Source organism: Bacillus sp. RC242 (genome assembly GCF_044908245.1).
GTDB lineage: Bacteria > Bacillota > Bacilli > Bacillales > Bacillaceae_G > Bacillus_A > Bacillus_A mycoides.
In genome coordinates, this window is the sequence record NZ_JBIYCZ010000007.1 from 173,015 (window position 1) to 230,685 (window position 57,671).

At 33.4% G+C, this 57,671-nt stretch carries 43 protein-coding genes and 3 pseudogenes (2 of these 46 running past the window's edge); 9 read left to right on the forward strand and 37 right to left on the reverse strand.

Going from position 1 to position 57,671, the window contains the following annotated elements:
- Nucleotides 1-83 carry the end of a YolD-like family protein gene (locus ABH957_RS15825; RefSeq protein ID WP_064472538.1) on the forward strand. 259 nt of this gene lie to the left of the window's left edge, so 83 of the gene's 342 nt are visible here — the last part of the coding sequence; its start codon lies beyond the left edge, outside the window; the stop codon is at nt 81-83.
- Nucleotides 84-534: 451 nt separating this feature from the next.
- On the opposite strand, the gene ABH957_RS15830 is transcribed toward ABH957_RS15825, so the two are convergent.
- Both ABH957_RS15830 and ABH957_RS15835 read right to left on the reverse strand, forming a co-directional pair.
- Entirely contained in the window at nt 535-795 is a 261-nt protein-coding gene (locus ABH957_RS15830) for a hypothetical protein (protein ID WP_016127851.1), read from the reverse strand.
- Nucleotides 796-843: 48 nt separating this feature from the next.
- On the reverse strand, nt 844-1,641 hold the full coding sequence (locus ABH957_RS15835; protein WP_404511697.1) for a cell wall hydrolase: 798 nt from the start codon (nt 1,639-1,641) through the stop codon (nt 844-846).
- 451 nt (nt 1,642-2,092) lie between these two features.
- Between ABH957_RS15835 and ABH957_RS15840 the strand changes: the two genes are divergently transcribed.
- Nucleotides 2,093-2,221, forward strand: coding sequence for a hypothetical protein (locus tag ABH957_RS15840; protein WP_327907074.1), 129 nt, complete (start codon nt 2,093-2,095; stop codon nt 2,219-2,221).
- A 158-nt stretch (nt 2,222-2,379) separates the two neighbouring features.
- Here the strand turns inward: ABH957_RS15840 and ABH957_RS15845 are convergent, their stop codons facing one another.
- From ABH957_RS15845 to ABH957_RS15860, 4 genes are all read right to left on the reverse strand, one after another.
- Nucleotides 2,380-3,264: an Rpn family recombination-promoting nuclease/putative transposase gene (locus tag ABH957_RS15845; protein ID WP_341093795.1), complete on the reverse strand. Its 885-nt coding sequence runs from the start codon at nt 3,262-3,264 to the stop codon at nt 2,380-2,382.
- 302 nt (nt 3,265-3,566) lie between these two features.
- Nucleotides 3,567-4,286: a hypothetical protein gene (locus tag ABH957_RS15850; protein WP_404511794.1), complete on the reverse strand. Its 720-nt coding sequence runs from the start codon at nt 4,284-4,286 to the stop codon at nt 3,567-3,569.
- Nucleotides 4,287-4,402: 116 nt separating this feature from the next.
- The gene (locus ABH957_RS15855) at nt 4,403-4,612 is read right to left on the reverse strand and encodes a hypothetical protein (RefSeq protein WP_404511699.1); all 210 of its coding nucleotides are present in this window, start codon (nt 4,610-4,612) and stop codon (nt 4,403-4,405) included.
- Nucleotides 4,602-4,766, reverse strand: a complete 165-nt coding sequence (locus ABH957_RS15860) for a DUF6094 domain-containing protein (protein ID WP_404511795.1) — start codon at nt 4,764-4,766, stop codon at nt 4,602-4,604. The genes ABH957_RS15855 and ABH957_RS15860 overlap by 11 nt, the downstream gene beginning before the upstream one ends.
- 481 nt (nt 4,767-5,247) lie before the next feature.
- Between ABH957_RS15860 and ABH957_RS15865 the strand changes: the two genes are divergently transcribed.
- Nucleotides 5,248-6,147 (forward strand): GIY-YIG nuclease family protein, encoded by a 900-nt coding sequence (locus ABH957_RS15865; RefSeq protein WP_404511701.1) that lies wholly within the window; start codon nt 5,248-5,250, stop codon nt 6,145-6,147.
- Between the two features lie 120 nt (nt 6,148-6,267).
- Here the strand turns inward: ABH957_RS15865 and ABH957_RS15870 are convergent, their stop codons facing one another.
- The 26 genes and pseudogenes from ABH957_RS15870 to ABH957_RS15995 form a co-directional block, all read right to left on the reverse strand.
- Entirely contained in the window at nt 6,268-6,981 is a 714-nt protein-coding gene (locus tag ABH957_RS15870; RefSeq protein WP_404511703.1) for an exonuclease/endonuclease/phosphatase family protein, read from the reverse strand.
- Nucleotides 6,982-7,136: 155 nt separating this feature from the next.
- Nucleotides 7,137-7,577 (reverse strand): hypothetical protein, encoded by a 441-nt coding sequence (locus ABH957_RS15875; protein WP_404511705.1) that lies wholly within the window; start codon nt 7,575-7,577, stop codon nt 7,137-7,139.
- 543 nt (nt 7,578-8,120) lie between these two features.
- Nucleotides 8,121-8,774, reverse strand: a complete 654-nt coding sequence (locus tag ABH957_RS15880; protein ID WP_404511707.1) for a DUF2306 domain-containing protein — start codon at nt 8,772-8,774, stop codon at nt 8,121-8,123.
- A 246-nt stretch (nt 8,775-9,020) separates the two neighbouring features.
- Nucleotides 9,021-9,998: a hypothetical protein gene (locus tag ABH957_RS15885; protein ID WP_404511709.1), complete on the reverse strand. Its 978-nt coding sequence runs from the start codon at nt 9,996-9,998 to the stop codon at nt 9,021-9,023.
- Nucleotides 9,998-10,867: an RNA-binding protein gene (locus ABH957_RS15890; protein ID WP_404511711.1), complete on the reverse strand. Its 870-nt coding sequence runs from the start codon at nt 10,865-10,867 to the stop codon at nt 9,998-10,000. The genes ABH957_RS15885 and ABH957_RS15890 overlap by 1 nt, the downstream gene beginning before the upstream one ends.
- Nucleotides 10,868-11,105: 238 nt before the next feature.
- Nucleotides 11,106-11,480: a DUF956 family protein gene (locus ABH957_RS15895; RefSeq protein WP_377867380.1), complete on the reverse strand. Its 375-nt coding sequence runs from the start codon at nt 11,478-11,480 to the stop codon at nt 11,106-11,108.
- A gap of 205 nt (nt 11,481-11,685) precedes the next feature.
- Entirely contained in the window at nt 11,686-12,597 is a 912-nt protein-coding gene (locus ABH957_RS15900) for a PTS system mannose/fructose/sorbose family transporter subunit IID (protein ID WP_377867381.1), read from the reverse strand.
- A gap of 24 nt (nt 12,598-12,621) precedes the next feature.
- Nucleotides 12,622-13,422 carry a PTS mannose/fructose/sorbose transporter subunit IIC gene (locus ABH957_RS15905; protein ID WP_377867382.1) on the reverse strand — a complete coding sequence of 267 codons (801 nt, stop codon included), beginning with the start codon at nt 13,420-13,422 and terminating at the stop codon, nt 12,622-12,624.
- Between the two features lie 33 nt (nt 13,423-13,455).
- A complete protein-coding gene (locus ABH957_RS15910) occupies nt 13,456-14,442 on the reverse strand; it encodes a mannose/fructose/sorbose PTS transporter subunit IIA (RefSeq protein WP_404511713.1) in 987 nt (328 codons plus the stop codon).
- 1,222 nt (nt 14,443-15,664) lie between these two features.
- Nucleotides 15,665-16,612 carry a mannose-6-phosphate isomerase, class I gene (gene manA, locus ABH957_RS15915; protein ID WP_404456873.1) on the reverse strand — a complete coding sequence of 316 codons (948 nt, stop codon included), beginning with the start codon at nt 16,610-16,612 and terminating at the stop codon, nt 15,665-15,667.
- Nucleotides 16,613-16,629: 17 nt separating this feature from the next.
- Nucleotides 16,630-18,585 carry a fructose-specific PTS transporter subunit EIIC gene (locus ABH957_RS15920; protein WP_404511715.1) on the reverse strand — a complete coding sequence of 652 codons (1,956 nt, stop codon included), beginning with the start codon at nt 18,583-18,585 and terminating at the stop codon, nt 16,630-16,632.
- A 156-nt stretch (nt 18,586-18,741) separates the two neighbouring features.
- Entirely contained in the window at nt 18,742-20,688 is a 1,947-nt protein-coding gene (locus tag ABH957_RS15925; RefSeq protein WP_404511717.1) for a BglG family transcription antiterminator, read from the reverse strand.
- Nucleotides 20,689-21,036: 348 nt separating this feature from the next.
- Nucleotides 21,037-21,303 (reverse strand): phosphocarrier protein HPr, encoded by a 267-nt coding sequence (locus tag ABH957_RS15930; protein ID WP_404456865.1) that lies wholly within the window; start codon nt 21,301-21,303, stop codon nt 21,037-21,039.
- 634 nt (nt 21,304-21,937) lie between these two features.
- Nucleotides 21,938-22,737, reverse strand: a pseudogene (locus ABH957_RS15935) (lysostaphin resistance A-like protein).
- A gap of 50 nt (nt 22,738-22,787) precedes the next feature.
- A complete protein-coding gene (locus tag ABH957_RS15940; protein WP_404511719.1) occupies nt 22,788-23,384 on the reverse strand; it encodes a hypothetical protein in 597 nt (198 codons plus the stop codon).
- A gap of 51 nt (nt 23,385-23,435) precedes the next feature.
- Nucleotides 23,436-24,053: pseudogene (locus tag ABH957_RS15945) on the reverse strand (C40 family peptidase); the annotation flags it as partial.
- Nucleotides 24,054-24,161: 108 nt separating this feature from the next.
- Nucleotides 24,162-25,943: a group II intron reverse transcriptase/maturase gene (ltrA, locus tag ABH957_RS15950; protein ID WP_404456859.1), complete on the reverse strand. Its 1,782-nt coding sequence runs from the start codon at nt 25,941-25,943 to the stop codon at nt 24,162-24,164.
- Between the two features lie 780 nt (nt 25,944-26,723).
- Nucleotides 26,724-27,353, reverse strand: a pseudogene (locus ABH957_RS15955) (lysozyme family protein); the annotation flags it as partial.
- A gap of 27 nt (nt 27,354-27,380) precedes the next feature.
- The gene (locus ABH957_RS15960; protein WP_404511721.1) at nt 27,381-30,062 is read right to left on the reverse strand and encodes a CD3337/EF1877 family mobilome membrane protein; all 2,682 of its coding nucleotides are present in this window, start codon (nt 30,060-30,062) and stop codon (nt 27,381-27,383) included.
- Nucleotides 30,063-30,096: 34 nt separating this feature from the next.
- Nucleotides 30,097-30,579 carry a hypothetical protein gene (locus tag ABH957_RS15965; RefSeq protein WP_404511723.1) on the reverse strand — a complete coding sequence of 161 codons (483 nt, stop codon included), beginning with the start codon at nt 30,577-30,579 and terminating at the stop codon, nt 30,097-30,099.
- A 1-nt stretch (nt 30,580) separates the two neighbouring features.
- Entirely contained in the window at nt 30,581-33,121 is a 2,541-nt protein-coding gene (locus tag ABH957_RS15970; protein WP_404511725.1) for an ATP-binding protein, read from the reverse strand.
- 59 nt (nt 33,122-33,180) lie between these two features.
- Nucleotides 33,181-33,585: a TcpE family conjugal transfer membrane protein gene (locus ABH957_RS15975; protein WP_000192364.1), complete on the reverse strand. Its 405-nt coding sequence runs from the start codon at nt 33,583-33,585 to the stop codon at nt 33,181-33,183.
- A 41-nt stretch (nt 33,586-33,626) separates the two neighbouring features.
- Entirely contained in the window at nt 33,627-33,917 is a 291-nt protein-coding gene (locus ABH957_RS15980; protein ID WP_000421388.1) for a hypothetical protein, read from the reverse strand.
- A 2-nt stretch (nt 33,918-33,919) separates the two neighbouring features.
- Nucleotides 33,920-35,026: a conjugal transfer protein gene (locus tag ABH957_RS15985; protein ID WP_404456849.1), complete on the reverse strand. Its 1,107-nt coding sequence runs from the start codon at nt 35,024-35,026 to the stop codon at nt 33,920-33,922.
- Nucleotides 35,027-36,028: 1,002 nt separating this feature from the next.
- Nucleotides 36,029-37,738 (reverse strand): hypothetical protein, encoded by a 1,710-nt coding sequence (locus ABH957_RS15990; RefSeq protein ID WP_404456846.1) that lies wholly within the window; start codon nt 37,736-37,738, stop codon nt 36,029-36,031.
- A 782-nt stretch (nt 37,739-38,520) separates the two neighbouring features.
- Complete coding sequence (locus tag ABH957_RS15995; RefSeq protein ID WP_404511727.1) at nt 38,521-39,324, reverse strand: hypothetical protein; 804 nt, start codon at nt 39,322-39,324, stop codon at nt 38,521-38,523.
- Between the two features lie 340 nt (nt 39,325-39,664).
- Between ABH957_RS15995 and ABH957_RS16000 the strand changes: the two genes are divergently transcribed.
- Both ABH957_RS16000 and ABH957_RS16005 read left to right on the forward strand, forming a co-directional pair.
- A complete protein-coding gene (locus tag ABH957_RS16000) occupies nt 39,665-41,362 on the forward strand; it encodes a helix-turn-helix domain-containing protein (protein WP_404458176.1) in 1,698 nt (565 codons plus the stop codon).
- A 245-nt stretch (nt 41,363-41,607) separates the two neighbouring features.
- Nucleotides 41,608-41,766, forward strand: coding sequence for a hypothetical protein (locus tag ABH957_RS16005; protein WP_181149548.1), 159 nt, complete (start codon nt 41,608-41,610; stop codon nt 41,764-41,766).
- 141 nt (nt 41,767-41,907) lie between these two features.
- On the opposite strand, the gene ABH957_RS16010 is transcribed toward ABH957_RS16005, so the two are convergent.
- The 4 genes from ABH957_RS16010 to ABH957_RS16025 all read right to left on the reverse strand — a co-directional run bounded on the left by ABH957_RS16010 (nt 41,908) and on the right by ABH957_RS16025 (nt 49,493).
- Entirely contained in the window at nt 41,908-42,498 is a 591-nt protein-coding gene (locus tag ABH957_RS16010; RefSeq protein ID WP_404458173.1) for an SUKH-4 family immunity protein, read from the reverse strand.
- A gap of 442 nt (nt 42,499-42,940) precedes the next feature.
- Nucleotides 42,941-44,392, reverse strand: a complete 1,452-nt coding sequence (locus tag ABH957_RS16015; RefSeq protein ID WP_404511729.1) for a serine hydrolase domain-containing protein — start codon at nt 44,390-44,392, stop codon at nt 42,941-42,943.
- A gap of 519 nt (nt 44,393-44,911) precedes the next feature.
- On the reverse strand, nt 44,912-47,971 hold the full coding sequence (locus ABH957_RS16020) for a type IV secretory system conjugative DNA transfer family protein (RefSeq protein ID WP_404511797.1): 3,060 nt from the start codon (nt 47,969-47,971) through the stop codon (nt 44,912-44,914).
- A complete protein-coding gene (locus ABH957_RS16025) occupies nt 47,943-49,493 on the reverse strand; it encodes a replication-relaxation family protein (protein ID WP_404511731.1) in 1,551 nt (516 codons plus the stop codon). The genes ABH957_RS16020 and ABH957_RS16025 overlap by 29 nt, the downstream gene beginning before the upstream one ends.
- A 540-nt stretch (nt 49,494-50,033) precedes the next feature.
- Between ABH957_RS16025 and ABH957_RS16030 the strand changes: the two genes are divergently transcribed.
- From ABH957_RS16030 to ABH957_RS16040, 3 genes are all read left to right on the forward strand, one after another.
- Nucleotides 50,034-50,720 carry a hypothetical protein gene (locus ABH957_RS16030; protein WP_404511733.1) on the forward strand — a complete coding sequence of 229 codons (687 nt, stop codon included), beginning with the start codon at nt 50,034-50,036 and terminating at the stop codon, nt 50,718-50,720.
- A gap of 565 nt (nt 50,721-51,285) precedes the next feature.
- Nucleotides 51,286-51,708 (forward strand): hypothetical protein, encoded by a 423-nt coding sequence (locus tag ABH957_RS16035; RefSeq protein WP_002187393.1) that lies wholly within the window; start codon nt 51,286-51,288, stop codon nt 51,706-51,708.
- A 1-nt stretch (nt 51,709) separates the two neighbouring features.
- Complete coding sequence (locus tag ABH957_RS16040; RefSeq protein ID WP_404511735.1) at nt 51,710-53,158, forward strand: FtsZ/tubulin family protein; 1,449 nt, start codon at nt 51,710-51,712, stop codon at nt 53,156-53,158.
- Nucleotides 53,159-53,183: 25 nt separating this feature from the next.
- Here the strand turns inward: ABH957_RS16040 and ABH957_RS16045 are convergent, their stop codons facing one another.
- Nucleotides 53,184-53,933: a MerR family transcriptional regulator gene (locus ABH957_RS16045; protein ID WP_404511737.1), complete on the reverse strand. Its 750-nt coding sequence runs from the start codon at nt 53,931-53,933 to the stop codon at nt 53,184-53,186.
- Nucleotides 53,934-56,961: 3,028 nt separating this feature from the next.
- Here ABH957_RS16045 and ABH957_RS16050 point away from each other — a divergent pair.
- Nucleotides 56,962-57,671, forward strand: the 5' portion of a protein-coding gene (locus ABH957_RS16050; protein ID WP_404511739.1) for a DNA primase. It continues 604 nt past the right edge of the window; the window shows 710 of its 1,314 coding nt (coding positions 1-710); its start codon is at nt 56,962-56,964; its stop codon lies beyond the right edge, outside the window.

Sequence of the window (57,671 nt, forward strand, 5' to 3'; positions counted from 1 at the left end):
CATTGAATTGTTCTATACTATGTACAGATGCTTTTTATAACAGAATTAATCTTAAATTCATGGATATTATTGATGTAAAATAAAAGAATTCCATGCTAAGTATAAATGTTAAATGTGATGATTGCGCTCCCCCCTTGAAATAAATGAATTCGAAGCTAAGGATATGAAACTATATTTTAAAGATATAATAAATGAAACTTGAGTCAAAAATATCTTATAGTAAAAGAGACTCCATTATAGAGTCTCTTTTGCTAGTATACTCATATGGAAGTATCTACTTTAGAATGAAAATAAAGTTGTTTAATTTTTGATAAAAAATATTTCACCAAACGAAAAAATAACAATAAAGTCGTTGAAAATCTAAGTTTTATAGAAAACTAACTGTACAATAAGCAAAAGAATCCAATCCAAACGCATTTAAAATTCTTTGGTCAATGAGATAAAGCATCGCATCATTTTTACAAACATCGTGGATTTATTTCAAACCCACAGAAAGAACATTATCAGAGAGATTTTGATATAGATGTAAAACTACTATATTTCCAAAGAACGTGTATAAACTGTGACAAACAAAAGATATAGTGTTAATAGCAATAATATTAATACACAAGTAAAATATACGATAGAAATACGCTTTCTATTTACTTTCCAATTACGTATACTAGAAATCATAAAACTTACTATCACCATGCAACAAATCCCTACCAAAAACACCAATACATACTCGTGAATAATAACACCACAAATTAAAAATATAACTGCTAATATTGCTAATAGTGAATGAACTACACGCAAAAATAACCTCTCCTTATCTCATTGGAAACCTATTAATGTAATATTATTTTATTTAGCAAACAGATGGTTTCCAATTTGTGCAACGGTTTGACGTGTTGTAATCCATTTGTCAGTCGATGTTTGAGGATTATAGAAATAAAGCCATTCAGAATTTGTTCCTTTTGAAGTGAGAGCCTCTTCTACTGCCATTCTTGCTTCCTGTGTAGCAGGCTGATTAATTCTACCGTCTGTAACAGGAGTAAATGCATAACCATTTTTAATGGGTTCATAAATTACGTCTGTAATTGTATTTGGAAAACCATTTGCATTAGCCCGATTTAATATTACCTTTGCCACTGCAACCTTGCCTGCATACGGTTCCCCTCCTGCTTCTGCATTTACTAATCGTGCCATTAAGTCCACTTCTTGTAATGAAATACCAGTATCAATCTTTAAGTGTTGACCGACAAAAATTTGACTTCCGTCCACATTATTGGTTTGTTTAATAGACTGTATTGAAACCTTATATTGTCGTGAAATAGAACTTAATGTATCCCCGCTTTTCACTTGGTAAATTGCTTGATATGTATTAGTTGAATCTGTTGAATTATTTTTTTGAACATATTCGTTTGTAGTTGATGAACTTGGAATGGTTACGTTTTCTCCAATATTAATTTGATCATTAGCTTTGCTATTAGCTTGTTTAATTAATTGTACGGACACTCCATATTGTTTACTTATTGCTTCTAGAGTATCATTCTTTTGAACCGTATAATCTGTTGAAGCCGCAGCTCCTACTGGATTTGATACTATTGTAATCATTGCAGCAGATAATGGTAGCCAGGTTTTCACCTTACATAACTTCATTCAAAAAAGCCTCCTAAAAATTATTAAGTACTCTTAATATGTTTAAGTTAAAAACAAATCAAGCTATTTATAGCGTAACAAAACACTGAATTCAAGTCATTGAATTTGTATTTCTATATAATAATTGAGTTGCCTATGATATTGAAATTGAAATTGAATTATTATAGTTATGTTTCAAAAGAATCGGACAATCTAATTTTCAAACTAAATATGGTGAAAGTAGAGGCTTACTTCAATTGCTTAATAGTTTCTTTCCTAAGAACTGTTTCTATATGCTATACTGACTCTTAATTACTTGTAGAAGGAATGATAAAAATAAAGGTTTTGTTATCCATTATTTTGTTTAGTTCTCCTTCAATTAAGTATCTTTCTTTACATTATATTGACTGTCAATCATTATATTTGAGATAATAAATATAATGATATAAATAATGCCATGGAGGTTTACAACATGAAAAACATAATGGAACTCCTCAACAATCCATATATTAAATATCCATTAACTGTGATTTCAGCTATAGCTATAATAAAAACAGGTTATGATTTAGGTTCCTTTATTACAAAGTTAAAATATTTTTAAATCGTAAAAAAGAAATTGACTTTTAACAAAAGAACAATTTCCTTAAATGATATAGAAAAAGCACTGCTGAAATCTTCAGCAATGCTTTCCCATTAAACGTACTATGATAATGAACGTCTAATTTTTTCTACTCATGAGTTCTGTATACTCACATATATTTATTTTAGATTTAAGATACGTTCTATTTCCTTCACACTCAACTTACTTGCTTTTGCAATAGTTTCAAGCGGTACACCAATTTCATACATCCCTCGAATCATCTGCATCTTACCTTGCTCAATTCCTTTTTCCATGCCCTCTTGTTCTGCATGCGCTAACTTAGCTTGTTCATCTAGAAGTAATTTCTCTCGAGCTTCATATGCTGTTCGGAAAGAAGAATCATGGCTCATATTTTCCCATTTATTTATTGCCTTTTGTAAAATTGGATCTTGATTCATCGCAATCTCCTCCAATGTTTGAGTTAAATGTTCATCTTCATGTGCTGGTAATAATAACATCCAACGAACAAATGTATTTTCCCATGGATTCACTTTTTCTTCACGCCATTGTTTTACCAATTTCGGTATCTCTACAAAATGGATTTCAATGTCGTCACTTAAGAGTTGCTGCATTTTAATATTCCATAATTGTCCGATGGTATGAAATGCATCATCCTGAGAAAATAAAATAAAATCTAGTAAGTTAATGGTAATAGTTTTCCGAAGTGAACGATATGGCATTCCTTCTTGCATTTGGGATGTATAAAGTTTACTCCAGTAATATAAAGATCGCTTTACCATATCATGTGTATTTCGAAGCTGAATTTCAATATTTACTTGCGTTCCATTATCTAGCGTTGCTAATAGGTCTAAAATCGATAACTTATCATCTTCATAAGATTTATGGAGATGTGGATCATCTAATTGTAGCGAAGTAATAGGTGCATCTAAAGATTCCTCTAAAATTGCATTTAGGAAACCCGTTAAAATTTCCTCATTTCCTTTTGTTCCAAATAACTGTTTAAAAGCAAAATCAATGCGTAAATTTACTAATTTAGTGGACATGGATTTCCTCTCCCTGTCTATATCATCTCTTATTACTATTGTACATAAAAAAAGGTAGCACATGCAAACAGGCTCTTATGTTATCAGCTTGCCTAAACCTATAAAAACTTGTAATTCCGACAAAAAGCGATTGCAAATAACATCGTTTTACGCCACAACCTTTATTATTCGTCTATTCCTTGATCACATTATTATCAAACTAAAAACCTGCCATGAATCTATACGGATTCGAGGTAAACTCGGAGAGTGTTTTTTTATGCCCCATTCATAGGGTTCCTTTAGCAATGATAATAGCATTTTTATTAATCAAAACTAATTTCATCATCTTTCTTTTCTAATTTCCCATTAAATATAACCAGTTGTAGTTGTTCATAAATTTTCTGTGTATCTGGTGTACTTTCAGCCTGTTTGCGCTCACGTTTTACCGTAGTACCATTTTCCACTAATACATCACCTTTAGTTTCTTCGACCATTTCTATTTGTTCAAGTACCATAATACGTTCTAATCCTTCCATTCCCTCTAACTCTTCAACATCATCTGCATCATCAATTATTTCTAGCTCTTCTGTTTTTCTAATTTCCTTCTGTTCTTTTTTCAGTTCAATTACTAGTCGCTCTTGTACTATGTTCTCTTTTTCAATATTAACTTCAGCAGCTTCAATTACCTCTAAAGGCTTATTTTTAGCATTTGCTATTTTATTTGCTTTTCCTATAGCAATCTTCACTTTCATCGCTCTTAAAGAAGAGGATATTTGATTTAGTTTTCTTCCTAACCCATAGAAACGAATTGCCTCAACTATAACACCCATTACAATTCCAAAAAACCATGAATTAGAAAAGTATCCAACTAAACCAAATGTTATAACTCCTGGTAAATATAAGCTAGCATAGGCTATTAAATTAGGTATAGCTTTTTCTACTGTTAATTTGAAGCTATATTTAATTATTAAATATATGGCACTTAACCCCACTATTAAACCAGCCAAACTTAATAATAAATTTTTAAAAGTCTCACCTATCATTACAATTTCCTCCCTTAATGTTTTAATTTTTTTATTAAAACTCCCTTTACTTTCGCATTTTTCAAAAAACAAATGAATTAATCACTAATTAACCTTCTGCCATTTTCCGTTTCTTCTTAATTGTTTTTTTTCGTCTCAGTTACAATTTCGATATCTTCAAATTGTATATAGGCTGCCACATGATACAAATGCTCGTAAACATCTGGATCTGATAAAATAGTTGTACCAAATACGACTATTTCATCAATCACAAATTCTGTTTCTTCATATTCAAACCCTTTTACTTTATCTTTTAGTATTCGTTCTACTTTCTTCTTAATTTGCATTACAGCAGTGATTTAAAAATTCCATAGCAACTTTGCCTCGAGCCTTATCTACCTCAACTCCGTATGTTTTTATTAGATTTTCTTTACTATCTAGATGCTCTGCTATTTGCTTTAATATTCGCCCTTCGCCGCAAGTTGGATCAAATATGTTTATTTAGCCTTTTGGTTTATTAAATAGTTCAACTAGATATTTTCCTTATTGCTCCGGCGTCGCGAAAAAGCCACTTCTTAACTTGTTACCTATATTACTCATACTCACATCTCCCTTTAATATTTTTACTTTTTAATACCACAAAAAAGCGGTCTTCGGATAAAGATATTAAGCACATTAAGCTTAATTCTCAGTCCGAAAGACCGCTGATAATTGTGGATATAAAAATAAAATTAAAAAGTATACTTTTATTTTAACTATAAATCTAAAAAGATTCAATTTAATTAAGTATAAATCAACCCTTGATTCAAGTGTGATTTGGTATATTACGAACTACTACTAACAGAAGATGCTGCGCTGCAAATGAAGCGGCAATCGTTGTGCTATCATAGCCGCCTACTGCGCCTGTATAAGGACTTCTATCCATAAATATTATGATGTTTCTTTATCCAAATAATACTATCATATAAGTAGGAGGGGAATTATGCTTACAGTAGAGAAAATGTTAGAGAGTTATGGCTTAGATTTATCTAAAAACATTAAAATCGTTCGGCATAAAGATGAGGATAGAATTGATGTTGTTGATTTATATGAAAAAGGACAATTAGAGTTATACCAGAAACATCAAAAAGATGATGTATTTGGAGAATGTGAATATGTGGTTAGCTTCCTAGACTTTGAGGAAGGTAAAAAAGCTGTATTTATAGGTGTTTACAAGGTGTTAAGCAAATCCAATCCCAAAAAATTCATTACTGATAAACTTTATGATTGGATGAAACCTGAGTACAAAAAGGGTAATGAATACTATTATGAAATGGAAAAAGTCAAAGGATTTGAGGAACTAGAGGATCGGATAATCATTAATTGGTCAGAGCGAACATTTCACATGTGGTTTGCACCACTAAAAAAGGTAAAGGCAGCCAGAAAGAGAAAACAATTTGATATCATAGAAATAATTCAAAAAGGAGCAATTCGTAAGTTTCCAGGATTTCTAGATTTTACACTTACATACAACGATTTAAAAAAATTATACGATAACCCTGATGTTAACTCCACTTGGTGTAAAATGCTTTCCTCAGTAGCAGGAATCTATGCAATTTTAGATAGAGAAACAGGGAAATTATATGTAGGTAAAGCAAATGCATATGGTGGAATAGGAAAAGGCGGGATATGGGGAAGATGGGAATCTTACGCTAAAACTGGACATGGAGGTAATAAGCAATTAATTGAGCTATTAGAAAATAATCCAGAACGTAAACAAGATTTTCTTTTTTCGATATTACGTACTTTACCCAAAACAATTACTAATGATGAAATACTCGATATTGAAAATATTTATAAGGAAAAGTTGGGTACACGTGAATACGGGTATAATGCGAATTAGTAACTTTTAATATAAAAAAGATAATAGAAAATTATTTGTATTTAAAATTGGCAGAAAAACCACCTGTTTTTTTAATAGGTGGTTTTTCCAATTTAATTTAAGATACTATAAAATTATTTTTCACCTATTAAATTCAGCACTTATTGGCATATGATCACTGAACTCAATCCAATCTTCACGAGATCCTATATGAAAAGATTTTAGTTGATCCAGTAATATTTCTGAAGCGAACAGAAAATCAATATGAAATGGTCTCGCTTTTTCTTTACTAAAATAATGGGTCGCTTTCGACTCTTCACCATGTTCTTCCTTAGAAAAATGATGATAGGCACTCTTAATCCCAAACCCTTCAAGAAATTTAACAACCTCAGAATGTGTCTTAACTCTTTTGATACGATCAAATAGCTTATTACTGTTCCAGTCACCTACAATAATACATGGCTCTTTTAACAAAGATGCATATTTCTCTAGCGCTAAATATATTTGACCTATGTAACAATTATAACGTTTTTCAACCTTTTGTGACCAAACTGCAAACATTATAAACTCCTGTTTACCAGCAGAGACTTTTAATGGAACAATATAGCGAAATGATTTATCATAATCAGGATGAATTTCAATTTGATACCTTTTATCAAAAGTAATTATTCCAATACCCTTGTTTGGATTATCCCCTTCCCATAAAAAATTATCGATACCTTTTTCATCAATAATCTGTCCCCATTTTTCCGGCTTTTCACACTCTGAAATTACTAATATATTTGCTTTAAGCGGTAATATTTTATCGACTTTCTTCCTAAATGCCATTCCTGCATTCCATGCAATTATTTTCATTTACCCAGCTCCTATATGTGATTACATAATATTATACAACCCATCAACAACTCTAATGTTTGTGTACATCCGAGGTAATTAATTCATACATATTCAAGTAAAAAGGTCATTGCAATTAATAACTGTTTCCTTTCATGTATTACGACATGAACTAACTATTCCGGTTTGTTTTTTGGTAAATTAAAAGCTTTAAAAACTTCTAAATGTAATTCAGTAATTTCCCTCTCTACAAAATCGATAAATTTATTAATCCCCATATCAGGTGTCTTTGAATTTAGATTGAAATCATAGGATACAATACCTTTAGTATCATCAATATCATAGTATGTTAAATTAAATTTCGGATGATTTTCTACTCCTTTGACTAGTTCATCAAAAAAGTCTTTAATTGAGAAACCATACACCTTTGGTCCTTCTCTCTCTTCAATCACTTCTACTTTAAGTTTCATATCTTCAATTTTAGTAATATTTATTTGAACCTTCTTCATAAGAGCAGTTTTTGGTTCACCATAATTTACAAGTACATACGTAATATTCATTTCAAGTTGTCTTAAATCCATGTTCACGGCTGCATCCCTGGATAAAAACACTCTCATAATTATATCCCCCTTCTAAAATATTTCACAAAATAAACACCGGATATATAAGCATGTTTGGCATTACTACCAAACATATTGTTATCATTTTAGCCAAGAAAACTCCTTCCTCAAGGAACGTGAATTGAGTAGGTGAGAGATGAATTTTGGTTTGGCATAGCCAAAAACTTTTGATAAACTAGCTATTTGAAGTTCTTTGATAACTTGATATATGAGATGGCCGGAAGAAAATAGAGTGCGAAAACCAAGCCATTTGGTTCCTGCGTAAAATATCAACTGTACCAAGAGAGCGTCCAAGCGTTGGACATCTAGGGGTGAAACACCCTGAAGTAACGCTTAGGGAGACGAAAGGTTACATTCGTCGTGGAACTGAGAAGCTCCCACATCATGCTTTGCTAAGTGGCGGGTAGTTCACAGCTCCAATAATCCCTTTATTTTTCCGCTAACGTCACGATAGCTTACTGCATAATCTCAACGGGAAAAATCATAAAAAAACATTGAATTGCTGAGGAATTCTGTCCTCAACATTAATTTAGATTTGCATCAAAAATGTAAATCCTCATTTCCCTGGTATTGTCCTTTATTAAATCTATGTCTTATAAATAATTCTGCAATAATTAAATTTGGTACCCACGCTAACCAAGCAATAACAGCGTAACTAAGCTCAAACTGCTCTAATCCAAACAGCAATACAAACAAAGGTAGCCAAATTCTTAATGTAACTGCCGCAAAGGTTAAGGAATAATTTCTGATCATCCAATTCCGATGATCTTGAATTTTTTTATTCTTAACTCTATTTAATGCTTGATATGCTGATGTTAGCCAAAATACGGCTAACAAACCGAAACCAAGCTTTGCTACCAATCCCCCCATAGCGTAAAAGGATAAGTATAGTCCTGAAACGCCGCCTAATAATATACCAACCATATAGATTCTCCCAAATATTCGATGACGGTTGATATTCTTTCCTCTAAATTTTGTGGATAATGTAAACGGACCAATTACTAATGCTACTATACTAGTTGTAATATGCATAAATAACATAATATACCAAAAACTACTTAATTTAGATACGGACATAACCTTCATTTTGACAAGTCCTGTTTGAAATCCATCCATAATAAAATATTGGATAACAACATAACCAGCTACTAAAACAGCAAAAAAAGTGAATATAAACCAAATTATTTTATTCAAATTTTACCCCCTCCTTGCTACATTTAAGGAAATTAGATTATACATTACTGTTCATTCTTGGGAAAAATATAAAAACCTTTTGTAATTATCTACTCAATACATTGCTTTTTCATAAAAAACAACCCTAATTGCTATCTATAAAAGATGAGATTAGATATATTGCAAACAAGGGTTGAGTTGTGAACGTCGATTCATCGTTATTACAACAAAAAGCTGCTTCAGCATATTTACCTGAAGCAACTCTTGTTATCTCAAAAATGGTAGTGGTGCTTGCTGAATTCCGTTTTGAGTTGAGATATAAAAAGATTTTGCGAATCCCTCACTGTGAATGCATTCGTCTATTACGAGCATGATAGGAATCTTGCGTAAGTCTAACATTAGCTCCTTTCTAACATGTTCTGCTAATGAAAGATTAGATATAGATAAAATAAAAATTCCTGGTAAACTCTTCGTGTTTTCGAAGTTTAATAAATTATTTGGTCCATTTTGAATTTGATCTTCCCAAATTTTCAATCGCGATTTTAAGTGTTGTACATATCGCTGACCCTGTTGTACCCTTTCAAATATGAAGTTTTGATTTCCAATTGGAGTTTTAATTTCTCCAACAGCAATTGGATTATACCCATTACCAGTACCAGTACCTTTTAGCTTTGGATACCAGCACCAGTTTTTTAATAACTGTTGGCCTACTGCAAACTCATATTTTATTTGATTCATAGTGACAAATCTTTGTACGCCTGCCACCCCAAGTTTTAACCACTGTTCTGGCTTTAAAGAATAGCTTGTATTACGGTTATGATAAGCCCACATCATCAAATGACCGGCAGTATTTAAAGTGATTGGAGCAGAGGTTTTGGGCTGATCCGGAAATAACCCCGATTTTATCTCCCATCGACTAACAAATCCATACAGTACCAGTTTTTTCAGCAATTCTGAAACCTGTGACCTACTAATTTTAGATTCCACAAAATTTTTAATTTGAGCTTCAGTAATCGCTAATGAATCCCAAATAAGCTTTAGTATTAAATTGTCTTTTTCATTTATAAAACCTGAATTAATTCTGTCATATATACTACGTAAATCTCTGAGTGGTTTAAATTTATCTGGAAGAATTGGTCCCCCCTGTAAAGAGGGGTCATCCCAAAGTGATAACGATTCGTCCCTATTAAGCCAATATTGAACCGCCTTTCCATTCTCTTGTACGGAAACCTGCGGCGCACTCATTAGTTATATAAAAACGCCGTTGGATCGTTAACTTTTTTGCGTCCAAATGGAAACTTAAAGATAACCCCCGACCCTCTCTCTTTTTCCACATCCACACTTACAATTCTCATACTTACTACGTCATCCAATACTGGCTGTTCGATTGTTTTAGGGACAATTCCTTTAATTGTGCAGCCTTGGTCCAATTCAACAAAAACTCCAAAACGCGGGTCAACATTTACAACCCTTCCTACAATTGTATCCCCTTCAGCTAATTCAGATAATAACTGATAAGGATTTTCCACGGCTGCTTTTCTAGAAACGTGGATTAGTCGCTGTTCTGGATTAAATTGTAGAACCTTAACTGGGATATGTTCACCAATTGGTGCATAGCGATCCACAGCGTTTTTATACACTCTTCCATAGTTTAGTTCATGTAATTTCATGAAGCATTCTGCACCATTGATGCGTAAGAATATGGTTGGAACCTGAGCATTCATGTTATATCCAGTTACCTCAGCTTCGTAAGTAGGTTCCTGAAGTCTTTCATCTTGCTCCAATTCTATTAACTCACGAATTAAGGCATCTGCAGATCTCCTGCTTGCTTCTTTTACTGAAACCTGAACTTTATTTACATCCAGTTCATCAAACATTTGTGTAATTATTACATTAAAAATACTACCTGTGAATTGAGTAATACTTCTAAAAGAGTAATCAGAGAAGTCCTCTTTTTTACAAATACCTATAATCTTTCCGTTTTCAAGGGCAAACTCAGCATATTCAGTATCTGAATCGTCTTTATCTTGTCTTTTAACCGTTCTCAATACTGCCTGAATTGGCTCCTTATATCTACGTAATGCTTGTAGCTTTTCATAAGTTTTTGACTCCATAAAAATATCTCCTCTCCCTCATTCAATATTTATAAATCCCAAAATAATACTTCTACTAGAATTATTGTTACTTTTAACTGAGAAACTAAGTTTTTTAGAAATATTCTCTAAAATTTTTAATTCTCTTTATTCTAGACCTGCCCCTTACCTTATTTATAAGAATTAATGCTAAAATAGCTATATATCTAATCATTTAAACACTGTCTACTTGAGAAGGATCACTTCACCTTTCACTCCATTATTTTTTCTTGCCCATCGACTTAAATGATCGTTTAATAACATCAAAAAAACTTAGAGAACGAACCATGTGATTTGGTTCTACATATTCTCGTATGATTCGAAGAACTTTTTTGGGGTCCTTAGAAGAAAAGCTGAAGGTCCCGTTTCTCTTCGTTTTAATCGCATAACGCGGAATCCATTTTCCCTTAAACATCACAGAGGCTATAACGTGATCTACTTCTTCCCATGGAATTTGAATAAATTTACGCGAGTCACGAGAGTTATAAAATTCAAAGCCTTTATCACCAATCATAATTTCCCCATAATCCGCAAGTCCCATAAAAGAAGTGGCATCTATTACTAAATCTACCTTTGTATTAATTGACTGAATCATCAAATCCACTCCATTTCTTTTATCTTATTTATTAATTGCTTCTTTAAGCAATTAATTCAACATAAAAAGTGGCTGAATCAATACCCTCCAGCCACTTTTGTATGCAAACAATCATATATTTGCAGGCTGCAAAGGTCTCCTACAAACTACATCTCAATAATTCCTCAATAGTAAACATTGAGAATTTAGAGCATCAACACTTTCATTATAGAAGTCCAATTACATGACCAACTACCCCAACTATAAATAAAGAAAGAATAATTACAATTGGGCTAACTTTTTTCTTAAGCAACCACATACATAAGAATGTTAGAAGTAATGCAGCTAAACCAGGAATTAATTGATCTAAGTTATTTTGTAAGGTAGTTACTTTCATAGGTGAAAGTGCCATTCCTGAGTTTACTTGTTCAAAAGCTTTACGTATTCCTTCCCCGTTTAAAGGAAGCTTATCCCATTCAATATATGCACCTTTATCTAATTGAACTTTAGATATAACCGGCTGAAATTTAATCGATACCCATCGTTGTACTAAGGCAGCAAGTACGAACATCCCAAGAATTGATGCACCTTTTGTAACGTCTTGTAATAATCCACCTGAAAGGTCATCAGTGATTTTAGAGCCTGATTTATAACCAAATTCTTGTGTATACCACATAAAGCCCCAACGAATCAAGTTCCAAAATAAGAAGAAAATGATTGGTCCAAGAATATTTCCAGTCATCGCTAATGATGCACCTAAAGCACCTAACATCGGACGTAAAGTAAACCAGAATACTGGATCGCCAACACCTGCTAAAGGACCCATCATCCCAACTTTAACACCTTGAATTGCCACGTCATTAATTTCTGCACCGTTGGCACGTTCTTCTTCGAGTGCTAATGTAACTCCTAGAATCGGTGAAGCAATGTAAGGATGTGTATTAAAGAATTCTAAATGACGTTTTAACGCTGCTGTACGATCTTCTTTTGATTTATATAATTTTTTAATTGCGGGAATCATAGAGAATGCCCAACCACCATTTTGCATACGCTCATAGTTCCAGGAGCCTTGTATAAACGTAGAACGCCATGCAACGGCTAAGCGATCTTTTTTTGTTAATTGAATTTTTTCTTCCATTTCTCTTCTCCTCCTCCTACTAGATTAATAATCGTTTAATATATCGCCAAGTGGGTCACCAGAGTTACCTCCGCCCCCGTTGGAAGAACCACCCATTTTAGAAAGTTTTAAGTAAATAAGAGCTAAAGCTACACCCAAGGCACCAAGTGCAATAAGTGTTAATTGAGAAATTGCGGCAATTACAAAACCAATAATGAAGAATGGCCATACTTCTTTTGTTGCCATCATATTAATAACTAATGCGTAACCAACAGCAACAACCATTCCACCACCAATTGCCATACCATCAGTTAACCATGCAGGCATTGATTCCAAGAATGATTGAACGCTTTCTGCAGGGATAAACAAAAGTGCTCCTGCCGGAATCACAATTCGGATACCTTGTAAACAAACTGCCATGATGTGTAGTATTTCAATTTTTCTCATGTTTCCTTCTTCAGCTGCCGCATCCATCATGTGCACGATAGGAACTGCAATTGTACGAACAAGCATTGTTAAGAAAAGACCTGCTACTGCAAGCGGAATCGCCACTGCAATCGCTGATGCAACTCCCTTAACACCTTGACCACCTAATACTAAAATAATTGCCGATGCAACTGATGCTAACGCAGCATCTGGCGCTACAGCTGCCCCAATATTCGCCCACCCAAGTGCAAGCATTTGAAGTGTTCCACCTAGAACAATTCCAGCCTCTAGGTTCCCTGTTACTAATCCGATTAGTGTACATGCTACTAGTGGCTGATGAAATTGAAATTCATCTAGTATTCCCTCTATACCAGCTAGGAAAGCAACTAACAATACTAGAACTATTGATATAATAGACATAATAGCCTCCACTTTGTTTGACTTTTTATATCACTAAGCTAATTCTGTTTTCGCTTTTCTCAGAATGTCATCTATGTTTTCCCGAGAATCATTTGGTACTTTACGTACATCAAATTGAATGCCTTTTTCTTTCATTTTATCGAAAGCTTCAACATCTTCACGTCCCATAGAAAGTACTTTATTAACAACAACTTTACCAGTTGTATGGGCCATAGAACCAACATTAACCTCTTTAATATCCACCCCTCCTTCAATAATTTTTAGAACATCTTGTGGATTTTCAAATAGTAATAATGCTTTTGTATTACCAAAACGTGTATCTTTTGCAACTTCAATCATTTTGCTGATAGGAATAACGTTTGCCTTAACCCCTGGAGGTGCAGCTTGTTCAATCAATTTCTTACGAAGATCATCTTTAGAAACTGCATCTGAAACTACAATAATACGATTTGGTTGTGTAGACTTTGTCCATGCAGTCGCTACCTGTCCATGTAATAAACGAGAATCTATACGAGCTAAAACGAATTTAATTTTCCCGTCACCAACTACTGTTCCTGGAGCAAGTACACCTTTTGATTGTTTAGTTCCAGCAATTGCTACAACTGTTTCGTCTTTAGGCTCTAGTGCTTCGGGTTTAATTCTTACCCCTTCTTTTGCCGTTTTAACGATATGTGCTGCGATTTCTTGAGCAGACGTCATTGAAAAACGAGATGCATACGCTTCAATCACCATTGGTAAATTCATACCAGCAACGATTGCCCAATTGTCTTTATGCTCTTCATACATGCCGTTCGCTTGATTGAATGGAGTACCGCCCCATAAATCAACTAAGAATAATACTTCATCTTGATTATCAAAAGATGCAACCGCAGCTTCCATTTTTGTTCTTAGGTCGGCCGGACCTTCGCCTGGCATTAAGGTAACAGCCTTAACGTTTTCTTGTTCTCCAAAAATCATTGCGCCAGATTGTAAGATACCTTCAGCAAATTTGCCATGACTTGCTAGGATAATCCCTACCATATTAATACCTCCTAAATATTCCCTCCTATTTTTTCTGAATAGACACAACTGTTTCGTCTTTTTTCGTCAGTCTTTGTCTATTGAAAAGGTAACTTTTTCTTCCCTGAGAAAACCACCTCCTTTATTTCTAGTAATACTCTCGGAATTCATCATTCTGTATCGGTCCTGTCCTAATAGCCAAGATTTATCATTTATTCACCCCCAGAACAAACCTGGTTCTTGAGACTTTTAAAGCGGTTTCAAAACCGGCGAGGAGGCATTGTTATTGCCTATCTCTTCGAAAATTGAGTGATTGCTGTGAAACCTGTTTCTCATTCTCATCAGGACTACTTGACCTTCTCCTGACAGACCGCCTGTTTTATTCTGTTCCTCTATGAGATTACGATATACAGCGAGGCGGCGGATGGTGTACTATCGCCACTAGCCCCCCCTAACAGTACTGCGCCAGATTAAATGATTGATGAAAGCTTAGTCATAAAACTCATTTTGTTGTTCCATATGTCACTTGTGATTTTATTCACAAATAGAAGTAGCAAATAAGGCGCTTTTATACAATGCCAGATTAACTAATCATTGACTTAAAACCTATAAAGTCAATAAAGGGTCTGCTAAGTAATAAAATTCACTGCCATAACTTATATTGCTAGAATGCTTTTCTATCACACATTCACTATCAGAATCTAATACTCAGTTGTCATTAAAAACGCTAATACATCTCTTCAAACCTTAATAAAAGCATCTACAATTACTGTATTTCAATATCAAGAAGTTAAAAGTTTTATTTTTTACCGTAACTTCCGGAAAAATAGTAATTTTACCTCATTTCATGACGTAAATAAGATAAAAACTTCATTACTTTCTTTTATTCCGTAAGCTTTTGAATATAAGACGGCTTTTCGATCGTCCTTATTAGCTAGCAGAAATACGGCTCTGTTGCAAAGTTTGAAAAAAGCATAAACAGGTTGGTAAATAAGGCACAATGTTTAGGAAGTAGCTAGTTAATTTTGATCCCCAAAAAAAGAGTAACAAAATGTTATCCTCATCAGAAAAAATCAAACTAATGTTTTCTAAGCTATACTCCAAACACAGTCATTCCTAGATAAACTAAAATATAACTCATTAAAACACTTGTCAGAATCAAACTTTATTCAAAGGCTATAGCTCGTTAATTTGTGTTAAAATAAACAAAAATCATTTATACGTTATATACGGATAATAAGAATCATTGTAAGCTTGAAATAATACAATTAGTGTTACCTACCAAACCGTATTCCCCAAAATTATTAGGTAATATAAAATGGTCTCCTTTTTTAAAGAAAAAGTGTTCGCCGTCTTTAATTAACTCACCTTCTCCCTCAATTACACTAACAAGAAGGAATGCTTTTTGTTGTTTCAAACTAGCTGATCCATCTAGCTCCCATTTTCCCACTGAAAAATACGGGCATTTGATAAAGTTTGTTACGCTCAAATCATCTACTTTTTCATGTTTTACAGTTAATTGATTCGATATAAACGGAATTTCGGTTACATCAATACTTTTTTCAAGATGAAGCTCACGTAAATTCCCCTCCGAATCTCTTCTATCATAATCATACAATCTATAGGTTGTATCAGAGTTCTGCTGTGTTTCTAATATCAAAATCCCTTTACCGATTGCATGAACAGTTCCACTTGGTACATAGAAGAAATCTCCCGGTTTCACCTTCACACGATGTAACAGTTGATTCCATTCTTTCTGTTCAATCATAGCCATGAACTCTTCTTTTGTTCTCGTATGATGTCCATAAATAATTTCTGCGTCTTCTTTGGAATCGATTACATACCAGCATTCTGTTTTTCCCAGTTCTCCATTTTCATATACACTGGCATACTCATCATTTGGATGAACTTGAACAGATAGGTCTTGATTAGCGTCCAAAATTTTTGTAAGAAGAGGGAAACGATCTCCCTCCACATTTCCAAATAAATCTCGATGTTCTTCCCACAACTCACCTAAAGATAAACCTTTATATTTTCCGTTCTTAACAATACTTTGTCCATGCTGATGTGCCGCAAAAGCCCAGCACTCTCCAGTTTGATTTGATGGAATCTCATATCCAAAAGAAGTTAATTGCGTTCCACCCCAGATTCTTTCTTTAAAAACAGGTGCAAAAAATAATGGTTCAGTCATAATTATAATCCTCCGTTCTATACAATTTCATCTAGTAGCTTATATGCTTCTTGTTTTGTTTGGACGGATAATAACCGCTCTCTATAATTGTCATCCATTAGTTTTCGAGAAAGCATTTGAAGGATTTTTAAATGTTCATTTCCTTCACTTTCTTTTGGCACCGCAATCATAAATATTAATTTCGCTTCCGTTCCATCAAGGCTTTTCCAATCTACGCCAGATTGTTTAATCCCAAATACCACACTTGGTTTCTTAACAGCTTCTGATTTTCCGTGTGGAATCGCAATATTCATACCAATACCTGTTGTACTTTCTTGCTCACGATTCATAATCGCTTGTCTAAATTCTGTTTTGGAATGCAATGTACCAACATGGTTTAATTTTTGAATCATTTCATCAATGACGTCATCTCGTGTTTCTCCTATTAGATCTGTTTCAATCAACTCTAAGCTCGTAATATCTGTTAGTTTTTTTATTTCTACCTTATCTACTTGTTTGCTTTCTTTTTGCGTTTCTTGCTCTACTTGCAGCACTTCTTTCGTTGCTGAAACTTCTTGTATTTGTTCAGCTGGTTGTTTTTCTACCTTTGAAATGTCCTTTTTCAATACATTTACTACAACAGCAGTCACAGCGGAACCTACAATTACAGCTACAAAGAACATAAATACATTATCTACTGCTCCTAGCACCGCAACAATTGGACCACCATGTGCCACTCTATCTCCTACATGACCAATCATGGCAATCACAGCACCTGTCATTGAACCAGCCATAATACTTGGAATAACACGAAGTGGATCTTGTGCTGCAAATGGTATCGCACCTTCCGTAATCCCAAATAGTCCCATTGTAAATGATGCTTTACCCATCTCTTTCTCTGAATCTTGGAATTTCCCCTTACCTATGAAAGTGGCAAGGCCCATTCCAATTGGTGGAATACAGATTGCCGCAGCAATCGGACCCATAATTTCATAGTTTCCTTCCCCAATCATTGCTGAACCAAATAAGAATGCAACCTTATTGACCGGTCCACCCATGTCAAATGAAATCATTGCCCCTAAAATTAATGCTAGGAGAATTGAACTTGATCCCTGCATACCCGCCAACCAAGCAGTTAATGACTCAAATGCTTGTGCGACAGGAGCACCAATAATAAATATAAATGCTAAACCAACTACAAGCGAAGCGAACACCGGAATAATAATAATCGGCATAATTGGTTGAATCGCTTTTGGAACTTTTATTTTTTTAATTCCTAATGCTACATAACCTGCTAGAAAACCTGCGATAATTCCGCCGAGAAAACCAGCACCACTTTCACTTCCATAAAAACTTCCTGTCGCTGCAATATATCCACCAATCATACCAGGAACAAGACCAGGTTTATCGGCTATACTATACGCTATATATCCAGCTAAAATTGGAACCATAAACGTAAATGATGCACCACCAATTTGTTCAATTGTTTTCCAGAAAGATCCATCTGGAATCACTAGACCTCCAGGTGTTTTTTCTCCACCGAGCGTCAATGCAATTGCAATTAACAATCCACCAACTACAATAAATGGAACCATAAAAGATACACCATTCATTAAATGACGATATATTGGGTTTTGCTTTCTCTCCTGTTGATTACTTTCAACTGTTTTGGCCTGTGAATGATAGACAGGTACATCGTCACTTGCTACTTTCTGAATTAATTCTTCTGGTTTACGGATACCATCTTGAACTCCGACAACCAACAATTTTTTGCCTACGAATCTATCTTTATTTACCGCTCTATCAGCAGCTATAATGATACCGTCTGCTTCTCGAATATCTTTTTCAGTCAGCTCATTTTCTACCCCTATACCACCTTGGGTTTCAATTTTCATCTGAATACCTAATTTATCCGCTGCTTTTTGCAAATTTTCTGCCGCCATATAAGTATGGGCAATTCCATTCGGACACGATGTAATCGCTAACAGTTTCATTTCTAATCCTCCTCACACTATCGTTGTAAGCGCCTACACATAATATAAATCAATATCGTAATGACAAAAGTTTCATTTTTTACCGTAACTTCCGGAAAAATAAACCTTTTACCGAAATAAACAAAAAAGCGAAGTATTTCGGCCTTCACTTTTCGTTTAATTATGTAAATGCGATAAAAATTTCATTACGTTTGTTTCTTTGGTAAGCTTTTGAATAAAGGATGGTCGCTGACTTATGAAGGATAACTCATGAAATAACTGTTTCGTTACCTCTTTCCCATCACTTTTAACTGCTAGCATAAATACAAGTGACACCTTCTCTGATCCCCAATCAATTGGTTCCTTTAATGTAGCAATTGCAATTACCGACTCTTGAATAAATTTCGGATTGCCATGTGGAATTGCAATCCCTGCTCCAATCGTTGTTGCTGACATCTTTTCTCTTATAATTGCATTTTCTGCATACTCTTTATCTACATAGCCTTTGCTATGCAAAGCATGTGCTAGCTTTTCAATTAGCTCATATGGGTGCTGCACTTCCTGTTGTAAAAATACTAAAAATGGGGATGTATAATTAAGCATAACAAAGTCTTTTTGTTCTTTATAACTCGGTTCATCGCATTCTTTTATAAAATCTCCTAGCTTCTTTTCTTCCGCTCCCTCTAATAATGGGGATACTACGATATGAGGAATAAGTAATTTTGTAAGGGCAATGGTAGAAATAACGAGTTCCACATCATGATGTTTCATTATATAATCTTGTAAATCAGCTTTTGCAATGCAGTCCATCACATGGATATGGCGAAATTTCCGCTCAATTTTTGTCCGTAACAACTGTGACATCCCAATTCCCATATGACATACTATAATTACATTTTTTGGTTTTTCCTGATGATCTAACCGTTCAGCAGATGCTTCAAAGTGTAGCGTAAGATATGCTGCTTCTTCTTCCGGAATATATAGAATTAGAGATTCATTTATTTCTTCTAATACCTGAATCAACATATTAAACATATAAGGATACATTTTTTTTATATCATGTAGCATTGGATTGGATACAGAGAGGTCATAGTTCAAACGATTCAACGTTGTATATAGATGAATTGTTAATCCCTCAATTAAAACTTGGTCTCTACTGAAATCAATTTCATACAACTGTGACATTCGTTTTATTAATTGATGTACAACCCTAGAAAGGATTGGATTACTTTCAGTAAGTTTACTACCTTCCCCTGGCTTGTCTTGATAACGGAATTTCCCGCCCAAAATATGAGCTGTTAAATACGTAGCTTCTTCTTCTGTAAAATGAACAGCGAAAACACACTCTAATCGTTTTAAAAACTCCAATGTCCATTTATATTCTTTTGTTTCTTGTATTATTTTAATTTCCCTTTTAGAAGTTAAAATCGATTGCTTAAGCTTCATTCTCCGTACCATCAGCAACGTATGAACTAATAAACTTTCAAATGCATCATCTGTAAAAAATAATGCATGTCGCTTTTGTAGCGCTTTTAATTCATTCGTAACAAATTCAACCTCATGATATAAAAATTGTTCCTTAATAAATTGATTCGTTAGCTCTGAATTACGAATTAAATCTGATAATCTAGCCAAGGCTTTTCTTTTATTCTTTTCAGTTCCCTTAACAAACAGTCCTATCCTCTGCTTTGAAACAACAGTTAAATCAAAATGATATAACCACTTTTCAATTCTATCTAAATCTTTCTTTATAGTAGTACGATTAACAAAATGTTGAGAAGCCATATCCTGTGCAGTGACTGCCTTTACATTCATTAACAAGTTATAAGCAATTTGCAGGATTCTTTCTTCATCTGATTCATACTTTGTACGATTATTTATGCAGTAAAGTTTATTAAACAAATCTACCTTTTCATATTCCGCAATCTCTAAGTAAACTCCTAAGCCCGGCTTCCTAACAAGAATTGCACTCGCGTAATTCGTGAGGTGATCCTCAATTGCTTTAAAATCATTACGAATTGTTTTTTCAGAGCAATTTACTTGATCAGCAAGGTCTTGTACTAGTAAATAATCATTAGATTCAGATAATAACAGAAACAAAATTTCTCTTTGTCTTGTATTCATGAATTTCACCTATCTCTTATATCCTTCTAAGTTATATACATTACTTCAAAGAATATTTTTACTTTTCCTTATAACTAACACTTTAGATTATATGTATTGATTTTAAAATTCCAACTATGTTACGGTATACACTAATATCTAAATGTAATAACATAACACTACATTGCCCTTACTAGTAAGCATCAAAATTCCCAAGAAATTAACTCTATTGGGAATTTTGATACTTTTTCAATACTTATTAATATATGATATACCGTTATATGTTATTGACTCAGGAGTTTCTAGATAATACCTTCTCGCGTTGGAAATTCCTTTTATTATATAAACCATTCAAAACGTTACTTATTATCATGCGCCAATACTTTGTGTTTGCATTACTTTACTTACACCTTGGAGTACTTGTTCTTCATCTTCCCCTTTTGCAATCACTTTAATTTGTGCGCCTTTTGGAACACCAAGTGCCATAATACCCATAATAGATTTTAAATTCACTTGTTTTTCTTTATACTCAAGCATCACTTCTGATTTAAATGAGCTAACTGCATTAACTAATGTTGTTGAAGGACGCGCATGAAGTCCCCCATCTTCTAATATTGTAAAGAATTTTTCAACCACTTATGATTCCCCCTTCAGTTTTCTAAATTCATTAAGGTCACATTCTAAGTATCTTCGCCAAGAATAGAAATCGCTTACATTTAATATATAGTAAAGCAAACTAAGTAAAAGTTTTATTTTTTACCGTAGCTTCTGGAAAAGCTGTTTTAATCTTTTTCCGACAGAAGATCCCCTCCTCTGATATTACGCGAGGTTAGGGGTATACAAGTTTCTCTAAAAAACATTAAAAAGATTATATTTAACTATAAACATTCGAATGATTTTTAATGTTTTCTGGATACAATTCAGCCAGCATTTTAACCGAATTCACTTTCCAGAATTCACTAAAAAATGTAATCATTTTTTCTCTATCGTCCATCCCTTCACCCCTATTCTATATAATTCTGATATAGAATAGGGGTGAAGATGTTACAATTTCGTTTCGAATGATTATTATTGCTTCCCCTTTATGCATCCAAGTCTTATTTGGTTCTTCTCTTAAATCCCACGGGTTAATTTGACCTGAAAATGCTGCGTTTTAGCATTTCATAGGTAGAACGGCTTACAGGCTTATTATGGTGGTTACTTACTTAATATACGTGCTAGTACATCGTCCATCCTCATACCTTTCTGCTAATCTATCATTCTCAGGACATTATAAAGCTTTATTCCCGTATAATACTTTCTTTGGATTTAAAACTATAATTAAAATCGCAACTATCAAATAAAAAATTGCATTATACATAATTAATTCAATTAATTATGTATAATGCAAATAAATAAATTAAAGAAAAAATGGATAATCATTGGAATAATTAAATTTTGATTTAAATTATAAAATGCTGTCATGATAATTGTAGTAGTTATAATTGAAATCATAAAAAACAAAACATATTTGATTAAATTACTGCCTGTAAGACCTGTAGTAAACCATATAGGTAAATGCCACATTCCCCACCAAAAACCAATAATTATTGAAGATTTTAGTGGAGAATATTTTTTTTGAAGCTCCATTAGTGCAAACCCCCTCCACCCCAATTCTTCTCCTAGTGGTCCGGACACAATGGTTTTAACAAAGTAATAAATTAACACACCCCAAGTAGTTCTATTAAAAATCGAGTTTGCTTCACTGTTAATCGACACGAGAAACAACATCGTCAAAAATATATTTTTTTAAATCATACTTACAGTAAGAACTATAGGGAAACTAAGTTTATTTTTAAATCTAGCTTTTACGAATCGAATAAAACTCTGTCCAGGATATAGTTTTTTAAATAGCAACACAAAAGCAAAAGTGGAAGACCAAGCTGATATACAAAGTGTTACATCAAAAATCCACGTTGGAAAATCTAATAACTTTGTGATTCCTACAAGAAGAAAAAGTGGCCAAAAAATAATGTTGGTTAATAATATAAAACTTACCACCGGTTTTTTCAGTCTTTTATCTCCATTCACATACAATCCCACCTTAAACTAAATTTTAATCTAAATAATAGTACTTTGATTTACGGCATCTGATCCCTTAAATCAGCTAGTGGGATAACCTTGTCAACAAGCCATAACTTCTTATTTCCATCATAGATAAGATTTATTTGCATTAATGACATATTATCAGATGAAACACCATTAACTGTAATTTTACTTTTCACTTTTGCTAATACATTTGCTTTTGTAGTATCCAAAAATGCATAATACAACTCGCCACCTGTGTATTCAGATTGAAATGAAACTTTCTTCTTTTCTTTCTCATCTCCAGTTCCAGGAGTAGATTGTGTTGGTCCACCTGGTGGTGTTAATTCTTTCTTTGCATTTGGTGTTATATATGCATCAATATTGGCAAGGTATGATTCGCCTTTACCAGTGTCATAAGTACGAAAAGCTTTAAGAAATCGTTCTGCAGCTTCCTTTACTTGTTGTTGATTGTTACTCTTTAGAGCTGATAACTCCTTTTTCGTATCATTGTATTGTGCCTCCACCTTTTCCACTTTTTTCGTTAATTTTATATTATCAGTTTTAAGTTTCTCATTATCAGATCGATATTTTATTAAAAACCCTACGCTAACTATTAATAAAATTGCTATTATAATGGTAATTTTATTCATCATTTACCTCCTTTTCGCAGTTTCATAAGTTGCTAGGTGTTACATGCATTATTATCTAACTACACGACCATATCCCGCAAAATGCTGTTGAAAATATGATTTACTTAAATCAGCATAACCAATCGGATCGCCAGCATGATACATTGTATTATTTCCTACATAAATGCCAACATGCGTAATGTAGTTACTTGTAGCATAAGTACTATGGAAAAATACTAAATCTCCTGGCTTAGGATCTGTTATACGTTGGGTTTTATCCCATTGGGTTTGTGCAGTACCAAATAAATTAATACCAACTCTTGAATACGTATACTCAATAATTCCACTACAGTCAAATGACGTATTTGGTGTTCGCCCTCCAAAAACATATGGCCATCCTTGATACTTTAGTGCTTCTGCCATAATTGCTTGGAATACATCATCACCTAAAACGCTACCGCCAGCAATTCCACCAGAACCACCAGGGGTTTGACCAGGTTGATAGTATCTCATAATATGTGGGACATAGTCTGGATCACCATAACACCAATTATTAGCTACTGCCTCCGCACTTCGCCATGATGCACATCTATAACCATTTTTAGCTGATTGCTCTGCAGAAAATGCCCTTGCATTCTCGTGAGTATATCCACCTTTCGAAACTGCATAGTTAGCGTAGCCAGTTCCGTATAGTGATAGGTAAGGATTTGATATTATCTCCACCTTTTCCCCCACTTCACACCGTACGTGAGAGTTTCCCCTCATACGGCGTTCCATCTGATTCAATTGACCTAATTTTTATACTAAAGAAAAGATAGGAGTACGGTTCGCAAGTATTCTTAGTTTGTCGAACAATTTTTCCTTTTCTTTTCCTATTTCATATTTAGCTAAGATGGATTTTGCCCTCTCTGAATCATCGTGATGAATTGCAACGTGTATGTCTTCCAGCACAATTACCAAGTTTTCATAGTCGTCTTTTCCGGCAAATTCCAACGGAACTTTATGATGGCAATGCCAGCCAATTAGACCTAATTCTTGTTTGGTAATTGCACATTTTCCATACTGTGCTACAAATTTTGAAATACGATTATCATTGTATTCAACAGTTCGATGATTCATATAAAATCGTTGCACATGTCTAAGTATCTCCTTATCTATAACTTTCAAGGTATCGTGAATTTTCATCCTGCCTTCTTCTGTATAATTTGAAATAGACTGGGTGAAATTTCTTGCCGATTTATGATTCTGTGCATGTATCGGTATTAATACAATATCCTGAATTTTATAGAGCTTCGGATTATAGTTCCGATACCTTTTTCTTAAGACAGGTGACATATCGTGCTTAGTGGCTTTTTTCCAATCTCGCCTCAATCGATTATAGAGTGTTCTTATGAGATGGCAACTCATTTGGTCTAAGTCATAATTAATATGGGTTGCAGCGGCATAATAATTTTGTATGCCCATTACAATTGTGTTGTAATGCCATACTGCCTCTGGCGTTTGCTTCTTACTTATTTTTTTGATAGCTTCCTTTAATTTACCGTAAGCATTCTCTCTAGCTTTCCGGCAAATTCTACTATGAGCGACATGACGTTTTCTCTTTTTCCGTGCTTTGATGGTAAATCCCAAGAAATCACTGGATTTCTTTTGTAGGTTAACAATTTGGGATTTCTCAGTGCTAATTTCAAGATGTAGCCGTGTTTTGAGAAAATCTTTTGTCGCCTCAAACATCTTAAGAGCCGTTGGATAGTCACGACATAGTATTTTGAAATCATCTGCGTATCGGATTATAAAGCATTCCTTCAAATTGCTTTTCTTTAATGCTCTATATTTGTCATTTCTCGCTCTGTATGGATGTTTAGTCTCAATGGTCTCCCATTGGTCACTAATCCACCAATCTAACTCGTTTAAAACGACGTTAGAAAGAAGAGGGCTCAAAATGCCTCCTTGTGGAGTCCCCTTATTTGGGAAACCTTCATTAATGATTTCCGCTTTTAACAAACTTGAAATGATAGAGAGCAATTTCTTATCTCGTATCCCCATACTCCATAACTGTTTCATGAGCTTTCCATGATTGACATTGTCAAAGAATCCTTTGATATCTATATCTACACAATAGTGAATACCTCTTCCTTGACTGTTCACCAAAGATTTCATCCTTGCTAACGCATGATGTGTACTTCGGTTAGGACGAAACCCATAACTATGGGCATGAAACTTTGCTTCACATATAGGTTCGAGAATTTGTAGGATACACTGTTGAAATAGCCTATCCCATATTGTCGGTATCCCAAGAGGTCTCTTTTTACCATTAGGTTTTGGTATGAAAACTCGCCTAACCGCTTGTGGTTGATACCAGAAAAACATTGACCTAACCTTTTCTATCATTTCATCTGTTAAAAGCAATTTTACATCGTTGATGGTCATGCCATCGACTCCAGCTGTCACACTACCCATATTTTTTTTAATGTTTCGATATGCCAATTTGATATTTTCATCCATCATCATAAGCTCTATTAGTTTATAAAAATTGTCTCCATTTTGACTTTGCTGATACAAACCATCCTGAATGGACTGCATATCATAGTATTCAGCGTGTCTGAGCTTCGCAGTTTTCTTTATAAGTCGGTGCTCCTTTCAGAGTTAACCTTTTTTAGTCTCACAAGAACCTTATAATTCGACTGATTTGCTCTATAAAATGGTCGGTCAATCTTCTATCAGACTAATGGCTATCCCTCCACGATGTTTCCATCGTCTCATAGGTACTATGCCATCACTCTCACCACCATAAATAAAGGTTATATGCACGTTAATCTCACGGGCATTTTCCCTTTAAACACTTCGTCAAAGATAAGTTCTCCATGTTGGTGGCTTTCCACGTTCCACTATTTCTATCTGTTCATGACACTTTTAGGGCTCTCCTTTAAGCCTGTTGACTGGATGTCGCCTATAACGACATATGGACTTTCATAACAACTATTCTTACTTATCCACATCAACGCCACGCTCGTGGCACACACATTTCTATGTGTTATGCTTTCTAGACCCGTACATTCGGAGATTCGTCAGACTCTGCCTACCAATGGTTTTTGTGAATCCATTCTACCCATGAGTGTTTTATAGACTCCCGACCTATAGGCTACATCATCCATCTCTGGACAACTTTCGTAGTACTTACGTACTTTACGATAGCTCTCGGCCGACTTTACCGAGCTTCACACACTTACAGTTCTTATCCACTGTATCATGCATGTCGGAGTATCAGAGGAAGCCCTTCCAGGCGTTACCCTTTCATTTGACTTCTCGAAATAGTAGTTCTCCTGATTTCAAATCAGTGCTCAACCTTTTCAGTTAAGAACGTGTCGCACAGTTATAACATTGTAATGTAGTATTTTGATCACCATTTGATTTTTTATGACAATCAGCAAAATGCATTAAACCATATTTAATACTTTCTTCTGGATCAGTAAAATACCCAGGAGGATACCCTTGTGATTCTGAACTTTGCATAACATCCAATTGTGTCCCAGAACTTTCTTGTTGAATAAGAGCTAATATTAATGGAGTCATTGCTTCTATGCCATGTTGCGCCGCATATTTCCTTACCAATGGCTCCCATCTCATTACTTCAGGACTGACACTCGCAGTACCTGGTGCAAAAGGACCACCAATTCCCCCAGGGCTGACTTCATCTTCACTCATTGTGGCAGTTAATAAAAATATCACAATTCCTAAACCTGCAACAACAGCCAGAATAACACCGGCTACTATTAATAATGGCTTTGCAACAGCAACTGTAGCTGCCTTCTGTGCTACTTTAACTGCTACTTTCTTACCTACTTGTGCAACTGCCTTACCCGCTAATTTTGACCCTTTACCAGCCGCCTTTCCTAAAGAATGGCCTGCCTTTTTCAAGGCAGGCTTAGCATTCCCTAGTTCAGCTTCAGGATGATGTTCATTTTCAAGGTCGCGATTTGGTTCCGCACTCAATGTATAAACCCTCCCTCATGAGCTGAATTATTTTGGTTTTTTGGTTTCTTTTGCTTTTACATTTTTTAAAGCTTCTTGTTGTGTTTGTGCTTTCGTGTCAACTTTTTTAATTGCTGCCCCTTCTTTTACCTGTTGCTGATTATTCACTTTAGGAACATTTTTAGTTTGTTGTGGATTAACCGGTTTTACCTCTACTTGTTTTTGTGGCGTACTTACATGTGAAGTAGTGACTGGTTTACTCTCAATCGGATTCGCTGGTGATGGTGTTGTTCCTGACTGTGGTGTTGTGATTGGCTTACTTTCCATCGGATTCGCCGGTGATGGTGTTGTTCCTGACTGTGGTGTTGTGATTGGCTTACTTTCCATCGGATTCGTTGGTGATGGTGTTGTCCCTGACTGTGGTGTTGTGATTGGCTTACTTTCCATCGGATTCGCTGGTGATGGTGTTGTCCCTGACTGTGGTGTTGTGATCGGTTTGCCATCCATCGGATTCGCTGGTGATGGTGTTGTCCCTGACTGTGGTGTTGTGATTGGCTTACTTTCCATCGGATTCGCTGGTGATGGTGTTGTCCCTGACTGTGGTGTTGTGATTGGTTTGCCATCCATCGGATTCGCTGGTGATGGTATTGTCCCTGACTGTGGTGTTGTGATTGGTTTGCCATCCATCGGATTCGCTGGTGATGGTGTTGTCCCTGACTGTGGTGTTGTAATTGGTTTGCCATCCATCGGATTCGCTGGTGATGGTGTTGTTCCTGGCTGTGGTGTTGTGATCGGTTTGCCATCCATTGATTTTGTTTGACCCGTTGGTGGTTTAATTGTTCCTACTGGTTTTGCTTCCGCCTTTACATCTTCTTGCTTATTCTCAAGTCCACCATTATTTTGATGTGCTACCGGTCTAACTTGAGCTTTTACATCTTCTTCTTTATTATTTAGTTCCTCATTTGATTGCGCTACTGGTTTAACATCCGCTTTTACATCCTCTTCTTTATCTTTTAGTTCTGCTTGTTGTATTTCAGGATTATTATCTTCATGTTTCCCTCGTACTGCTAATTCTGGATTCTCTTTAGTTGCGGCTACTTCTTCCTTAACCCTTTCTTGCTCCTGATTTCCTTTTCTATCGCGAACACCTAAATTTTCTTCTTTTTTCATTTGATTAATATTTTTTTCTTTTTCTGCTTGCATTTGTTCTTTTTCCTTGCGTTTACCATCTGCTACCTTTTCTTTTCTATCTGCATAGTTTTCTTTTAACTGTTTAAACTTACTATAGCCTGATTTACCCATTTTCCCTGCCACCGCAGCACTTGCAACACCCGCGGCGCCAGCTACTGCTACACCTCTTCCAACTGTCTTAGATCCACGTCTAACATCACGATATTTCTGTCTAATATTACTCATAGCATCTGATGCACGTGCTGCTCCTGCACTTGCTGGTACTGTAGTAATTGCATCAAAAATTGTTTTACGATATAACCATACTCCTAAGAATGAAAGTATTTGTAATGCAGCTACAACTAGGTATCCATATTTATCGGTAGCACTATATAAGATTGAAGAAACCCAAAACATTAAAGTTAATAGAAAACCAATCGCAACTTTCATAAGTAATGTTCTAAACAGTTCAGCCAAGAATTTCTTCGCTGTCCCAGTCCACGCTGGTACTAAAGCCATCAATAACATTACTGGTGACATTAAAGCCACAATGATGAACATCAGTTGATAGAATAGCATCGCCATACTACATAAGCATAAAACTACCCATAATGGTCCATTAATTACAAAAAGTAATAGTACTAATGCACCACGTTCAAAGGTAGCGTCTAATTCTAGAATTTTATTATTTTCATCTTTCACTTCATGTTCTAGAAGCTTTTGTCTCTCATCAGTATTAGTAGTTGTTAGCATCTTTTTAATTCTTTCATCACCAATTTTCTTCATATCTGTTGTACCAAATTGTAATAATGTATAAGGTTGTTTAATTAATAGAGTATGTGTTAAATCCGTAATGGAATCTACACCACTTGAATAACCTTCTTTAGTTACCGCAATACTTTGAGTAGCATCAAGAACTGTCTTATTTGTTTGTTCGGAAAAATTGTTCAGCCCTTTAATGATATAGCTTGAGTTTGCAAAGAAACCCAATGTAAAAACTAGAATACCTAAAGTTTTCAATAAGCCGCCTAACATTTCTGATTGACGTCGCTCTACAAATCCAACCCATATAACCCAGCAAGCTAGGAAAGCTAACATAAGGCCTATTAGTTCACTATAGATACCAGTACCCCAAGAACCATTAAATCCTGCCGCTTTTGAAATAACATCTCCTAATTTATCCCCAACATCGGCCACTATATTAAGACTCATAGATTGCCCAACCATACTTGTTACAAAAGTACTAACTGCAAGATTAAGAGTCCATCCAATACTAATGAGGCTAAATAATACAGCGACCATTTGTTCTTTTACTTTATCTCCCCATCTCCAAAATTTAAGAGATTCACCAAATCCACCTTCTGGTGTGTAAATATCAATCCCATAACTACTTGGAGGGTGTTCTTCGAATTTTAATTTTTCTTTGTTTTTAGGGATAATATCATCTAAAAGAGATGGTCTGGGTTCCTCATCTGCATATACTGGTGCTGCTTTAAATAGTAAATTAAATGCTAATACGAATGTACAAACTAACAAGAATAGGGTAATAAACTTTTTCATTACATGTTACTCCCCCTTTTTATGGGAAAACCTACTAATCGTTTGAACTAAACTCACTTGTTGGTTTAGTATCTGCCACTTCATCAATTTCGTTTCGATAAGGAGCAGCATAACTACGTACTTTAAAACCTTCACCTGTTCGAACTACCCTTATCCACTTCACTTCTTTATCGATGTTTTTAGGGGGGTTTTTCGAGCTAAAGTTATACATAATTGTATCCTTATCTACCACATACTCTTTTACTTTATAATCTTTGTAAGATAAATTATTTTTAGGTCCTTGATTTCGGTCCAATATAGTATCTTTATCCCCATCCACTACAAGCGTAAGTATTGTTTTATGATCACGCTGTAAATCAGCTTTTACAAAATCAAGCATAACTTCCCTTGGAGTGTGCCCTTGTTTATCCTTTTCTTCTCCAACATTTTTTTCACTATTACCACATGCTGCACTCAGGATAAGAGTACCTACACATAGACTTGTTAGCATAATTTTTTTAAATTTAGTTTTTAACATATTAACTCACTCCTACATTTATTTTTTCTTCCCCTCCTTCGACAAAGGTTGCATTAACTTCCTGCTTTTCATCATCATTTGACTTTCTATAATTCTTCCTTGCATTTGGTCTTGTATCGAATGCATCGTATAGATCCTTGAACACTACATCCATTGTGACAACACCTGTTCTTCCTTGAATATCCTGGAATAAACATTGGCCTGTTTCTAAATTTGTAATAATTGCATGATTTTCTTCATTGTCAGGTAATCCAAAGAAATCTAAGATTGAGGAAATTTCTTTACTGTCTGTATTACGGAATGAGAACTTCATACCGATATTATTTTTAAATGTCTCATCTCCAAGGTCACTTGCACTTTGAGTTGCAAAGTAAACTGCAGAGTTTAAAGCACGACCTTCACGAACTAGCTTACGAGCCAACTCTCGCCCTTGAGAAGTTCCCATAATTGCCCATGCTTCATCTAATAAAACAATTTTGAATTTAGTAGGGTCTTTTTGAAAGAATTTTCTTGCAAATGAAGATAGAGACATCAGCATACTAACTGATAAATTTTCTTGTAAGGTATAATCTTTCGGATCTTTTTGAATATCTGGCATGTCAAGGTGTTGAATTTGTATGATATTTACTGCTGTATCAAGTTCAATATCTCTATTTGTTCCATCACCAAAGATTAAGTGTGCAAATGATAAATTCTCAAATGCTTGAATATGAGCAGCTAATTGTTGATCCACTTTATCCTCACTATCTTCAAGGTATTGAGATACAGCTGTTAAACACGGCTCTTCCATTCCTGCTACGAATTCTACGGCTGAAGCCAAGCGCGGGAATTTTTCCGAGTTATCAGGTTTAATACCTGTAATGAAAGTAAGAATTGTCATTGCTAACTCAATTGCGTCTTTTCGGCTATGTTTATGAATGATAAATGGGTCTAGTTTTCCTTCATCTCGTCTATCAGTCCCTAGTGTAATTACGTTTACTTTACCTTCTAAACCGTGTAAATCTTCTGTCCAGTTCCCCCTCTCACCTTTCGGATCGACTATCAGAGTTTGAGCTCCTCCAAGTACAGCTAAGTAAACAATTAAGTTCGTTCCAAATGATTTACCGGAACCAGTACTTCCTGTTACTGCAACTGAAAGTGCGCTTGTTTTTTGATTTGCAACGGTATTTGTTGCTGCGAGAGAAGGTGTCATATAGACTGCTTTGTTTAAAATACCAGTTGTTCCAATATAAAACCCGATATTATCCCCTAAATCTTGTGTTGCACCAAACATACCAGCTGCCAGAACTCCAGGTTCCATAAAGTGTATATAATCATTTACATATCTTCTAGAACCAGGGATAAATTCATTAAATAGTAGGAACTGGTCTCCATACGGTCTTACTAGTTCAATCATCATCTCTCTATAAATAGAAATAAGTGAATTCGTATTTCGACGCATTGTATCTAAATCTTCAGCACATATACAGAAAGATACTGATGTTTTTACTAACGGCATACGTGTCTTTTGTATGAGGGCTTGTAGCTCAGTAGCTTCCTGAACACCTTCATACACGTTTAATCCAACAGTTTGTGCATTTTCCCTTGCATGCATTTCTTGATCTTCTAAATCCTTTTTCTTCTTATTTAGTTTAGATAGTGCTTTACGATGATTTATGTTTTCTGTACGAACACTTAATTCAATAGGGAAATCTATGTTTTGAATCATATACATCCACTCTTGGTCTGGAAACTCCATCGTATATGGGATTTTAGATGTAGATAAAAAGCTCATATATGCTGGATATTCTAACCCGTCGGTACCAATCTGGGACATTTCAATATGTCTTCCTTTAACATCAAATTCTGCTTCGGATAATCGTAATAAGCTTTCTTGATTTGGTATTATTGCAGAGTCGTCATTCTGTACGGGAGGTGTCCATCCAGCAGTTACTGGCGCCTCTAATGTGCGATAGAAGTTTCTTAATATAATCCATTGCGTTTCATTAGTTTCTAGAGCCCTTACAGCCAAATGTTTTCTTATTTTATTTTTAAAAGCGCTAGCTTCTCTTTTAAACATCTCCAAATCAGTTTTTAGTATTTTGGTATCACCAAGTAGCCCAAACTGTTCTGCAGTGTTTTTAAAGGTATGAAATGCTGTGTACAACATTTCTTTAAACCCTTCTTGTATGTGTCTTACCTTTAATTTCACGCCAATAAAATATCGGTACTCTACTGCATTTTTACCAAATTTTCGTTCTAGCTCATGTACGACATCATCTGTATGATCAATTGCAAGTTCTTTTAATTCACCGCTAACTGTTTCTTTGAATTCATCTGCTTTTTCTTGGAAGTTCTGATAAACAGGAATCATTAAGAGGTGCTTTTCTTCATCAAAATTCCAAAACAAGCCAAGTTGACGCATGAATAAGGTATTTTTATCATCATCACCTCGGAACTCGTATGGTATTCCGTATGCCTCATAATACGCCCAGCAAGAGCCATCTTGGTTAAAAATCAAATTTTCGTGAAAGTATTTGACTGGAAATTCAACCTGATTCATTTTACCCTCCTTAGAGAAGAATATGAGACTAAAATAATTCTTCCGTATAGATTAATTAATTACTTATTATTGATTGAATCATCCTTGAATCGTATTAAGGTTTTATATTGATAGTTTCCAATATTACCAGTTGTATCTTTATAGCGGCTAATCTTCTTATTTTCGAACATAAACACGAAAAATCGAAATAAAAATTTATGTGGGCTTTTTCCATCCAATTCTACATTGCCAAAGAAGTATGCTATTCCACCTGGTAGTATTAAATATTTTAAAAACACATTATTTCCTAAAGGTAAAAACTGATCTAGAATTAAAATTAAAAGTAAAGATCCAACAAAGAAGCCCAACTGTCTATAAGGAACTGGGAAAGGGAGGGTTAAGTCCCTTATCCCGTATAAACTCTTAGGAATATCCCATATCGAGTTGTATGTCCTAACTTCTTTACGAGTCGGCTTTTGAGTCATTTCTACCAACCCCTTTAATATTTTCAGAGATTTTTAATTTATCACTTGAATACTAAATTATATAATTTTGTACCAAGATCTTTGAAAACGTCTGGTGAGAATACAAAAACTGATAATAGTGCACAAACAATTATCCAACCAAGTAAACCAGCCATTTGTCGTTTAACTGCAAAGATAATTACTCCAATAAGTGCTACAACTAAAAAGATTGGACCTAATTGAGCTACTAACCAATTTTTAATATTTACTCCAAAATTAATATTACCTATTACAGCTGCATCTGTAATAGCAGGTAATTGGTGAGCTAACATATCTAATCCCAAAAGCTCCATAATTATTTACCCTCCACTTTCTCTAACGTATTTTCAAATTTTTTCATAGAGCTAATTGAAAACTTGTTATCTTTATTTACTAAATTTAAGTCATATGTGTATGTGTACTCTAAGCTGCTATCGTTGTCTTTTAATTTTGCATCAACTAAGACTTTATAACCTTTATCTTTATCTTCATAAATACGAAGGTTTTCTAATTTGCTAAATGTCATAATACCTTTTAGTCCATTTGTTATATTACTTTTTTCAAAGTAGTAAGCAATTTCTTCTGGTGTTCCTTCTGTATACACTTTAAATACAGATTGTAAAAATTGTTCTACTTTTTTTATTTCTGCATCTGTATTAATTTCTCGTCCTTCTGATTTGAAAGTGGCTACTTTATAAGGGGCCTTTTCTCTCTCTCCATGAACGATCGTAGGATTGTTAGGGACTACCATCTTCCCTTTCTCCATTAAAATTGGAATAGAGAAGTACCTTGTAACTTCTTTTGGTTCTTTTGATGTGTCTGGAGCTTGTGTCGTCCCAGGAGCAGGATTATTTACAGGTTCTAGCTTCTGAATGATTTTCAATGTAACTTCTGCTTCATTTCCTTTTTGACGGACTTCTACTGCTTCCGACTTAACTAAAGTACTAGAAGCATTTTTTAAAGTATCTCTATTTAATCCTCCTTGCTCATCGGATCCTTCAACTAAATATTTTTCTAATCGTTTTTTCCGCGCTTCAGCTACATTCATATCAACCTTCCAATTAAAATAATCAGCGGCAAAACTATTCGCATATGCAATTAATTCTGCTTCTGACATTTTAATTTTTACGGGTTCCTCCTTCTTTTCCTGAACAGCTACTGCTCTAGGAGGACCAGCAAGTTGGATAAATGAAAGGGAGCTTCCTGCAAACACAAATCCCATCACACACCAAAATGTAACCTTACCTACTTTTCTTCCTGTTATCGCTGGAACTTTCTCCCTTGTTTTACGTTTCTTCTTTTCTTTAAGTGCTTCTGAATTTTCTTGTTGCATATCTAATATTTCAGTTGTTTTATTCTTTGCTTTTTTAAAGAATGTAAATTTCTTTTTTTCGGCGTTTTTCTGGGATTTCTTTTTTACCATGTCTTCACCTCTCTTTTTAAATGGTTAGGAGATTACAAAGTTCATTGTAATTTCCACTAATCAACTATCTACTTTAAGTATGATTTACTTTTTTCGGAAATCTAAGAGAAATAAAAAAAAATTATGTTTTATATCAAAATTTTTTTAGGAAGATTAAAACTAAATATAATGTTTATTAAAGTAAATAAAAAAACCAATTCCATTAAGAAATGAAATTAGTTTTACACAGGGTCTATTCTCTATAGTAAGTATTACACAATATAAAAACCTAATATAATATATATCTTTAATATATATAAAGAAAAAAGATAAAACTTTTATACAGAGAAAAAATCGTCTTAAAACATTGCTGTGCTAAGGGTTCATAATTACTCTAGCCGTAAAAAATCATAAAAAGTAAATACTGGGAATGTACTTAATGAGCTGGATGATGATTAAAAACTACAAAATATCGTAAAGTAGTTATATAAAAACTACATATAATCATCGTTAATTTGATGCGAATAAATGAATAAATAATAAATGCAAATTTTGCTGATTTATGAACAAACTTTCCACATTTCTTAAAAACTACACACAATTTATTAACAAATTGGTCAAAGTTAGGAACAGAATCCACTTTTTAAACATAACTAACAGAAGTTTTGCTGATTTTAAGTAGATTTAGAGATAGAACATGATAAGAACAGTACTTAAGGCTTTATGTTATACACATCAGGTCAAAATTATTAAGATATCAACAGAATTATAAAAAATATTTCTGCTTTTTTGTAGATGAAATGATATAAAAAGAATGAATATTCAGATTTAAAATCTTAGAAATTGTGAATATCTCCTTTTGTTTCACGTGCAATGTATGGAATTGCATAAAAAATAGAGAGTCGTGATCATTTAAATTGAAAACTTTCTCTCTGTTTTGTTTGAAGTAATACACTCTATACGTTACCTCCAACACGAATAGCCCTCTACTTTTGTTTTTTTCAAAAATAGAGAGCTGTATCTTTACATTGCTGGAAGCAGCTGATCAACCGTATGTGGTATTTCACTTGTTGAACGGTAATATGCTTCTAAGGACTGTAGAAACTGAATTAAATCAAAGTCTTTAGGGACCTCAATTACACGAATCTTTTCCTTCGGCAATTTATCAATTTTTTCAATGAACAGTTCACGAATATCACTAGGGATTTGATTTCCTTTATGACCACTAGACTTTAAGAGTTCGCGAATTTCAATTTCTAATGCTGTATATGTGTTAATATTTACTCCTTGCTCATAAGCATATTTTCTAAATAGTGATTCCTCTTGATACTGCATGTAATTACGATGGTAAGCATCTATAGTTACAGGTACAGCATATTTCACATGAAGCAGGTCATGCGCTTTACGGAATAGCTTTTGAACATTTCGTAAAGAGTATATAGCAAAATGAGTACCAAATTTAAAAATGGCCTCTTCTTGATCATGTTTAGGTATATTGTGTGTAATTAAAGGATAAATTCCAGTTTTAGCAGCTGTGTCTAATACACGATATTGAGAAGATTGCTTTAATAATTTACTTAGCGTATAAACAAGCTTTTTCGGATATCCTTCTTGTCGATCAATCATTTCTCGTAAGCCACGAACTACTTGGCGAATTTGACGGTGACAAGAGTGTTTTAAAACGTTAATAAATTGGTTCATATCCTTTGCAAATTCAGCAATATTCATTTCAACTAACAAGTTCTCAATGAATTTAACTTTACGCTTATATGTATCTCGTGGTGTAAATGGATCACGGTATTCTGCTCCTTCTTCTTTCGCGCATAAGAAATCAGGATGTACAGATAAATGCAATGTTGTGTATTGCTTTTTATTCCTCTTCCCTTTTTCTAACTTGCAAATTTTAAATAAAGGAGATCCAGTAGCAGAAAGTTTTGTTTCTAATTCCTCAAGTACAGCACGAATCTGATGTGGGTATTTCTTATGTAAGTAACGATACATACCACCAAAGTGTGTTGAGTTTCCTTGTTCATCAACTTTGAATAAAGAACGTTTCAGGGTAGTTTCGCGTTTCTGCTGCATTGCTACATCCATGAATAGTTTCTTAGCTGCAATGGATAACTCAAAGAATTCTTTGGTAAATACTATCGGGCTAATAAATGTATATGCATTTGCTTTATTCGTTTCCTTATTCATGAAATCAGTTAAGGTGATTTTATATTTACCACTGTACTCATTTTCAATTGTAATGATGTTATGGAAACTTAACTTCTTCAAAGCCACATAAAATTGTGAGTGGTGAATATGTGCAAATGCTTCTTTATAATTTTTATAATCTTCCCAAAGCATGTGGATTGATACATGTGAAAGCTCACCATATGTATTACATTTTTTATGAAGAAATAGAAATACTTCTAGATCAGCATTTGTAATACCATATAGCTTATGTTTTCTGCCTTCGTTTTTATCAAATCCACTTACTTTATCTACAATCTTTTTCATTTTCAGTGAAAAAGATGGCTTTGCTTGTTCAACAAATCCCTCTTCATCTGCAATTCGTTCTTCATAGGACATAGACTTCACAATGTCTTCTAGATAAGTATCTTTAAAACTGTAATACTTACCTTCTAAAGCATCTACTAATCTTTGCCATGATTTAATTGTTACAATTACTGGTGTTGTTGTTTCACCATTCAAACTACGTTTGTTCTTTATAACGAAAGGTTTTGCCATCTTTTTCACCTCCTTTTATTTTAAGTTGCAGTTTTCCCCACAATTAGATATAGAATTTCATTTTTGATTATATCAAATCGAATACTGGTGAAATCTGTCCCTTTAAGAGGAAAAATAAAAAAATGAAACGTGCCTCAATCCCTTGTGCGACAAGGGGTTTGACGTTTCATGAAAAAAAGTTTGTTGCCACCATAGGTCTATGAAGTTTAGTAAATATGAAACGTAGTATAAATGGTGGTAAATCCTTATAAACCATTGATTTAATAGGGTTCTTAGCTGATTTTATTTTACAGTTGTAGCCATCATATAGCTATAACGTTTCAAGTTTTGGTTGAATGATAATATTTTATTAATACCATATAAACGTTGTTATATAGGGGTTTATCCTTACTTTTACTTAAAAGTTGTAGCCGTCATACCGCTATAAGCGTTTCATTTCATTTCATATTTCTTGCCGTCATATAGCTATAACGTTTCATGTTTTTAAAACAACTTAAATTATATAGAAAACCGTTGTAACCCTTGGTATATAAGGATTTTCGTGAGTTTTTATGATGATAGTTGTAGCCATCATATAGCTATAATGGTTTAATCGAGTTTTCAATCATATTTTATGAAATGGCTTTATATCAACGTTTATCATAAAATCATATAGAATAAATTTTTTTTTAGAAGGATAATGATCAGGGCATGCTCGTTTCATTTTTTAAGAGTTGTAGCCATCATATAGCTATAACGTTTCATAAATTACTAAATTGTTGCCACAATAGAGCTATGTCTAATTAAAGATAAGGAGTTGCAGCCACAATAAGGCTATGTAATTTCAAGTAAAGAGTTATAGCCACAATAAGGCTGTATGATTTCAAGTAAGGAGTTATAGCCATGATAAGGCTGTATGATTTCAAGTAAAAAGTTATAGCCATGATAAGGCTATGTAATTTCAAGTAAAGAGTTATAGCCATGATAAGGCTGTATGATTTCAAGTAAAGAGTTATAGCCACAATAAGGCTGTATGATTTCAAGTAAGGAGTTATAGCCATGATAAGGCTGTATGATTTCAAGTAAAAAGTTATAGCCATGATAAGGCTATGTAATTTCAAGTAAAGAGTTATAGCCATGATAAGGCTGTATGATTTCAAGTAAAGAGTTATAGCCACAATAAGGCTGTATGATTTCAAGTAAAGGGTTATAGCCATGATAAGGCTGTAGGAATTCAAGTAAGGAGTTATAGCCATGATAAGGCTGTAGGAATTCAAGTAAAGGGTTATAGCCATGATAAGGCTGTAGGAATTCAAGTAAGGAGTTATAGCCATGATAAGGCTGTAGGAATTCAAGTAAGGAGTTATAGCCATGATAAGGCTGTATGATTTCAAGTAAAGAGTTATAGCCATGATAAGGCTGTAGGAATTCAAGTAAGGAGTTATAGCCATGATAAGGCTGTATGATTTCAAGTAAAGAGTTATAGCCATGATAAGGCTGTATGATTTCAAGTAAGGAGTTATAGCCATGATAAGGCTGTATGATTTCAAGTAAAAAGTTATAGCCACAATAAGGCTGTATGATTTCAAGTAAAGAGTTATAGCCATAATAAAGCTGTAGGATTTCAATTAAGTAGCTATAGCCACAATAAGGCAGTAAAATAATGTAGCAACAAAATCAGTGTAAATAGTTAATTTACTTTTAAAAATTGAAACTGTATTGTAAAGTATTAATTTTACAAATAGAAACAGTTTTATATAATAAAGACAAGCACAGAAGAAATTAAATGAGTCCATAATTAGATTGTATAAGAAAGCTGATACTTGTAAGGACTATTCTGATAATATTTTAACTTCAAGGCTATTTAGCCATCATATAGCTATGACGTTTCACATTTTTAAGATGCAAATTATGTTTGTAATTAACATTGTTAGGAGGTATTTAAATATGGAAAAAGTATTAGTATTGTTCAGTGATGCCCTCCTACTTGCTGCTCCAATTTATGAAGAAAATAAGCAGTTATGGGGCAAATGGAATAAATATTATAAAGAAGTACAAGAGAATCACGATAAATTAGTAACATCTGCTAATATGTCCCCTTCCTTTTCAACGCTTGTTTCTTGGTTAGGTCAGAAACAAGAGCAAGGAGTATCGTTATTGAACATTTATGCCAATCTGGATAAATATAAAATTGAGATTCAAAATGTACTAGATAAGATCATTGAACAAGAATTCGGAGGAAAAGTTGAAGCAGTTGAGCCAACTCAAATTTCAATTTTTGAAGATAGTCAGGTAACAGAACATATAGAAGATATATCGGATGATTACTATCCTGTAACCAATGACGCAATGTATTATCAACTACGTGATGGAATAGCAAAAAATCATTTTGAGGAAGATGAAGCAGTAGCAAAACCGGTATTGCCATTAGAAACGAAAAATTCAAGTGGAGTTGCACAACTATCCTCACATAAGGATGAGGATTTGAGACTAGTTAACACAAACGAAGCAGAGAGATGGTCCATATTGGTCGATGGAGTAATTAGTAATATGGATGACCTTACAGCAGATTGTTTGGATACCATTACAATCCAGTGGTTAAATCAAGCTAAATCACCAGATGAATTCATAGATTTTAGTTATGAAAACGTATTGGAATTGTGCAATATGCCAAAAGCATCCGCAAATGGTGTAGAGTATTATCGCGCAGAAGATAAGATAAAAATAGCACAACGTATTGCAGCTTTAGCTAGTATCTTTATTTATTTGAATGATGATAATGAAGTTGTAGTACTGAACGATCAAGCAGAAACTGGGAAACAATTCGAAGTAAAACGTGAAGTAATCAAAAGGCTATTCGTACTGGATTCAGTAGTGTTATGGAGAGATAAGAATACTAATGAATATATGGGAATAGAATCCTGTAAGATTAAACCAGGTAGTTTCTTATCAGGCTATTTGTATGGTTCTAATAGTACAACTGCGTTACTATCGAAAAAAGCACTAGAGTATAATAGCTATAGACACAAGTTTCATAAACGTTTAATACGTTATTTATCATGGCAGTGGAGAATCCGTCAGCAATACAGTACTTTAAAAAGACCATACTCCATTGGTGGAGAAAAAGGTCTACTATCTGTAATAGGTATTAAAACAACGAAGGGTCGCCCAACTCGAATCCGAGAACAACTGGAAAATGTTTTAATTGACTTAGAAAAAGAAAATGTCATTTCACATTGGGCATATGCAGAAGAATTGGATGAAACAAAGATAGGAGAACGTAATTGGTTTAAGAATTACTATGAAAAGTTGGGAATCATTATCTTACCTCCAAAAGAATTGATGAATAATATAGATAGTATGGTGAAGAAAAAGACAATAGATACGCAAGAGAAGCAAGAGGAGCGTTATATTGCAGATACAGTAAAACAACCAACTGTAGGATCAGAGGATATGATTCGAGAGAAAATTATGCATCAGCATATGCATCAAAATAAAACAATGCGTGAGATAGCAGATGAAATAGGTCTATCCCCTGCTACGCTATCAAGATTTTGTAATAAAAAAATGAAACGCATTTCAAAAAGTGTTAATGAAAAACTTAACAAGTGGTATGAAAGACAAATGATTATAGAATCTATGTGAAAAGAAGCAGATACCTTTAAATGGAGAGGTACCTGCTTCTTTTTAGTTTGATCATTTTCTGCCTGTATTGCTCCATAATCGCGCCCGATTGTGGAATCACTTCTAATGGCTATTCCTAAAATCAGAAACCACTTATTTAATTCCCCCCTTTTAGTTTACGTGAAATTCGTTCAACTACTCGGGGGATACCGAGTGTACTTTTGTACATAATAAGATTGTTAAACGTTAAATTGAGGAGGTTTTGTATGCAACATCATAAAAAAGCTATAGAGAAGTCTGGTTCTATTATGAAACCAAATTTTGCAGAAACTGATGCGCAAAAAGTGAAACAAGAAATTCAAAATGATGTAAGAGAAGGACAAGGAGCAATGACTTCCCGAGAAGCAGGTGCAATGCGGGATTAAGAAACCACTCCTTACTGTTATTTATTTAGTGAAAGTTTTAACCAGTAAGGAGATAACCCATAATCTGCTTTTGTTTCTTAAAAAATCGTTTTTACTTTCATAGAAAGTTTATTTCACGTAAGTATCCCCATTAGAAATAATCTATATTTTGTTTGACTTTTTCAAAAAGAAGTTTAACTTGCCGTGATATAAGGAATTCCAAAATTGTCTATTGTAGTCATCATCATTTATTAATATGTTAGTATCAATTTCCGTTAATTTGTTCTTTAATTTATAAAAATCGTTTATTAGATCATGACTTTTGTAGTGCTCCTGCTCTATTAGTTGAACCCAATACTTTTTAAAGTAATTGAAGCAGGAATACATTTTCTCTATAGAAGAATTAACAAAATATCTTTCTACTCTTTCCGTAATTTCATGTTCTAGCTCATATATTTCTCCTGTGGGCTGGTAAATGGTAATTAGATTACCTGAATCCATATTACTCCCAATAACAAGGTAGGGTTTAAACTTCTCTAAACTCGCTAAAAACGCTTCTGTATATTCTTTATCCAATATCGATAAAGAAAAATCATTTTGTTGTGTCCATTCCACTACATTTAAAAGAAAACCATTAGAATAGGTGTAAAATTCTACATTGAGACATTCGAATTCATTTTCTTTAATTTGATGATTAAGTAAAAAATGCATACTATCTATGGGCAAATTCAATTTGGCTATTTCCAATGTCATTCCTCCAAACCTTAATATTTAATCCATTTGTGAAAAGAAAATAAAGTTATTTAATTTTTAAACCTAAAACAAGTATAATCCCCTTCAAAATTTAGGAATGGATTAAAATTTAGTTGTTTAATTTTTGATATAAGATACTTCACTGTACTCAAAATATAACAATAAAATCGTTTGAAAATCTAAGGCTTATTCAGCAATTGCGCTCTTTAATGGAATAAATTAAATCATGAACGAGACCTAAAAACACAGTCACTTATTTCTTATTGAACTAAAGCCCCTTTAGTTCAATAAGAAATGATGGCACCCCTTATGATAGTATCTATCGCACTTGAGCTCCTATTGAAAAATATTAATAGGGATAGGAGGATTAAATGAAATTAAAATAACATACTTTTTCAATTACTAGAGAGACGATTCATAAAATCAATCACGACTTTTCAGCTTATGCATCGAAAGTATTTTTCTTTAATGTTAGTGTTACTTTACCTAATTTAATGACTCCCATAATTATAGAGAGCAACGGTATTAAAAATAAGAGATGTCCTATTCCTGGAGCAAATAATGTTACCGTAGACAAAGGACCAAATAATTTAGGAAATCCAATTAAAATAATCAATGGCAGCAGCCAGTTAAATACTAATATAGACAACCCATTTAGAATCCTACGGAATGTTCCTACTTTACGATTTTTAGGTTTGAAAATTTTGTAAGCTGAACAAACAATTAAAGCAACTATTGCCAGTAAAATCAAATCAATAATTACATATTTTATAAATGGATTACTATCAGAAATAGAAGGTTCTTCATTATGTACCAGCTTGTTTATCCCGCTTATGATGGCATCATATTCATTAAGATTAAGATAATCCATTGAATTGATCTGCAAGCTGATGCCATACTCCCCATCTAACAAAATTTTTGAGTATGTATTCTCTGTCCATCCCATATGGAAGATTCCTTCCTTATTCACTTCCCATCCCATTGCATAATAGGTATCATTCTCAACGGGTGCTGATGGACGATGCATTGTGGTCATCGCATTCGCCGATAGAATACTTTTCCCTTTGAATACTCCCTGATTCAATTGTGAAATCATGTAATTTGCCATATCTTCCGCACTCGAAATAAGGTAACCTGATGCAACAGTCCCTTCATGGATTAACTGCTTCGTTGGTACCTTTAATCCAAATACAGTTTGGTATCCAGTCGCAATTACATTTTTTGTATCATCTTTTGGATCAACATAACTATTGTTCATTTGAAGCGGTTTGAATATGAATTCGTTGATATACTCTTTATACGATTTATTCGTAACCTCCTCGATGACTAAACCTAAAATGTTATAATTTAAATTCGAGTATTGGTATTGTTCGCCCACAGAATATGTCAATTTTGTATTTGCCAAGCTTTTAATATGTTCTTTTGATGTTGTATTCCCTTGGGATATAGATACTTGACCATCATTTGTAGAAAGACCGCTAGTATGATTCAGTAAATGTTGAATGGTGATTTTTGCAGATGCTTCTTCATCAGCAATTTGAAACCAAGGTATGTAGGATTGCACCGGTTCTTCTAAGGAGATTTTTCCTTGTTCGACTAACTGCATAATGGCAAGAGCCGTGAACGATTTAGTAGTCGAACCAAGAACGATTGGCGTTTGCGATGTCATTTTTGTCCCATCTGGATTTGAAACACCATATCCTTGTATATATTCCGCTTGATCTCCCTTTACGATAGCCAATGATGCACCAGGAATGTTCAGTCTCTCTATCTCATTTGTCATAAACTGATCAATCTTAGAAATATCAAGACTACCATTTCTAGATTCGTTATCTTTTGCAAATACAACTCCGTTAACACTTATCATTAGCATTAGTATGGCGATTACGAACATTTTGCCTATTGTAAATTGTCTTTTCCTCATAACCTGTTTTTCTCTGATTTTATTCCCACATATAGAACATTTAAGTTTTTCTTGCTTAACAAAGTTTATCATTTCAGTCTCCTTGTCTACCTTGTTATCTGAATACCTACACCGATACAAACTACTTCTATGTTCAACCAATAAAGTTAACTGTAATTTTAGATTAAGACAATCCTTTACAAATTCTACATTAATATTAACATAAATATCCAATTGGATTTGCGATTTTCATTCCATTAAATGGCCGGATTGTTGAATAACATGACTTGCGTTTTTTAAACAACTTTATTATGTTTTAAACGACTTTATTGTAAATTAAACAACTTTATTATCTCTGTACACTATTTTCTGTTTCTTCACAAACTCAATTAAATTTGTGCATAAAGAAATGGTCTCCTTGGGGAAAGTTGCATATGAAATAATAAAAAGGTATGAGTTTACAACCCACACCTTTTTACCAGTAGAAATATTCGTTATATGCTTAGTGTATCAATCATGATCAATGTCATCTTCGATAAATTGACTAAGTTTATCTTTAATTGCCGCACTTTCTGGAGTTACTTTTGCTACTTTACGATTGTGAAGACGAGAGCCTCCTTCCATTTCATCTAAAGGTAATGTATTTTCATCATCTTGAGAAGCAGTAGCAGCCATTTGTTGCTGTAACCATTGCATTGTTAAGTTAGATGTTGTATTTTTACCATTGATTTCTGCAGTTCGTTGAATTTCCTGTTCCTGCTGATTATGAGTCACAGTCGATGTGTAAGCAGGCTCTCTATATTGTGGTGTATGCTTCGTCCTTGGCACTTCTATTGGAGATTCAGTAGTAACGGGTGCTTTTTTGTTAAGTTCAATAGGCTCTCTATGTTTACTTGTATCTGATACATTTTCTTTTTGAACATTGATCACTTTATTAATTTTTGCGTGTTCTGTTGTATTAGAAGTAGGAATTGATGCTGTAGTGCTCTCCTTTTCTAGCTTAGGAGCAGAATTTCTTGAGTAATCTTGCACCTCTCCTTCATTGTCAGTATCATCTTCATTATTATAAAAATCGTAAGTATCAGGATTTAACGTTTGTAACCAACCTTCTGTTGCAGTAGGCGCTGTTTTAGGTGTCCTCAATTCCTCAATTACAGTTTCTTCACTATCAACATCTGTATCTGTGACATAATCATCATATTTAATTTCCGTATTCAATGACTCTTCACGAATTTTTAACCAATAAGCAGCTGCTTCTGCATCAACTTGAATCTTAGCTGTTTCAAACGCAGTGGCTGGAACAAAGTTTGCATTTACTTGTATTCCTCCTTGAGGAGCATTATCTTTTACAATTTTAGCAGCACACTGGAATGCTTTTTGAATTAAGATATCATTTTCAGAAAGAATGGGTACTTCTGTTTTTGAATAAGAGTAGGATGTTCTACGTGCACTTTGTGTTTTCGCTTCTGCTGTTACCATATCAATTTCTTGATCACCTTCACGTGCTTCATAAATTGCTTTCGTACCCATTAGCTTACTAAACAATTTAGCGTCTTCATTAGTAACATCACCATAAACAAGTTTGTTACGAAATGTACCTAACAGGATATCCATGAATCTTGGGCCATGTTCAATTGCTAATTGACTAATTGTTTGTGCAATAACAATTAAAGGGGCTTTATATTTACGTGATTGAGCAGGAAAACTTTTAAATGCTTTATAAATGTAATCCGCAAACTCATCGACTAAAACAGGATGGTAAGGAGATACGTTAGGCTTACGACGGAAAACTGCATTCTGCACGGCATACAAACATAATTTACCGAATACATCAGATAGATCAGAAAGTTCTCCTTTCGCTGTATTGATTAAAAGGATGCCTCCAAATTCCAAATGCTTTTCAAAGTCAAAATCTGATGGACCACATAATACACGACGGAGCAGAGGTTGAGCTGAAATATCATTTAATGTGTTTCGTAAACCACGAACGAAGGTTTCTTGTTTATCGATAATCTTTGGCTGCCCATAGTATTTCCCTTCAGTATGATAAACAACTTCCCCTCCCCCACGACCGCCAGAAATTTCAGGCACATAATTTAAATCAAACCATTCATCAACTTGCTTCATTATGCGCCAATGATTTCTCTCATCTCTATCAGGTATAGATTCAATATCATTTGGAAGTCGCCCTTTTAACTTGAGATGCATCTCAAAAACGAGATTAGCATCATTATACATATCAATTAAATGTTCAAATCTAGCTTCAAATTTTGAATCATGGAGTTTTAACAAGTAAATATGTTGTTTAAGATGGGAACGCTCAGATTGAACGAAGAAAGGATTTCCTGCTCCATTATCAGAGAGCCCCGTTAATACTGAACATAACATCTCAGCAACTTTATCAACTGGACCACGTACGAAATTTATTGAAGGGGTATCAGGATTTGTTGGATCTAAATAGAAAATAACACTATCGGGAATCTTGTGTGCCAATACCAAGTTATATACCTTTTCGCAGAAGTCATTAGATGGCTCGATAACTGTAAGACCATTTACCTGCGTTCCTTTTACATCCTCTGAATGATAATCTTTTCTTGCATATAAGGTTTTAAAGTTATTAATCATTGAAGCCATATAGTCAAGAATTTGATTAGCAATTGGTAAACCTAGTGCAGCTGATTTACCTGTACCAATGTTACCGATGATCATTATATTAAGTGTTAAAGACTTGCCTTGTATTACTGCCATTTCCCGTGTAGCACTGTTAGGACCAAGAAAGATATCGGGTTCTGGCAATTTTGATGGATTTTTTTCAGTGAAAAATCTGTGTAATGAAGTAGCAAGTTTTCGTTGACGATTATCATTCAAAAAGGAAAGCATCCAACCAGGTATTTTAAATACGTATTCCCATTTACCGAATTCATCTAAAAGCTCTTTTTTATGTTCATAAAAAATCTTAAAGAGCCATAAGAGTACGAGAATAATAATAATTACAGGTATAGCAAATACAAGGTGCATGATATTACTAAAATTTGAAAGTATATTATCCTCTAATCCTTTGTCATTTAGTGAAACTTCTCCAGCTTTCGAATTTAAGAATGGAATAAATATCTTAGCTAATGGAACACTAAACGCCCATAAGTACTGGGCAACTATACCAATTAACATCATCGAGAAAATAAACCATCTACGCTTTATCTCCTGATAGGTCTTAACCTTGGTTGATAGTTGCCAAGTATAAATTAAAATCCAAAAGCTAAAAAAGGTTTCAATGTAATAATTAGTTTCAAACGGATTACCGAAGATACTTAAAATAGGTAATGGAGCTCCCATTTGTATTGACCAGAAAGAAGCGTATTTATATATTCCTCTAAAAGCAAAATACCAAGCTAGCAGAAGTAGTAATGTCACAACATAGTAAGATGAGCGGGCTGCTAAACGATATTTCCAACTTTTTGTAATGTCGATTGTAACTGTATAGGAATTTTTTTTGCTCTTTCCGGTTTTAGGATCCTCCCCATTACCTGGTGCATTATTGAGTTCAGCATTCTTTTGAACTGCATTCTCCAAATTCATGTTTCACCCTCTCTTTTAACGAATAAAAAGCAGCGGTGAAATTAAGCAATTCAGCAGAAGTAGCCAATAATATATTCTCTTGTGCTATGGAATTGTGATACAAATCAGTAAAAATGGCTTGCTGCCCATGCTCTAATTCACCCGCTTCATATATCCCCAAGATCTTAATTGGGTTTAGTGTTCGGTGTTGATTTTGCATGGCCAACAATCCTGATAATTGTTGTAATTTAAAGTGTGTGTTAACCTCCCCTACCTTAAGTATTGTTAATATACATAATATTTCTAAGTAATCTAAAGATTTTTTTTCTTCACCAGATGCTTTTTTTCGTAATACCAAAATGTCATCCGTTAGCTCAAGTAGTTTAGAGTGCTGAATCCCTTTCGCTTGCATTTCATTGTTATTAGATATCCACTCTACTGAATAAGGGAAAGAAGAATTTATGTTTAAACGTTCAGTGATTTTTTTGAGCAGATGACTTTTGCTTAAACTATTAATTTCGCGAACTTCTTGAAGAATATTATTTATTATAAGTGCCGATCCACCCATATTACATACGTAAACATGTAGGTTATTCACTACACTTAAACGTGGTATATTGCTGAAGGATTTTTTTAAATTTGTTACACGTGTAGTTCTTTTTTTGTAAGTAGAAATTGTGTGATAGGAGTCATCAATCACTGAAAATAACACGTAAAACTGCTTAGATGGGTTAGCAGCAGCGATATCGAGATATTTTTTTAGTTTATTTTCTAGAAATGGAATGTTTTCTGATCCTGTATCAACTTCAATATTGATAATAGAATCGTTACAAGTAAGAATCCAATCGGGAATGATTAATGGGTTTCCCTTTGAGTCTGGATAAAACTCTTTAGATGGACGAAATGAATAAACGAGTTGAGGTAAATCTGGTAGGAAAGAAACGGGTTGAAGTTCTGGTTGAAACACTTCACGGTATTCTTCATCTTCATATAAAAAGTATACATCTTTTGAATCGGAATACATCCGGTTGGGCAACTGTAAGTTTTGTTTTACAATTTGGCTTAACGGAAAGAGATAATCTCCATTACCGCCTACAATTGCACCGGCATGTTCATTGTTTGATTCTGCTTCAAGTAAATTTAAAACAAATTGCGTAATTGCTATATTGTGTTCATATTGTCTTTTAGTAACAAATGACATACTACAACCAGAAATCAATTTTAATCGATATAATATTTCAGCTCCTTTTGAAGAGATAGAAACGAAATCCAATGTGAAGCCTCGCTTTTTTCTCACACTTATATTTTCCTTTTTTACTAATTTCATTTTTGACCACTTAGTTAACTTTGACGAGAAAGTAGTTCGACTTATAGCCTCCCCACTTATCAATTCATAAAATTTACGTAATTGAATTTGAGATACTGTTCGTTGTTCATATAAAAATAAAACTGTAAAAATGTCAGAACGATTAAAATAAACTCCACGATCATTCTCTCCAACGATATATTTAACGGCATGATCAAATGATTTTTTCAATTTTAAACACTCCCTTGGTATGGAAATAATATACGGAAACCTGCATGAAATCGAGTGTAATTGTCATGAAATGAAAGCAACTAATGTTGGATAAATTAAGCAGTTCAGTACATAAAAATGATTAGTGTATATTTTAACTGAATTTTGCAAAAAAAGTAACCCGTTATCCCCCATGAACTCTTGATTTAAAAATACATATTATTTCGTCAGGTGTGAGTAATAAAATTCAATGTTATCAAGTGGAAATTTGCTATTAGAGTTCGTCATATGTACTTCGACATAGATAAGAGAACAAATGACGAACTCTAATGATGAAAAAAAGGGTTCGTCATATGTATTACGTCATATATGTGTAGAGTATCAAAAATAGATAAAATGTACAGTGAATATACTTTTGCATAGATGAAATTAAGTATTAAACAGAATTGCATTTAATTCTGTAGAGGTATTTGTTTATCAGAAGGAAAAATTACATCATAAAAGAAATAAGTAAATAAACATAATAAAGTAAATGAAAATTTTGTATATTTCATATTTTGCATGTTACAATCTGATTTAAGGGGTGAAAAAATGCGGAATTGGAACACAGAATATGGGTTAATAAAAAAGATAATAAAAAGTGAATTTGAAACGGACTTTCTTTATACCAAAGTAATCAACACATTAAGTAACGAACATGAGATAATTCCAATAAAGTTTGCAGCTCTAGATCCTTATAAAACGTATAATACCGCACAAGTCAGTAGAATTTTGAGGATAAAATCTAATCAATTAAGGTATTTAATCAACAAATACGGTGAATACATCCAATTAATAAAAAAAAGAGCTAAATATTCTATTTCATTTAAAGCTTTATACAGGATTTATTTAGTAAACCTATGTTTAACAAAGAAATTAATTAGTTTAGCTGAGTTTAGCAGCATTATGACTTCACATGTTAGTTATAGCGATTATATTGATATGAAATTGACAAGTTATACTGACAAGTTTGTAGAACTTAACTATAAAACTAGCCAATTGAATGAAAATGAATCACAATTTTATGTGTTATTCCTGCAAATATCAGAAATAACTACGGAATTAATAAAAGAAATAACTAAATATAATATGACATTAACATCCCCTTTCCTTTCTGTTGACAACAGAGAGAGAAATGAGTTGGTAAATAAGAAACGGGATCATGAAGTTCTTTTCAATAAACTAAGTGTTTTATATAAAACTTTATAGTTAGAAGAGTAATACTTTATTAAGTATTACTCTTTTTTTATAGACTTATTTATACACTGTACATATAAGGCTTATAAGTAAGACGTATAAAAAAATGTGATGATGTTATATTGACATGAAATTAATATAAAAGTACATAAAACCTTCATTTATAGGTGTTTTTATATAAGTCTTATATATAGTATGTACATGTAGGTTGTACAAGTGTAATAGAGATGCTAATAGCATCATATTTTAGGTGTATCATATGTTGAAAATATAAATCAAGATAGAGTTCTACATAAATACTGTCATTTTATTAAGTATCCGATAGTTATTGTTAGTTATATGAAATCTGATATTAACATGTTTTGTTTACTGCGCATATAAACGACTTACATATACGTCTTATATGTAAAGTGTTGATATGTCGGAGGTTAATTCGATTTTATTAAATGAAAATCATATATAAGTCTTGTATATAATGACCGTATATAAGACTTATATATAATGACTTGATATACGTCTTATAATGATGTAATATATTTTTAGGAATAATTAACCAACGTTTTAAGGGGGGGACAACTTGAACGAGGTATTAAGTGAAAAATATAAACAGAACAAATTTACTCATGAAGTTGTAGAAATGTTCGCAGACATTATTGAAGAAGACGAAATACTGTACAATGTATTTCATTACATAGGATCTCAAGTAAACAAACAATACCAAGAGACAAAGTATATGAGAGGTATTTCAATAAATGAGATAGTAGAAAATGTTGTTATTGATAGGAGAGTAAAGAAACCTAAGGGAAAATCCTATTCGCTAGAAATTGAAAGAACAAATATTTCAAGAAGGTCAGCAGAGGGAAGTGTTGGCACTTTAGCTTCTATGTCATTAATAACAGAAAAGATTATGCATCCATATAAGTTCCTGATTTCAACTATAAGAGGACAACAAATTTTAATTGAATTAGAGAGACGTAAAAATAATAAAGGAGAGATGTAAAATGGCAAAAAACTTTCTAAAAAATGAAGTCGCGGTAAAAATGACTATGGTTGGTTTTGGGCAAGCTGGTACTAGAATGGTAGATAAGTTTGCTGAGTATAAGCATACAGATGGTACAGCAGTATATAATTGTCTTGCATTAAATAGTAATGACGGAGATTTAGCTGAACTGAAGCATGTTCCAAAAAGCAATCAGGTTTCACTAAAATTAGGTGGTTTAGGTAAGAATCCTGAGCGTGCTGTAAAGGTTTTAGAATCTAATGATGATGCTAAAGATAAATTAAAGGAATTTATTACAGAACGTGTAAGACCATCTGATGAATTAGTGTTATTTTTTGCTGGTTTAGGCGGTGGAACAGGTACATCTACAATTATTAAAGCAATTGAAGAATTCTCTGCTTTTCATAATAAGCCTGTTATCGCGGAAGAACTAAAAAGTATGGCAATGAAAATTCCTAGAGAAGAACTAATAGCAAATCAACAAAAGTATGCAAGAATTGCTTTCAATAATGCAATTGAACGTAAAGATTTCATTAAAATGGGTATTGTGGTTACACTTCCAGTTAGAGCAGATGGACCTGATGTACTGAGACAAGTAAATAAGTTTTCACAAGAAATTTGGAAGCTAGCAAATGATCCGGCTAAAGGCGTAGCATTTGTTGTGTTTGCAGATAATCAACATTTTTATGATGAGTTTAAAGGATTAAATGAAAATGAGAAAAAAGGTATTGCAAACTCACGGGACTATGCAAACCAGCGCATTGGAGATATTATTCATGAGTTAAACACAGCTGCAAACGGCTCAGGAACATCTGTAATTTTAGATTCCCAAGACTTTAAACGAATTCTTCTAGAAAGAAGAGGCTGCTTAGTAATTAATAAGGTTTCACGTAACATGAATCAAATTGAAAATAGTAAAGAAATTGTAGATATGTTCTCAGAATCATTGAAAGGAAGCTCATTCCACCATCCAATTGATCTAATGAAGACAAATGAAAATGGAGATTTAGAGGCATCAAAAGTTCATCATTTTGGTATGTTGGCAATTTTAGATGAACAAAAGAACATTGATGATTCATTTATGGATGACGCTAAGGTAGAAGTTACAAACAAACTACCAATCAATGGAACTGTTTTTAATGGATATCTAGTTAGTAAGAATGACTTTATGGGTAGCGTATATACTTTCTATAAAACAGATGCACTACCATCTCGCTTATCTAAAGGATTAGTCGAAGAATACAATGAATTTAAAGAAAAACAAAACCAAATTCAATATAAAAAGTCTCAAATTACAACTATTGAAGAACAAGATTCAGATGATGATTTCAACATTAATTTTGGTGATTACTTTGAAATAGAACCAGCTAAAGATGAAGAAAAGGAAGTACAAAATGATGAAGAATTAGCTGCATTTATGGACCCGGATAAAATGTTTGGAGCAAATTAAAAAATAAGCCTGGAATTTTCCAGGCTTATTTTTCTGTTTTCATTACATTTTTCATATATTCAATCATGTTCTCATCAATATAGTTTTCTATGAAAAGTTGTTTTCTCGCAAGATCTTCCTCTTTTTTAAACCAGCCAACTTTTTTAATACGAGTTTCTTCTGGTTGTGCACTCCACTCTCTTTCAGCTTGTTTTCTTAACTCTGTACGCGCTCTATGTTGAATAATCATATTATCTAGTCTTTCTTGTCTTTGGCGCTCTTTTAAGGCTTCAAGGTCTTCTGGTTCAGGTAACGCAGAACGCACAGCATCTTCAATTTTTTCTCGATACTCCATTTCAATGCTTTGTAAATGCATTTGAATTTTTTGCTCGACTATTTTTTCAATAGTCGCTGCAGCTTCCTGCATGTTTAATTGGGTTGAGACTTCACTGGTTTGATTTTCTGGAGAAACTGGTCTTAGTTCAAATTGATGTGGTAAAAGCTCAATAATTGCATCTAGCGACCACTTTTCATCCCTCTTTAGCTTGATAAATAAAGCTATGTCTAAATCCAGTGTGTTATATAGCTTTTCATTTGTATTATTGGTTCTTAATGTTCCGTGTAATCCCTTTTCCTCTAAGATATTGAACCAATTGTATACAGTGTTATGATGTCGGCCTACTAGTTTTGAAAACTCTGTTATTCGCCAAGCTTTTTCAAAAGTATCATCATGACTAGAGTTTGTATTGTTTGACTCTATATGTTCAGTTGTATTTTTGTAATCTTGTTCAATCATCGTTATACCTCCTCGAAATATAATAGCCATAGCAAAATAGAATTAACATATAAAGTGAGATTGACATGTTAAGTGTCTTTCGACGATATAAACCTTAATCCCTCTATCGATTGACATTCACATGAAATGTGTCATTGATATATAAAACACCACTTGTTAACATGAAGTTGATAAATAAAGGTTGGGAATTAACTATTGTTAATTCCCTGTTAATAATTCCTTGGTTATTAATGATTATTGTTGCTATGAAATTAACAAATTAGTCTACAATATATTAATGATAAGAAAATATTAGTGATTTGTAAATAAGTTATAAGGATATAGCATTAAACTTAAAGACTTAAAAGCTAAAAAGTATGTATAAATGTAAAGCGAAAAGCCCATAATAATAAATAAAGAGCTATATTTATTATTATTTAAGATACATGGTAGTAGAAAACTAAGAAATGTATAGTTAAATTGGCTTCAGTAGATCTTTAGAATGCACATGAAGGTTATTATAGGTTATTGAATTACTTTTAGTGGGGTTTAATATAAACTCACTTTTTCTAGGAGGTATCGCCCTGTATAAGGGATCTCTTTATAATCAAAATTGATTCATACAATTGCTATTTTTAAATCTGAAGTAATAAAAAGCGATTTATTGTTTTTGGCTACTAACAAAAAGCCTTTAAGAATGATATCTTCCCCGGCTTATCCAGGGAATTATGCTATAAAAAAAGCCTCTTAATAGATATAGAATCTAAAACTCTAATTGTATGTATATTCTCAACGGTAGAATCAACAATTGTTAATGTAATGTCAATACGCGCCAGTGATTGTTGATATGACACTAGTATTAACTAACAACTAACCCTATTAACATGTCAATCTCAGATTATATATCAATGATAAATAAAGAGAAAACTGTTATTTTTGTGATGCTAATAAGAAACTATTAATTGTATGAAGTTCTTGCTAGTTTCTAACCATAACTATAGTTCTATTAAAGTGTTTTTTGATTTTTTAATAGAAATCTGTTGTGGTAGATAAATTTATAACTACTGCGGATTTTGAAAACATGAGATTTGCTTCTATGTGCATTTCAACTATTTAATTGTTAATGTCGTGTTGATGTTAAACGCAAATTGTTGATATGACATTAACAATTAAATAGCATTTCTCTCTACGTTTTACTTTTAGACTATATTTCAATGATAAACAAAGGGTGAAAAGCATTGAATTGCTATCGTCATTTATTATTACGATTAAATCTTAACTATTTTTTTGATAGTGTGAAAACATTTTCTAGGATAGATCATCACGAGATTCACTTCGGGCTAACCGCCACAGAAGAAAATTTTCACCAATATAGATTTTGGAATCCCGAAAGCCATAAACACTGCTTCTTTTTGACGCTTTGTTGTTAATGTTATATCAATATCAATCAGAATAATATTGATAACAAAAGAAAATAAGCACTTAACATGTCAATCTCAGGTTATATATCAATGATAAACAAAGGGAAAACTGTTGATTTTTTGGTGTCACTAATAAGAAACTATTAATTGTATGGAGTTCTTGTTAGTTTCTAACCACAATTGTAGTTCGTTTAGAGTGTTTTTTTGATCTTTCAATAGTAATCTGTTGTGGTAGATAAATTTTTAACTAATGCAGATCTTGGGTCTTTGAGATTTGTATTTATGCGTATTTCAACTACTTAATTGTTAATGTTATATCGATGTTAAATACAAATTGTTGATATAAGATTAACAATACAGACGGTATTCCTTTCTATGTGTTGTTTTTTTAACTATATGTAAATGATAAATAAAGGGTGAAAACCATTGAATTGCTGTTATTATTTATTACTCGATTGGATTTTTAGCTATGCTTTGATAGTGTCGAAACATTTCCTGGGATAAATCGTCACTAGATCCACTTCGAGAAAACTACCACAGAAGAAAAAATTCAGCCGATATAGACTTTGAAATCTTGAAAGTTATAAACATTTCTTCTTTTTAACACCAGATTGTTAATGTTATGTCAATCTTAATCGGAGTGATATCGATAGCAAAAGAAAACAATCACTTAACATGTCAATCTTAGTTAACATGTTAATAACAAATGAAAGGTTAAAAATCGGTTATCTTTTCATTGGTATCAACATGCGATTGATAGTTTCATGATGTTTCCTTTTATGTCTTACTAGCATTGAAACATTATTAAAGGTAGTTTATTAATCAACTCACTTCCGTACAATCTGTCGCAATTGACTTTTGTTCAACTAATATAGATCTTGAAATTTAGATAGGTGCAAACATTTTTGAAAAGTGTCCGCTTGTTGATGTTATGTTAATGTTAATCTATGGATACTAGCGATAAAGTTGGTGCACTTCGGTTGACATGTTAATCTCATTTGATATGTCAATGTCAAATGTGGATAAGATGTATTGATTTTCTGTTGATATTAACATGAGATTGATAATTATATGATTGTTTTATAGTCCTTGGTCTAAATTTTTTTAAAGTAGGACTAATTAATTTCGGACAAAATATAAAGTTACGATACTTGTTTACAAGGAATTAATTATGGTTAACAATAATGCGCTTAATAGTGCAATTAATTGGTTAGTAGGGTATATATACTGTATCAAAAAAATTCAGCAGAGAAACATTAGTGAACCGTTAATAACGGGGATCCTTATAGCTTGATAAATATAGATTGCTAAAATAGTATCTGATTCTGAAGAAGTTCTCGCTTCAAAAGGTCCAAAAGGAGTTAAGCAGTGAGATGCCCATGTATAATTATAGAGTGGGGTTTAATAATATTTAGAAGATTATTTAATTAAATAAAGAATATTATGATTAACCTCTAGATTAAACTGAGAATTTTTAGTATATTCTTATTATAAATTGTAAATTTTTTTATTTTCTAGTGATTACATAAAGCCCTTCGGGTTACGGATTAAATTACACGTTTGTGTGGTATTTAACCTCCGTATTCCAAAGGGCTTTTTTATTTGATTAAGGGAAAAGGAGAGATATGATGTCAATTGAAAAGTTAGCAGCAAGTAAAATATTAAGACCAGTGAGAAGCATGAATAAGGGGGGGAATGAGAGATGGTTTGAATATTATAGAACAACATGCCCTATATGTGGTAAGCAAGGATGGTGCATGGTTAATAATTCTGAAACCAAAATAATATGTGGACGAATTCCATCAGAAACAGTATTCGGGGAAGCAGGCTATTTACATATAGTAGCTGAAGATCAAAAAAGGGGATATGACTTTTCTCAAGAACAGATGATTAAGGAACATAGGAGGAAAAATGATTACACCCTTGATATTATTTACACTTTATTCCTAGAATCTTTAGACGTGCGAGATGAACATATTAAAATGTTAATGGGATCAAAACGTAGGATTACAAGAGAAGTAATAAATGTTAGAAATTACAAAAGTTTTCCTATTAAACCTTGGGATACTACGAAAGAGCTAATAAAAAAAGTAGGGGGGAAAACAAGCTATATTGTTGGAATTCCAGGATTTTATGCAAAAGAAACAAAGGATGGAAGATATTTCACGTTTGCAGGAAGGAGAGATTCTTTATTAATACCGCAAAGAAATATATATAATCAGATATGCGGTTTTCAATGTAGAATTGATAATCCTGAATATATGACAGTTGTAAAAAATCATAAACCAAGCTTTAAGGCAGAAGTTATTGAGCAACCCAATACTATAGAGGTGACCTA

Excerpts from the sequence above, each read along its gene's own strand:
- ABH957_RS15835 (WP_404511697.1), bottom strand. The coding sequence starts at position 1,641 with ATGAAGTTATGTAAGGTGAAAACCTGGCTACCATTATCTGCTGCAATG.
- ABH957_RS15840 (WP_327907074.1), top strand. The coding sequence starts at position 2,093 with ATGAAAAACATAATGGAACTCCTCAACAATCCATATATTAAATATCCA.
- ABH957_RS15845 (WP_341093795.1), bottom strand. The coding sequence starts at position 3,264 with ATGTCCACTAAATTAGTAAATTTACGCATTGATTTTGCTTTTAAACAG.
- ABH957_RS15850 (WP_404511794.1), bottom strand. The coding sequence starts at position 4,286 with ATGATAGGTGAGACTTTTAAAAATTTATTATTAAGTTTGGCTGGTTTA.
- ABH957_RS15855 (WP_404511699.1), bottom strand. The coding sequence starts at position 4,612 with ATGCAAATTAAGAAGAAAGTAGAACGAATACTAAAAGATAAAGTAAAA.
- ABH957_RS15865 (WP_404511701.1), top strand. The coding sequence starts at position 5,248 with ATGCTTACAGTAGAGAAAATGTTAGAGAGTTATGGCTTAGATTTATCT.
- ABH957_RS15870 (WP_404511703.1), bottom strand. The coding sequence starts at position 6,981 with ATGAAAATAATTGCATGGAATGCAGGAATGGCATTTAGGAAGAAAGTC.
- ABH957_RS15875 (WP_404511705.1), bottom strand. The coding sequence starts at position 7,577 with ATGAGAGTGTTTTTATCCAGGGATGCAGCCGTGAACATGGATTTAAGA.
- ABH957_RS15885 (WP_404511709.1), bottom strand. The coding sequence starts at position 9,998 with ATGAGTGCGCCGCAGGTTTCCGTACAAGAGAATGGAAAGGCGGTTCAA.
- ABH957_RS15890 (WP_404511711.1), bottom strand. The coding sequence starts at position 10,867 with ATGGAGTCAAAAACTTATGAAAAGCTACAAGCATTACGTAGATATAAG.
- ABH957_RS15895 (WP_377867380.1), bottom strand. The coding sequence starts at position 11,480 with ATGATTCAGTCAATTAATACAAAGGTAGATTTAGTAATAGATGCCACT.
- ABH957_RS15900 (WP_377867381.1), bottom strand. The coding sequence starts at position 12,597 with ATGGAAGAAAAAATTCAATTAACAAAAAAAGATCGCTTAGCCGTTGCA.
- ABH957_RS15905 (WP_377867382.1), bottom strand. The coding sequence starts at position 13,422 with ATGTCTATTATATCAATAGTTCTAGTATTGTTAGTTGCTTTCCTAGCT.
- ABH957_RS15910 (WP_404511713.1), bottom strand. The coding sequence starts at position 14,442 with ATGGTAGGGATTATCCTAGCAAGTCATGGCAAATTTGCTGAAGGTATC.
- manA (WP_404456873.1), bottom strand. The coding sequence starts at position 16,612 with ATGACTGAACCATTATTTTTTGCACCTGTTTTTAAAGAAAGAATCTGG.
- ABH957_RS15920 (WP_404511715.1), bottom strand. The coding sequence starts at position 18,585 with ATGAAACTGTTAGCGATTACATCGTGTCCGAATGGAATTGCCCATACT.
- ABH957_RS15925 (WP_404511717.1), bottom strand. The coding sequence starts at position 20,688 with ATGAATACAAGACAAAGAGAAATTTTGTTTCTGTTATTATCTGAATCT.
- ABH957_RS15940 (WP_404511719.1), bottom strand. The coding sequence starts at position 23,384 with ATGAATAAAATTACCATTATAATAGCAATTTTATTAATAGTTAGCGTA.
- ltrA (WP_404456859.1), bottom strand. The coding sequence starts at position 25,943 with ATGCAGTCCATTCAGGATGGTTTGTATCAGCAAAGTCAAAATGGAGAC.
- ABH957_RS15960 (WP_404511721.1), bottom strand. The coding sequence starts at position 30,062 with ATGAAAAAGTTTATTACCCTATTCTTGTTAGTTTGTACATTCGTATTA.
- ABH957_RS15965 (WP_404511723.1), bottom strand. The coding sequence starts at position 30,579 with ATGTTAAAAACTAAATTTAAAAAAATTATGCTAACAAGTCTATGTGTA.
- ABH957_RS15970 (WP_404511725.1), bottom strand. The coding sequence starts at position 33,121 with ATGAATCAGGTTGAATTTCCAGTCAAATACTTTCACGAAAATTTGATT.
- ABH957_RS15975 (WP_000192364.1), bottom strand. The coding sequence starts at position 33,585 with ATGACTCAAAAGCCGACTCGTAAAGAAGTTAGGACATACAACTCGATA.
- ABH957_RS15980 (WP_000421388.1), bottom strand. The coding sequence starts at position 33,917 with ATGGAGCTTTTGGGATTAGATATGTTAGCTCACCAATTACCTGCTATT.
- ABH957_RS15985 (WP_404456849.1), bottom strand. The coding sequence starts at position 35,026 with ATGGTAAAAAAGAAATCCCAGAAAAACGCCGAAAAAAAGAAATTTACA.
- ABH957_RS15990 (WP_404456846.1), bottom strand. The coding sequence starts at position 37,738 with ATGGCAAAACCTTTCGTTATAAAGAACAAACGTAGTTTGAATGGTGAA.
- ABH957_RS15995 (WP_404511727.1), bottom strand. The coding sequence starts at position 39,324 with ATGGCTATAACTCTTTACTTGAAATCATACAGCCTTATTGTGGCTATA.
- ABH957_RS16000 (WP_404458176.1), top strand. The coding sequence starts at position 39,665 with ATGGAAAAAGTATTAGTATTGTTCAGTGATGCCCTCCTACTTGCTGCT.
- ABH957_RS16005 (WP_181149548.1), top strand. The coding sequence starts at position 41,608 with ATGCAACATCATAAAAAAGCTATAGAGAAGTCTGGTTCTATTATGAAA.
- ABH957_RS16010 (WP_404458173.1), bottom strand. The coding sequence starts at position 42,498 with ATGACATTGGAAATAGCCAAATTGAATTTGCCCATAGATAGTATGCAT.
- ABH957_RS16015 (WP_404511729.1), bottom strand. The coding sequence starts at position 44,392 with ATGTTCGTAATCGCCATACTAATGCTAATGATAAGTGTTAACGGAGTT.
- ABH957_RS16030 (WP_404511733.1), top strand. The coding sequence starts at position 50,034 with ATGTTACAATCTGATTTAAGGGGTGAAAAAATGCGGAATTGGAACACA.
- ABH957_RS16040 (WP_404511735.1), top strand. The coding sequence starts at position 51,710 with ATGGCAAAAAACTTTCTAAAAAATGAAGTCGCGGTAAAAATGACTATG.
- ABH957_RS16045 (WP_404511737.1), bottom strand. The coding sequence starts at position 53,933 with ATGATTGAACAAGATTACAAAAATACAACTGAACATATAGAGTCAAAC.